At 65.0% G+C, this 40688-nt stretch carries 33 protein-coding genes and 1 pseudogene; 17 read left to right on the top strand and 17 right to left on the bottom strand.

Annotation, left to right across the window (positions count from 1 at the left end; genetic code table 11):
- Positions 1–396 precede the first annotated feature (396 nt).
- The 3 genes from ubiE to pstS are packed head-to-tail and all read right to left on the bottom strand — an operon-like array spanning position 397 to position 2591.
- A complete protein-coding gene (ubiE, locus tag AC3WOE_RS20535; protein ID WP_492693082.1) occupies positions 397–1128 on the bottom strand; it encodes a bifunctional demethylmenaquinone methyltransferase/2-methoxy-6-polyprenyl-1,4-benzoquinol methylase UbiE in 732 nt (243 codons plus the stop codon).
- Positions 1129–1132: 4 nt separating this feature from the next.
- Positions 1133–1525, bottom strand: coding sequence for a gamma-butyrobetaine hydroxylase family protein (locus AC3WOE_RS20540; protein ID WP_492693084.1), 393 nt, complete (start codon positions 1523–1525; stop codon positions 1133–1135).
- A 22-nt stretch (positions 1526–1547) separates the two neighbouring features.
- Positions 1548–2591 carry a phosphate ABC transporter substrate-binding protein PstS gene (gene pstS / locus AC3WOE_RS20545; protein WP_492693086.1) on the bottom strand — a complete coding sequence of 348 codons (1044 nt, stop codon included), beginning with the start codon at positions 2589–2591 and terminating at the stop codon, positions 1548–1550.
- Positions 2592–2704: 113 nt separating this feature from the next.
- Between pstS and AC3WOE_RS20550 the strand changes: the two genes are divergently transcribed.
- Positions 2705–4741 (top strand): M13 family metallopeptidase, encoded by a 2037-nt coding sequence (locus AC3WOE_RS20550; RefSeq protein ID WP_492693087.1) that lies wholly within the window; start codon positions 2705–2707, stop codon positions 4739–4741.
- A gap of 157 nt (positions 4742–4898) precedes the next feature.
- Here AC3WOE_RS20550 and AC3WOE_RS20555 read toward each other — a convergent pair whose 3' ends face one another.
- The gene (locus AC3WOE_RS20555; RefSeq protein ID WP_492693089.1) at positions 4899–6716 is read right to left on the bottom strand and encodes a S8 family peptidase; all 1818 of its coding nucleotides are present in this window, start codon (positions 6714–6716) and stop codon (positions 4899–4901) included.
- A gap of 431 nt (positions 6717–7147) precedes the next feature.
- On the opposite strand from AC3WOE_RS20555, the gene AC3WOE_RS20560 reads away from it, so the two are divergent.
- Positions 7148–7654, top strand: a complete 507-nt coding sequence (locus AC3WOE_RS20560) for a hypothetical protein (RefSeq protein ID WP_492693090.1) — start codon at positions 7148–7150, stop codon at positions 7652–7654.
- On the opposite strand, the gene AC3WOE_RS20565 is transcribed toward AC3WOE_RS20560, so the two are convergent.
- Together AC3WOE_RS20565 and AC3WOE_RS20570 are read right to left on the bottom strand one after the other, a co-directional pair.
- Entirely contained in the window at positions 7655–8101 is a 447-nt protein-coding gene (locus AC3WOE_RS20565; RefSeq protein WP_492693092.1) for an HIT family protein, read from the bottom strand.
- A complete protein-coding gene (locus tag AC3WOE_RS20570) occupies positions 8098–11952 on the bottom strand; it encodes a DUF3683 domain-containing protein (protein ID WP_492693094.1) in 3855 nt (1284 codons plus the stop codon). The genes AC3WOE_RS20565 and AC3WOE_RS20570 overlap by 4 nt, the downstream gene beginning before the upstream one ends.
- A gap of 235 nt (positions 11953–12187) precedes the next feature.
- Between AC3WOE_RS20570 and ugpB the strand changes: the two genes are divergently transcribed.
- The 5 genes from ugpB to ugpQ are packed head-to-tail and all read left to right on the top strand — an operon-like array spanning position 12188 to position 17012.
- Positions 12188–13483 carry a sn-glycerol-3-phosphate ABC transporter substrate-binding protein UgpB gene (ugpB, locus tag AC3WOE_RS20575; RefSeq protein WP_492693096.1) on the top strand — a complete coding sequence of 432 codons (1296 nt, stop codon included), beginning with the start codon at positions 12188–12190 and terminating at the stop codon, positions 13481–13483.
- Positions 13484–13492: 9 nt separating this feature from the next.
- A complete protein-coding gene (ugpA, locus tag AC3WOE_RS20580) occupies positions 13493–14380 on the top strand; it encodes a sn-glycerol-3-phosphate ABC transporter permease UgpA (RefSeq protein WP_492693098.1) in 888 nt (295 codons plus the stop codon).
- On the top strand, positions 14380–15228 hold the full coding sequence (gene ugpE / locus AC3WOE_RS20585; RefSeq protein WP_492693099.1) for a sn-glycerol-3-phosphate ABC transporter permease UgpE: 849 nt from the start codon (positions 14380–14382) through the stop codon (positions 15226–15228). Before ugpA ends, ugpE begins: the two co-directional genes overlap by 1 nt.
- Positions 15229–16284, top strand: a complete 1056-nt coding sequence (locus tag AC3WOE_RS20590) for a sn-glycerol-3-phosphate import ATP-binding protein UgpC (RefSeq protein WP_492693101.1) — start codon at positions 15229–15231, stop codon at positions 16282–16284.
- The gene (ugpQ, locus tag AC3WOE_RS20595; RefSeq protein ID WP_492693103.1) at positions 16281–17012 is read left to right on the top strand and encodes a glycerophosphodiester phosphodiesterase; all 732 of its coding nucleotides are present in this window, start codon (positions 16281–16283) and stop codon (positions 17010–17012) included. Before AC3WOE_RS20590 ends, ugpQ begins: the two co-directional genes overlap by 4 nt.
- A gap of 131 nt (positions 17013–17143) precedes the next feature.
- Here the strand turns inward: ugpQ and AC3WOE_RS20600 are convergent, their stop codons facing one another.
- The 4 genes from AC3WOE_RS20600 to AC3WOE_RS20615 all read right to left on the bottom strand — a co-directional run bounded on the left by AC3WOE_RS20600 (position 17144) and on the right by AC3WOE_RS20615 (position 20659).
- The gene (locus AC3WOE_RS20600; protein WP_492693104.1) at positions 17144–17899 is read right to left on the bottom strand and encodes a hypothetical protein; all 756 of its coding nucleotides are present in this window, start codon (positions 17897–17899) and stop codon (positions 17144–17146) included.
- Positions 17900–17928: 29 nt separating this feature from the next.
- Positions 17929–19182, bottom strand: coding sequence for a deoxyribonuclease II family protein (locus AC3WOE_RS20605; protein WP_492693106.1), 1254 nt, complete (start codon positions 19180–19182; stop codon positions 17929–17931).
- 220 nt (positions 19183–19402) lie between these two features.
- Positions 19403–19591 (bottom strand): hypothetical protein, encoded by a 189-nt coding sequence (locus tag AC3WOE_RS20610; protein ID WP_492693107.1) that lies wholly within the window; start codon positions 19589–19591, stop codon positions 19403–19405.
- Between the two features lie 78 nt (positions 19592–19669).
- Entirely contained in the window at positions 19670–20659 is a 990-nt protein-coding gene (locus AC3WOE_RS20615; protein ID WP_492693109.1) for a hypothetical protein, read from the bottom strand.
- A gap of 156 nt (positions 20660–20815) precedes the next feature.
- On the opposite strand from AC3WOE_RS20615, the gene AC3WOE_RS20620 reads away from it, so the two are divergent.
- The 4 genes from AC3WOE_RS20620 (at position 20816) to AC3WOE_RS20635 (ending at position 25813) form a co-directional block, all read left to right on the top strand.
- Positions 20816–21265 carry a rubrivinodin family lasso peptide gene (locus AC3WOE_RS20620; protein WP_492693111.1) on the top strand — a complete coding sequence of 150 codons (450 nt, stop codon included), beginning with the start codon at positions 20816–20818 and terminating at the stop codon, positions 21263–21265.
- Between the two features lie 168 nt (positions 21266–21433).
- Entirely contained in the window at positions 21434–22183 is a 750-nt protein-coding gene (locus tag AC3WOE_RS20625) for a lasso peptide biosynthesis B2 protein (RefSeq protein WP_492693113.1), read from the top strand.
- 15 nt (positions 22184–22198) lie between these two features.
- Positions 22199–24022 (top strand): asparagine synthase-related protein, encoded by a 1824-nt coding sequence (locus AC3WOE_RS20630; RefSeq protein WP_492693115.1) that lies wholly within the window; start codon positions 22199–22201, stop codon positions 24020–24022.
- A 75-nt stretch (positions 24023–24097) separates the two neighbouring features.
- On the top strand, positions 24098–25813 hold the full coding sequence (locus tag AC3WOE_RS20635) for an ABC transporter ATP-binding protein (RefSeq protein ID WP_492693116.1): 1716 nt from the start codon (positions 24098–24100) through the stop codon (positions 25811–25813).
- A 1-nt stretch (position 25814) separates the two neighbouring features.
- Here the strand turns inward: AC3WOE_RS20635 and AC3WOE_RS20640 are convergent, their stop codons facing one another.
- From AC3WOE_RS20640 to AC3WOE_RS20660, 5 genes are all read right to left on the bottom strand, one after another.
- A complete protein-coding gene (locus AC3WOE_RS20640) occupies positions 25815–28145 on the bottom strand; it encodes an alpha/beta hydrolase family protein (RefSeq protein ID WP_492693118.1) in 2331 nt (776 codons plus the stop codon).
- A 106-nt stretch (positions 28146–28251) separates the two neighbouring features.
- Positions 28252–31287, bottom strand: coding sequence for a TonB-dependent receptor plug domain-containing protein (locus AC3WOE_RS20645; protein WP_492693120.1), 3036 nt, complete (start codon positions 31285–31287; stop codon positions 28252–28254).
- 78 nt (positions 31288–31365) lie between these two features.
- Positions 31366–32379: a FecR family protein gene (locus AC3WOE_RS20650; RefSeq protein ID WP_492693122.1), complete on the bottom strand. Its 1014-nt coding sequence runs from the start codon at positions 32377–32379 to the stop codon at positions 31366–31368.
- 50 nt (positions 32380–32429) lie between these two features.
- Positions 32430–32915: an RNA polymerase sigma factor gene (locus AC3WOE_RS20655; RefSeq protein ID WP_492693123.1), complete on the bottom strand. Its 486-nt coding sequence runs from the start codon at positions 32913–32915 to the stop codon at positions 32430–32432.
- 501 nt (positions 32916–33416) lie between these two features.
- On the bottom strand, positions 33417–33743 hold the full coding sequence (locus AC3WOE_RS20660) for a helix-turn-helix domain-containing protein (protein ID WP_492693125.1): 327 nt from the start codon (positions 33741–33743) through the stop codon (positions 33417–33419).
- Positions 33744–33845: 102 nt separating this feature from the next.
- Between AC3WOE_RS20660 and AC3WOE_RS20665 the strand changes: the two genes are divergently transcribed.
- The 5 genes from AC3WOE_RS20665 to AC3WOE_RS20685 all read left to right on the top strand — a co-directional run bounded on the left by AC3WOE_RS20665 (position 33846) and on the right by AC3WOE_RS20685 (position 36647).
- Positions 33846–34439, top strand: coding sequence for a transposase (locus AC3WOE_RS20665; protein WP_492693127.1), 594 nt, complete (start codon positions 33846–33848; stop codon positions 34437–34439).
- Positions 34440–34444: 5 nt separating this feature from the next.
- Positions 34445–34939, top strand: coding sequence for an RNA polymerase sigma factor (locus AC3WOE_RS20670; protein WP_492693128.1), 495 nt, complete (start codon positions 34445–34447; stop codon positions 34937–34939).
- Positions 34940–35200: 261 nt separating this feature from the next.
- Positions 35201–35374 carry a hypothetical protein gene (locus AC3WOE_RS20675; RefSeq protein WP_492693129.1) on the top strand — a complete coding sequence of 58 codons (174 nt, stop codon included), beginning with the start codon at positions 35201–35203 and terminating at the stop codon, positions 35372–35374.
- Between the two features lie 54 nt (positions 35375–35428).
- Positions 35429–36061 carry a YdeI/OmpD-associated family protein gene (locus AC3WOE_RS20680; RefSeq protein ID WP_492693131.1) on the top strand — a complete coding sequence of 211 codons (633 nt, stop codon included), beginning with the start codon at positions 35429–35431 and terminating at the stop codon, positions 36059–36061.
- Positions 36062–36230: 169 nt separating this feature from the next.
- Positions 36231–36647, top strand: a complete 417-nt coding sequence (locus tag AC3WOE_RS20685) for an SRPBCC domain-containing protein (protein ID WP_492693132.1) — start codon at positions 36231–36233, stop codon at positions 36645–36647.
- Positions 36648–36790: 143 nt separating this feature from the next.
- Here the strand turns inward: AC3WOE_RS20685 and AC3WOE_RS20690 are convergent.
- Positions 36791–37060, bottom strand: a pseudogene (locus AC3WOE_RS20690) (IS110 family transposase); the annotation flags it as partial.
- Between the two features lie 109 nt (positions 37061–37169).
- Here AC3WOE_RS20690 and tnpB point away from each other — a divergent pair.
- Complete coding sequence (gene tnpB, locus AC3WOE_RS20695) at positions 37170–37313, top strand: IS66 family insertion sequence element accessory protein TnpB (RefSeq protein ID WP_492693133.1); 144 nt, start codon at positions 37170–37172, stop codon at positions 37311–37313.
- 387 nt (positions 37314–37700) lie between these two features.
- On the opposite strand, the gene AC3WOE_RS20700 is transcribed toward tnpB, so the two are convergent.
- A partial coding sequence (locus AC3WOE_RS20700) for an RHS repeat domain-containing protein (RefSeq protein WP_492693135.1) occupies positions 37701–40688 on the bottom strand: 2988 nt, incomplete at its 5' end.

Below are 40688 nucleotides of genomic sequence, written 5' to 3' on the forward strand. Positions count from 1 at the left end.
GCGAACGAGTGTAGCGGCGCGATATGTCGCAACCATGTGGGCCGCGAAGCCGGAACTGGGTTCGTCAGCGACCCGCGGTTAGAGCATTTGCAAGCGGGAAGTTCCCAGATCCCCCACGTTCTTGGGGGATGGCCGGTGCGAGATGAGGATGGCGCCTCCCGGCGTCATCGGTATTGGGTCTTCGGGCCGAGCGCTGGGCCGCTCCCGAGCCGGCCCACTTGGCGATGTGCTTGCCGGTCAATCCGGCAAGCATCGCCATCCCCTCGGGGGCTGAGGCCGGACATGGCGAGTCCAGTGGACTCGCCGTGCCTGCCGAAGAGCTGCGGCACTGCCGCAGCGCGGCCTGCAAGGCAGGCCAGGCTTACCGCGTGCAGCGGGACAAGCCTGGACGAGGGGCTAGCATTTGATCCCGGCGTGCAGCGCGACCAGGCCGGCGCTGAGGTTGTGCACATCGACGTGGCCGAAGCCGGCCGTCTTCATCATGGCCTTGAGGGTGGCCTGGTCGGGGTGCATGCGGATCGACTCGGCCAGGTATTTGTAGCTCTCGGCGTCGCCGGCGAACAGCGAGCCCAGCCTGGGCAGGATGTTGAAGGAGTACCAGTCGTAGGGCTTCTTCAGCGGCTCGGCGATCTTGGAGAACTCCAGCACCAGCAGCCGGCCACCCGGCTTGAGGACGCGGCACATCTCGGCCAGGGCCTGGTCCTTGTGCGTCATGTTGCGCAGGCCGAAGGCGACGCTGACGAGGTCGAAGCTTTCACTCTTGAAGGGCAGCTTCTCGGCGTCTGCCAGGCTGGTGGGCAGGATCATCCCTTCGTCGAGCAGGCGGTCGCGGCCCTGGCGCAGCATGGCCTCGTTGATGTCGGTGTGCACGACGACGCCGGTCTCGCCGACCTTGCGGGCGAAGGCGCGCGACAGGTCGCCCGTGCCGCCGGCGATGTCCAGGGCCCGCTCGCCCGGCTTCAGGTTGGCCACCTGCACGGTGTAGGCCTTCCAGGCCCGGTGCAGGCCGGCCGACATCAGGTCGTTCATCAGGTCGTACTTGGACGCGACCGAGTCGAAGACGCCCTTGACCTTGCCGGCCTTCTCGTTCTCGTCGACCGTGCTGAATCCGAAATGTGTGCTGCTCATAGGCTCAATGGGAATGGCAGGACCCGCCGCCCTTGACGGGCATGGCCTCGTCGCGGCTCTTGCCGGCGGCGGCAAGGCGGGACTCGTAGTCGCGCCACAGCGCGTCCTGCTGGCTGCCCAGCTTGTGGAGGTAGTCCCAGGAGAACAGGCCGCTGTTGTGGCCGTCGCTGAACTCGGGGCGAACGGCGTAATGGCCGACCGGCTCCAGGCCGGTGATGAGGACGTCGCGCTTGCCGGTCTGAAGCACTTCCTGGCCCGGGCCGTGGCCCATGACCTCGGCCGAGGGGCTGTAGACGCGCATCAGCTCGAAGGGAATGCGAAAGCGCGCGCCGTCGTCGAAGGCGATTTCCAGCACGCGGGACTGCTGGTGGACGGTGATGTCGGTGGGCGCGGGCATGCCGTCAGTGTAGGCGCCTGCCTTACAACACCAGATAGGTCGGCACCACACCGTCCTTGGGCCTGACCTGGGTGAAGCGCGCCGCCAGACGCGACTGCACGCTGACCGGCAAGGGCGCGAAACCGGTGCCGCGGGTCAGGTCGTCGCCGTGCATGAAGCACCAGTAGAGGTATTTCAGCGTCGGCGCGACCTTGGCCGCCGTCGCCGGCTCGGCGTCGACCAGCACGAAGCTGGTCAGCGTGATCGGCCAGGTCTCGTTGCCCGGGCGGTCCAGCAGCGTGGCCAGGTCATCGCCCTGGCGGTGCATGTCGCTTTCCAGGATGGCGGCACGGAAGCCCGCCTCGCTGGGCAGCACGAACTTGCCGGCGGCGTTGCGCAGCTTCACGGCGGCGAGCTTGTCGCGCAGCACGCGGTCGTAGGAGACATAGGCGATGGCGCCCGGCGTGGCGCGCAGGGCCTGCACCATGCCGTCGTTGCCCTCGGCCTTCAAGGGCTCGCCGGGCCAGGCCGGCGCCTGGCTGGCGCCGACTTCCGTCTTGAACATGGGCGATGCGCCGGCCAGGTAGCGGCTGAAGCCATCGCTGGTGCCCGACTTCTCGGCGCGCACGACGCGCTTGATGGGCAGGGCCGGCAGGCCCACGCCGGGGTTGAGCGCCGCGATGCGGGGATCGTTCCAGGCCTTCACGCGGCCCATGAAGATCTCGGCCAGCAGCCCGCCCTCCAGTTGCAGGGCCGCGCCACCCGGCAGGTTGACCACCGGCACCACGCCGCCGACCAGCATGGGGATCTGTACCAGATGTTGCTTGGCCAGCTCGGCAGGCGGCAGCGGTGCGTCGGTGCCGCCGAAGTCCACCTTGCGGGCGCCGATCTGCTTGATGCCGTCGCCCGAGCCTGTGCCCTTGTAGGCGACGGCACCGCCGCCGGCCTTCTCGAAGGCCTTGGCCCAGGTCTCGTAGACCTTGGACGGGAAGGTGGCGCCCTGCCCTTGCACGGGTTGGGCGAAGGCTGCGGCAGACAGCAGCAGCGGAGCAAACAAGGCCAGGCTCAGGCGCGGAAGAACGGACATGCCAGGGAAGGGGGAAGCTTGGTGAAAACCCGCAATCATGCCCTGTGTCTTCCGTCGTCCCTAGGAGGCGAGCGCTCTAATCTGCGGTTTCCACGGCCATTCATCGCCCTGTCATGCCTCGTCTCACCCGCCACCGCCTGGCCGCCGCAGCCACCCTGCTCGGCCTGGCCGCCGCCGCACAAGCCCTCGACCTGAACGGCTTGTCCAAGGATGTCGCCCCCTGCGATGACTTCTTCGCCTTCGTCAACGGCAATTGGGAGGCCGCCACCGAGATGCCGGCCAGCCGGGCCCGCATCGGCGGCTTCGAAGACCTGCGCCGGACCAACGACGCGCTGCTGGACAAGGCCCTCAAGGATCTGGTGGACAAGCCGGAGCTGCAGACCACCCCCGGCCTGAAGCTCATCGCCGCCTATTTCGCCAGCGGCATGGACGAGGCGACCATCGAGGCGCGCGGCCTCAGCTCCATCACCCCGCTGCTGAACCGCATCGACGGCCTGCAGCGTCGCGAAGACCTGCCCACGCTGCTGGCACTGCTGAACCGCAGCGGCATCGAGGCTCCGCTGGGCTTCAGCGTGCAGCCGGACCGCAAGGACACGCGCCGCAACGTGCTGGGCCTGTCGCAGTCGCAGGCCGGCCTCGGGCTGCCGGATCGCGACGACTACTTCCGCAACGACGAACGCACCCAGAAGCTTGGCACCGCCTACCGCGAATTCGCCAGGACGCTGCTGGCCGCCGCCAACCGCCCGGCCACCGACGCCGAGCTGGATGCCGTGCTGGCCTTCGAGACCCAGCTCGCCGAGGCCATGCGCGAGCGCGCCAAGATGCGCGACCCGAACGCCAGCTACAACCCGATGAGCCCGGCCGAGCTCACGACGGCCGCGCCGGGCCTGGACTGGACCGGCTACCTGGCCGTGCTGACCGCCGGCGCCAAGCTGCCCCAGCGCTTCAACGTGGGCCAGCCCGAGGTCACCGCCCGCGTCGCCAAGCTCGCCGCGGACGCGCCGCTCGACGTGTGGCGCCGCTACCTGGCGCTACGCGTGCTGGACACGCTCTCGCCCCGCCTGCCCAAGGCCTTCGCGAACGCCTCCTTCGAGTACCGTGGCAGAGCCGTCAACGGCCTGGAGGCCGCGCCGCCGCGCAGCGAGGACGTCATCCTGAAGATCGGCGGCCGCACCGGCGGCGAGCCCCTGGGGCCGGCGCTGGGCGAACTCTTCGTCGCACGTGCCTTCTCGCCGGAGGCACAGAAGCGTGCGGTGCAACTGGTCGAGGACATCCGCGCCAGCATGAAGGGCCGCATCGAGAAGCTGGACTGGATGACGCCCGGCACCAAGGCGAAGGCGCTGGAGAAGCTGGCGAACATGCAGCCCAAGATCGGCGCGCCCGACAAATGGCCGCAGTACGAGGGCCTGCAGCTGAGCAGCAACGACTACGCCGGCAACTGGCTCAAGGCGGCGCTGTGGCAAAGCGGCCAGCAGGTCAAGGATCTCGACGCGCCGGTCGAGCGCGGCCGCTGGCGCATGGCAGCCCACATCGTCAACGCCCAGGCCGGCGGCCTCAACGAGATCACCTTTCCGGCCGGCATCCTGCAGCCGCCCTTCTTCGACGCCAAGGCCGATGACGCCAGCAACTACGGCGGCATCGGCATGGTCATCGGCCACGAGATCACCCACCACTTCGACGACAGCGGCCGCAACTTCGATTCGGCGGGCTCGCTGACCGACTGGTGGACGCCCGCCGACGCCGCCGGCTACAAGGCCCGCGCCGACAAGGTGGCCGAGCGCTATTCGGCGATCTCCCCGCTGCCGGGCTTCAACATCAACGGCCGCATGACGCTGGGCGAGAACATCTCCGACATGTCGGGCCTGCCCATCGCCTACGAGGGCCTGCAGCGGGCGCTCAAGCGCAATGGCGGCGCCGACAAGAAGATCGACGGCTACACGCCGGCGCAGCGCTTCTTCATCAGCAATGCGCTGATCTGGCGCACCAAGGTGCGCACCGAGTTCCTGATGAACCAGATCCGGACCGACAACCATTCGCCGGCCAAGTACCGCGTATTGACGCCCATGAGCAATTCGGCCTACTTCGCCCAGGCCTTCTCTTGCAAGGCTGGCAGCGCGATGGTGGCGACTGATCCCATCACGGTCTGGTGACGGGCTTGCGGTCGGGCCGAGCGCCGGGCCGCTCCCAAGCCGGCCCGGCATGGCGATGTGCTCGCGGCTTGATGCCGCGAGCATCGCCGTCCCCGCGGGGGACCGACCACACTCGCTCGCGTTCAGCGATGCGAATGTGGGCGAGGGGCTCAGTCAATCACCACTGCAGCTTCAGCGTGTAGGCGCCCGTGCCGCTGTAGCGCAGCACCTGCACATACAGCGTGACGGCGCTTGAGCCGCCGTTGGCGTAGCTGGTGCTGTCGACCTGGCCGGCGGCCTTCTCGCTGCTGGCCAGCGTCGTGCCGGCGCTGTTCTTGATGTACAGGTCGAAGTCGTTGCTGCTGCTGCCCATGGTCAGCGTCGCGGCCAGGGTCTTGCCGGCCGGCAGCGTCACCTTGAAGTAGTCGGTGTCGGTGCTGGAGCTGACCGATCCGGCCACGATGGCGGGCGACGACACGGTGTTGGCCGTGGCGATCGTGCCGTTGGACTCGACTTCATTGACCGTCGGCAGGGTCGTGCCGGCGATGGCCGTGACGGCAGCGGCGGCGTCCAGCAGGCCCGAGCCGCACTGCGAGCAGGTGCCAGGGAAGGCGCGGGCGCTGCTCTGCAGCGCGGCCTTGATCTGGTCCGGCGTGGCCGTCGGCTTGGCGGCATACATCAGGGCGACGACGCCGGCCACGTGGGGCGTGGCCATCGAGGTGCCCTGGTAGTAGGCGTAGTTGTCGGCGCCCGGGCCCTGCGTGCCGGCATTGAGCGTGCTCAGGATGCCGTTGCTGCTGGACGAACGCACGTCGCCGCCGGGCGCAGCGAGCGCCACGATGGACCCGTAGTTCGAGTAGTAGGCGCGGCTGCCGTTGCGGTCGGTCGCGGCCACGGCGATGACGCCCGAGCAGTTGGCCGGATTGGAATTGCTGGCGTTCTGGTTCTCGTTGCCGGCCGCCACGACGACGGTGGTGCCGCGTGAACGGGCGCTGTTGATGGCGTTCTGCGACGTCGTGTCGCAGGCGCCGCCGCCGCCCAGGGACATGTTGATGACCTTGGCCGGCGTGGCGTTGGTGGGCAGGCCGGAGACCGTGCCGCCCGAAGCCCAGATCATGCCGTCGGCGATGTCGGAGGTGTAGCCGCCGCACTTGCCCAGCACGCGCACCGGCTGCACCTTGGCGTTGAAGGCGATGCCGGCGACGCCGGTGGCGTTGTTGGTCTTGGCAGCGATGGTGCCGGCCACGTGGGTGCCGTGCCAGCTGGAGTTGCTGGCCGGTTCACCGGTGCCGCACTGGCCCGCGGTGACCCAGTCGCCCGGGTCGCTGGGGTCGCTGTCACGGGCATTGCCGTCGGCCGCGGTGGCGACGTCGGCAATCATGTCGTAGCCGGCGACGATCTGGCCGGACAGGTCGGCGTGGGGGCGGTAGCCGGTGTCGATGACGGCGACGACGACGCCGCTGCCGGTGGACAGGTCCCAGGCCGCCGGGGCGCGGATGCCGCCGGTGGTCTCGTACAGGTCCCATTGCGAGCTGTAGCTCGAATCATTGGGCGTGAAGAGGGGGTACATCTTGCGGTCGGGTTCCGCATAGGCGATGTTGGGGTCGGCCGCCTTGAGCTGGTTGGCCAGGCTCTGCATGTCGCCGTGCGACAGGGCCTTGTCGAGCTTGAAGATGTGGGCGCCAGTGCCGCTCTGACGCACCAGGCGTGCCTTGGCGCCACGCACAGCGAGCGCAGCGTTGAGGGTATTCAGACGCGTGTCCAGCGCATTGGCGGTGATGGCCTGGGCGCGCATCACGCCGGCATCCTTGACGTCGGCCACGGAGGCGTCGCGATAGCTGACGATGAGGCGGTCGGTGCTGGTGGCACGCACACGCAGATTGGTCAGGCCCTGGTCCACCACAGTCTGGGACACGCCGGCCTGGCTCACGCCCGCCGTCAGCAGGCCACAAGCCAGGGCGAGCAGGGTTCTCTTGTTGGCAAAAGCAAAACTCATTTGGTGATTTCCGGAAAAGTCGCCGTGACGGACGGCGCACCGGCTCGGCCCGCGGGATCTCCACGAGAAGCGCCGCTGTGTTCAGCTCGCCGGCAGGACTCAACCCAACAACGCTTCCGCCGGCTTTGGCGCTATCCGAAGCGGCGCGAAGTGTGTCTGTTGTGTTAAGCCGGCCTTGTCGCCAGGCGCGGTGACGGAAGTAACCCTAGCGGGCTATCACGGATGACAGCGGCTGTGACGAATGGCATGCAAGCCCTCAAAACGCCCATGGGGCCCGGCCGCAATTCAGCTGCGGTTTTCTGCGGACCGTCGCACGGCGGCGGCAACTCATCGCTTCCGGCTTGGGCTCGCACACCCGGGCGCCTAGCCTGACGACAGGTCGACGCACTTCGCGGCGCCCGCCTCCCGCCAGAACCCCACAGGAGCTTGTCATGTCCAACCGCTATTCGATCGCCCAGCGCACGCCCTTGCAAAACAGCCTTTTCGCCGGCCTTGCCTGTGCCATCACGCTGACCCTGGCCGCCGGCCCCGCGCTGGCCCAGCCCGGTGACCTGGAGCGCGTTGAAATCAGCGGCCGTGTCTACGAAGCGCCGACGCGCTTCGACATGCGCGCCAGCTGCGACAGCATCGAGGAGCAGCTGCAGGACGCGCTGCAGACGACCTGGGTGCGCGAGCGCCGCGCCGGCCAGGTCAAGGTCGAGCTGGTCATGGACGGCAACGACATCACCGCCGTCAAGGCCAAGGGCATCTCGCACGCCATCGAGCGCTCGGTGCGGCAGGCCGTGAGCGGCCTGCACTGCGGCACGCAGAAGACGGCCGGCGCGCAGATCTACCGCTTCCGCGTCGACTTCATCGACCCCTACAGCTCGACCAGCAGCGGCGACACGCAGACGGCCGGCACCAAGAGCGGCGTCAAGCTCGCCCTGGCCAGCGAGTGATCAGCTTCTGCTGAGGGCGGCGGCGATGGCCGCATCGACGGCCGTCAGCGGCTGCGTGAGTAGCGCAGCCGCCCCGCCCACCGTTTCTTCGCGCTGAGGCGCGGCCCAGACGGGCGCCGGGAAATGGCTGTCCCCCTCGAAACGCGCGATGACATGCCAGTGCAGATGCGGCACGACATTGCCGAGGCTGGCGATGTTGACCTTGGTCGGCGCGAGCAAAGACCTTAGAGCCCGCTCGATCTCGGTGACAGCGTCCATGCAGGCGTGTCTATCGGTGACCGAGAGGTCGCTGAACTCGGCGACATGCGTGTTCCAGATGAGGCGATAGAAGGCCGGGAAACGCCGCGCCTCTTCACCATCGACGACGCGCACGACGCGAAAGTGCGGTGTGCGGGCGACGACGAGGCCGCCGTCGCCGTCACAAAGCGGGCAGAGAACACCGCTCACACAAGCACCCGCTCGATGCCGCCGTTATTGGCCTTGGCCACGTAGTCGGGCATCCAGTTGGCGCCGAGGATCTGGTTGGCCATCTCCACGACGATGTAGTCGGCCTCGAGCAGGCCGTTCTGCAGGTCGTTGCCGTAGCGGGTCAGGCCCTGCAGGCAGCTCGGGCAGGAGGTCAGGATCTTCAGGTTTTCCTGCGCGCCGACCTTGCCGCTGTCGCGCAGCGCTGCCTCGGTCTTGCGCAGCTCCTCTTCCTTGCGGAAGCGCACCTGGGTCGAGATGTCGGGGCGGGTCACGCCGAGCGTGCCGCTCTCGCCGCAGCAGCGCTCGCTCTTGACGACGTCCTCGCCCACCAGCGCCTTCACCGTCTTCATCGGCTCCTGCTGCTTCATCGGCGAATGGCAGGGGTCGTGATACAGATAGCTCTGCTTGGAGCCCAGGGTGATGCCCTTTTCCAGCAGGTACTCGTGGATGTCGATGATGCGGCAGCCGGGGAAGATGTCCTCGAACTTGTAGCCCTGCAGCTGGTCGTAGCAGGTGCCGCAGCTGACCACGACGGTCTTGATGTCGAGGTAGTTCAGCGTGTTGGCGACGCGGTGGAAGAGCACCCGGTTGTCGGTGATCATCTTCTCAGCCTTGTCGAACTGGCCCGAGCCGCGCTGCGGGTAGCCGCAGCACAGATAGCCGGGCGGCAGCACCGTCTGCACGCCGGCATGCCAGAGCATGGCCTGGGTGGCCAGGCCCACCTGACTGAACAGGCGCTCAGAGCCGCAGCCCGGGAAATAGAACACGGCCTCCGTCTCGCTCGGCGTGGCGGGCGGGCGGATGATGGGCACGTAGTCCTTGTCCTCGATGTCCAGCAGCGCGCGCGCCGTCTTCTTGGGCAGGCCGCCGGGCAGCTTCTTGTTGATGAAGTGGATGACCTGTTCCTTGATCGGCGCGGCACCGACGGTGGCGCGCGGGGCGCTCGTCTGCCTGCGGCCGGCTGGCTTGAACAGGTCCACGGCCAGGCGCTGGGCCTTGAAGCCGATGCCGACCATGGCCGTGCGCATCAGCTTGATGGTCTCGGGGCTGGTGGCGTTCAGCATGAACATGGCCGCCGCGTTGCCCGGACGCCAGGTCTTCTGGCCCATCTTGCGCAAGAGGTTGCGCATATTCATGGTCACGTCGCCGAAGTCGATCTTGACCGGGCAGGGCGACAGGCATTTGTGGCAAACCGTGCAGTGGTCGGCCACGTCCTCGAATTCCTGCCAGTGCTTGATGGACACGCCGCGGCGCGTCTGCTCCTCGTACAGGAAGGCCTCCACCAGCAGCGAGGTGGCGAGGATCTTGTTGCGCGGGCTGTAGAGCAGGTTGGCGCGCGGCACATGGGTGGCGCAGACCGGCTTGCACTTGCCGCAGCGCAGGCAGTCTTTGACCGAGTTGGCGATCTCACCAATGTCGCTCTGCTGCATGATCAGCGACTCATGACCCATCAGGCCGAAGGACGGCGTGTAGGCATTGCGCAGGTCCGAGGGCATGGCCGCGTTGCGCAGCAGCTTGCCCTTGTTGAAGCGGCCTTCCGGGTCGACCCTGGCCTTGTAGGCCGTGAAGTTGGCCAGTTCCTCGTCGGTCAGGAACTCGATCTTGGTGATGCCGATGCCATGCTCGCCGGAAATGACGCCGTCCAGCGAACGGGCCAGCGTCATGATGCGGGCCACGGCCTCGTGGGCCGTCTGCAGCATCTGGTAGTTGTCGCTGTTGACAGGGATGTTGGTGTGCACATTGCCGTCGCCGGCGTGCATGTGCAGGGCCACCCAGACGCGGCCGCGCAGCACTTCCTTGTGGATGCGCTTGCACTCGGCCAGCAGCGGCTCGAAGGCGGCACCGCTGAAGATGGACTGCAGCGGCTTGAGGATCTGCGTCTTCCACGACGCACGCAGCTCATGCGTCTGCAGGCCCTCGAAGAAGCCGCTGTCCAGGCCGTTCAGCCATTGCTGCCACAGCTCGCCCACCTCGCGCAGCAGGGCCAGGGCCTGCTGCACGCGGTCTTCCAGCAGCTCGGCGCTGGGGATGTCGCCGGCGTCGTCGCTCTTGCCCAGGGGCAGCTTGCCGGCGGCGAACAGGGCCTGCAGGGCCGTCACCAGGTCCAGCTTGTTGCGCAAGCTGAGTTCGATGTTGATTCGCTCGATGCCCAGCGTGTACTCGCCCATGCGGTGCAGCGGGATCACCACGTCCTCGTTCACCTTGAACGCGTTGGTGTGCTTGCTGATGGCGGCCGTGCGCTTGCGGTCCAGCCAGAACTTCTTGCGCGCGTCGGCGCTGACGGCGACAAAGCCTTCGCCCGAACGGCCATTGGCCAGGCGCACGACCTCGGAGGTGGCGCGCGCCACTGCGTCGGCGTCGTCGCCGGAGATGTCGCCCACCAGCACCATCTTGGGCAGGCCGCCGCGCTTGCTCTTGGTGGCGTAGCCGACGGCCTTCAGATAGCGGTCGTCCAGATGCTCCAGGCCGGCCAGCAGCACGCCGGTGTCGGCAATCGAGAACATGTAGTCCTTGATGTCGACGATGCTGGGCACGCAGTCCTTGGGGTTGCCGAAGAACTCCAGGCAGACGGTGCGGGTGTGCGCCGGCATGCGGTGCACGATCCAGCGGGCAGACGTGATGAGGCCGTCGCAGCCTTCCTTCTGGATGCCCGGCAGGCCGGCGAGGAACTTGTCCGTCACGTCCTTGCCCAGGCCCTCCTTGCGGAAGACGCGGCCGGGGATGTCCAGGCGCTCGGTGCGCTCCAGCGTCTTGCCGGAGGCATCGAAATAGCGCAGCTCGAAGCTGGCCACCTCGACATCGTGGATCTTGCCGAGGTTGTGGTTGAGGCGGATCACCTCCAGCCACTTGGCCTCGGGCGTCACCATCTTCCAGCTGGCCAGGTTGTCCAGGGCCGTGCCCCAGAGCACGGCCTTCTTGCCGCCGGCGTTCATGGCCACATTGCCGCCGATGCAGCTGGCCTCGGCGCTGGTCGGGTCCACGGCGAAGACGAAGCCGTTGGCCTCGGCCATGTCGGCCACGCGCTGGGTGACGACGCCGGCCTCGCTGAAGATGGTCGGCACCTCGCGGTCCAGGCCCGGCAGCTTCAGCATCTCGACGCCGCGCAGGGCTTCCAGCTTCTCGGTGTTGATGACGGCGCTGTTCCACACCAGCGGAATCGCGCCGCCGGTATAGCCCGTGCCGCCGCCACGCGGGATGACGGTCAGGCCCAGCTCGAAGCAGGCCCCCACCAGGCCGGCCATTTCGGCCTCGGTGTCGGGCGTCAGCACGACGAAGGGGTATTCCACGCGCCAGTCGGTCGCGTCCGTCACATGGGACACGCGCGACAGGCCGTCGAACTTGATGTTGTCCTTGGCCGTCTGGCGCCCCAACGTCTTGGCGGCGCGCTTGCGCAGGCCGGCGACGCTGTCGAAGAACTTGGCGAACTCGGTCACCGCGCCACGGGCGGCCAGCAGCAGCTCACCCACGGCGGCGTCGCGCTGGGCGTCACCAGCGGGGTCGCGGCGCTTTTGCACCTCGGCCAGGCGGTGGTTCAGGGCCTCGATCAGCAGGGCCCGGCGCCTGGGGTTGTCCAGCAGGTCGTCCTGCAGATAGGGGTTGCGTTGCACCACCCAGATGTCGCCCAGCACCTCGTACAACATGCGGGCGGATCGGCCCGTGCGACGCTCCAGCCGCAACTGGTCCAGCAGCTCCCAGGCCCGAGAGCCCAGCAAGCGGATGACGATCTCGCGGTCGGAGAACGACGTGTAGTTGTAGGGGATCTCGCGCAGCCGGGGGGCTGCGCTCTCGGCCGCTTCAGCGGTGGGCATCAGGGGATGCGGAGCGTTCATGGCAACCGGCTAGACCGGGAAAGAAGCCTGGGAAGGCTGGTTCGGGCGGGCAGCGGCTCGGGTCGGCGCAGCAGGGCGGGCAAAGGCGCCCGGCTTGTGGCCACGGCCCCTCGCGGCAGGGGTTGGAATCCTAACCGAGGGGGGCTTCTCCCTGGGGAGAGCCCCTATTTGCCCGTCATTCGCGGCTCGGCAAGCGGCGCTATGCTGGCCCGCAAAATCCTCAAGGAGACACTGGATGAAGTCGTTTGCCCTTGTTGCAACCCTGTTGGGCCTGGCCGGTTCCGCCCAGGCCCAGACCGAGATCCAGTGGTGGCACGCCATGGGCGGGGCGCGGGGGGAGTGGATCAACGACCTGGCTCGCGACTTCAACGCCAGCCAGAAGGAATACAAGGTCGTCCCCACCTTCAAGGGCACCTACGAGGAGTCCATGCCGGCCGCCATCGCCGCCTTTCGGGCCGGCAATGCGCCTCACATCCTGCAGGTGTTCGAGGTCGGCACGGCCACCATGATGGCCAGCAAGGCCGCCATCAAGCCGGTCGCTGACCTGATGAAGGAGGCCGGCATCCCTTTCGAGCCCGGCGCTTATGTGCCGGCCGTCGCCAGCTACTACACGGCGCCCAACGGCCAGATGCTGAGCTTTCCCTTCAACAGCTCCACCACCGTCTTCTTCTACAACAAGGACGCGCTGAAGGCGGCCGGCGTCGACAAGCCGCCCAGCAGCTGGCCCGAGGTCGCCTCGGCGGCCGCCAAGCTCAAGGCGAATGGCAGCAAATGCCCGCTCACGACGTCCTGGATGAGCTGGACCCAGCTGGAGAGCTTCTCGGCCTGGCACAACGTCGAGTTCGCCACCAGGAACAACGGCTTCGGCGGCCTGGATGCGCGCCTGGCCTTCAACACGCCGCTGCACCTGCGTCACATCGAGAACCTGGCCAACATGGCCAAGCAAGGGCTGTTCGTCTACAAGGGCCGCGGCAACTCGCCGGACGCCACCTTCATCTCGGGCGAATGCGCCATGACGACGGCCTCGTCGAGCATCTACGGCGACATCAAGAAGAGCGCCAAGTTCGCCTTCGGCACGGCTCCTCTGCCCTACTACCCCGACGTGCCCGGCGCGCCGCAGAACACCGTCATCGGCGGCGCCAGCCTGTGGGTGATGGCGGGCAAGAAGCCGGCCGAATACAAGGGCGTGGCCAAGTTCTTCGAATACCTGGCGCGGGCCGATGTCGCGTCCGAAAGCCACAAGCGCACCGGCTATCTGCCCGTCACCAAGGCGGCCTTCGTCGCCACCGAGGCCAGCGGCTTCTACAAGGCCAACCCGGGCAGCGACGTGGCCGTCAACCAGATGATCCGCAAGACCACCGACAAGTCGCGCGGCGTGCGCCTGGGCAACCATCCGCAGATCCGCACCATCGTCGATGAGGAATTCGAGCTGATCTGGGCCGGCAAGAAGACCGCCAAGGAAGCCGTCGACGCCGCCATCCAGCGCGGCAACGAACAGCTCGAGAAGTTCGCCCGGACCGCAAAACTCTGACCCACTGACATGGCGCAGGAAAAGCGCGTCGTCTTCCGCTCCCGCTGGCTGCCCTGGCTGCTGCTGGCGCCGCAGGCCGTCGTCATCGGCGTGTTCTTCTTCTGGCCGGCCGGCCAGGCCCTGCTGCAGTCCTTCCAGCAGCAGGATGCCTTCGGCCTGTCGACCGAATGGGTGGGCCTGGCGAACTTCCAGGCCCTGTGGGCCGATTCGAGCTACCTCGCCTCGTTCAAGACCACGGCCCTGTTCTCCATTCTGGTGGCCGGCCTGGGCCTCTCGATCTCGCTGTTGCTGGCCGTCATGGCCAATCGCGTCGTGCGCGGCGCCGGTCTCTACAAGACCCTGCTGATCTGGCCCTATGCGGTGGCTCCGGCCATCGCCGGCGTGCTGTGGCTCTTCCTGTTCGCGCCCTCCATCGGCGTCGTCGCCTATGGCCTGCATGCCCTGGGCTTCGACTGGAATCATCTGCTGAACGCCGACCACGCCATGACGCTGATCGTCATGGCCGCGGTGTGGAAGCAGATCTCCTACAACTTCTTGTTCTTCCTGGCCGGCCTGCAGTCCATCCCGCGCTCGCTGATCGAGGCCGCGGCCATCGACGGCGCCAGCCCCTGGCGGCGCTTCTGGGACGTGACCTTTCCGCTGCTGTCGCCCACCAGCTTCTTCCTGCTGGTCATCAATATCGTCTACGCCTTCTTCGACACCTTCGGCATCGTCGATGCGGCCACTCAAGGCGGCCCCGGCAAGGAGACGGCCGTGCTGGTCTACAAGGTCTATCACGACGGCTTCAAGGCCCTGGACCTGGGCGGCTCGGCGGCGCAGAGCGTGGTGCTGATGGTCATCGTCGTCACGCTGACCGTCCTGCAGTTCCGCTTCGTCGAAAAGAAGGTGCAGTACTGATGGTGGAACGCAAACCCTGGCTCGACTGGCTGGCCCACGCCATCCTGCTGCTGGGCGTGGCGGTGGTGGCCTTCCCGCTCTATGTCACCTTCGTCGCCGCCACGCAGACAGCAGAGGCCATCCTGCACGCACCCATGCCGCTGGTGCCCGGCGGGCACTTGATCGAGAACATGAGCACAGCGCTGGGCGGCGGCACGGGCGCGGGCTCCAGCGCGCCCGTGGCCCGCATGATGTGGATCAGCTTCGTGACCGCCATGGTCATCACCGTCGGCAAGATCGCCATCTCGCTGCTGTCGGCCTTCGCCATCGTCTATTTCCGCTTCCCGCTGCGCCAGGTCTTCTTCTGGGCCATCTTCGTGACGCTGATGCTGCCGGTGGAGGTGCGCATCGGGCCTACCTACCAGGTGGTGGCCGATCTGAAGATGCTCAACAGCTATGCCGGGCTCACGGTGCCGCTGATCGCATCGGCTACGGCGACCTTCCTTTTCCGGCAGTTCTTCCTGACCGTGCCGGACGAGCTGGTGGAGGCCTCGCGCATCGACGGCGCCTCACCGCTGCGATTCTTCAAGGACGTGCTGCTGCCGCTGTCCCGCACCAGCATCGCCGCCCTCTTCGTCATCCAGTTCATCTACGGCTGGAACCAATACCTGTGGCCGCTGCTGGCAACCACCGACGAGTCCATGTACCCCGTCGTCATCGGCATCAAACGCATGATCAGCGGCGGCGAAGCCGCCAACGACTGGAACATTGTCATGGCGACGGCCCTACTGGCCATGATCCCGCCAGCCATGGTCGTGATCCTGATGCAGCGCTGGTTCGTCAAGGGCTTGGTCGACACCGAGAAATAAATGGCCTCCATCTCCATTCGAAAGCTGGTCAAACGCTATGGGCATGGCCCGAAGGCCGTGCCGGTCATCCACGGTGTCGATGCCGAAGTCAAGGACGGCGAGTTCGTCGTCATCGTCGGCCCCTCGGGCTGCGGCAAGTCCACTTTGCTGCGCATGGTGGCGGGGCTGGAAGAGGTCAGCGAAGGCGAGATCGCCATCGGCGCGCGCGTCGTCAACGACGTCGAGCCGGCGGATCGTGACATCGCCATGGTGTTCCAGAACTACGCCCTCTACCCCCACATGAGCGTGGCCGAGAACATGGCGTATGGCCTCAAGCTGCGCAAGATGCCCAAGGCACAGATTGATGAGCGCGTGCAGCGCGCCGCCAAGATCCTGGAGCTGGGCCAGCTGCTGCAGCGCAAGCCGCGCGAACTGTCCGGCGGCCAGCGCCAGCGAGTGGCCATGGGCCGCGCCATCGTGCGCGACCCGCAGGTTTTCTTGTTCGACGAACCCCTGTCCAACCTCGACGCCAAGTTGCGCGTGCAGACACGCCTGGAGATACAGAAGCTGCACCGCGAGCTGGGCGTCACGTCGCTGTTCGTCACCCACGACCAGGTCGAGGCCATGACCCTGGCCCAGCGCATCATCGTCATGAACGGCGGCCGCATCGAGCAGATGGGCACGCCCGAGGAGGTCTATGGCCAGCCCGCCTCGACCTTCGTCGCCAGCTTCATCGGCTCGCCGGCCATGAACCTGCTGCCCGGCCGCAAGCATGGCGGGCAGTTCCACATCGAAGGCGCGGCCCTGGATGTGCCGCCCGGCGTGGAAGGCGAACTGACGCTGGGCCTGCGCCCCGAGCACGTGCAGCTCGCCGAGCGCGGCTGGCCGCTGCATGTGGAGATGATCGAGATGCTGGGCGCCGAGCGCCTGGTCTACGGCAAGCTGGGCAGCGGCACGCCCTTCACCCTGCGGCTGGACGCTACGCTGCCGTCGCCCCAAGCCGGCGACTGGCTCCACCTGGCCTTCAACCCCCTGCACCTGCACCGCTTCAACACCCAGACGGGGCAACGCCTATGAAATCCCCCTGGTCCTACCCTCTGTGGCTGGCCCATCGCGGCGCCGGCAAGCTGGCGCCGGAAAACACGCTGGCCGCCTTCCGAATGGGTGCCGGCTTCGGCTTTCATGCCTTCGAGTGCGACGTCAAGCTGAGCCGGGACGGCCAGACCTTTCTGCTGCACGACGACACCCTGGACCGCACCAGCAGCGGCCAGGGCTCGCCGGCCGAGCAGGACTGGGCGCAGATGGAGAGGCTGGACGCCGGCAGCTGGCACAGCCCGCCCTTCACCGCCGAACCCCTGCCCCGCTTCGCGCAGATCGCCGCCTTCTGCCAAGCCAACGGCTGCGCGTTGAATGTCGAGATCAAGCCCTGCCCGGGCGAGGAGGCGCGTACCGGCGCGGTCGTGGCTCACGAGGCCGCGCGGCTCTGGGCCGGTGCCCTGCCGCCCTTGCTGAGCAGCTTCAAGCCGGAAGCCATCGCAGCTGCCCGCGACGCCGAGCCCGCCCTGCCCCGCGCCTTGCTTCTGGACAGGCTCTGGGACGGCTGGCCCGAAGCCGCCGAAGCACTCGACGTCGTCGCCGTCATCACCAACTACCGGCTGATGGACCTCGCCCTGATTGAACACCTGCACACCAAGGGCTTGCGGGCCCTGGTCTACACCGTCAACGATGCGGTTGTAGCCCGGCGGCTGATCGACGACGGCATCGACGGGATCATCACGGACGCCGTGGATCAACTCGGACCCTAAAGACTCTGCGTCACCCACTGCGCCCGCGTCAGGCGGCAATCTTCCGACACCTCTGCGGGCATAGTCCAACGCCCTTCTTCCAGGTCAACTTCGCTAGCACCCAAAGCGGTGGTTCAGCATGCGTAGCCGTCTCAGGTATGGGACACGGCCTTGTTGGTGAGGTAACCCGCGTGGCTGATCCCCAGCAGCGCGATGGTGCTGTCGTCCAGTGCGGGGAAGTCGGTGATGCCGTCGGGCTGAGCGTACTTGAAGGTGCGCCACAGTGCGAAAGCGTAGGCGGCGACGATGGCGACCGTGAAGAACAGCATCTGCACCTTGGCCAGATCAACGTGTGCGCCGTTGCCGATCTCATCGCCGGTCACCATGTCGCCCCAGCGGGCCATCAGCGGGTCGCTGTTGCCCAGCAGCTGGCCGTCCGGCTTGTCGCCGCCGGTCTGGCCCGCACGCGCCAGCTCCAGCTGCGTCGCCGCCAGTTTCGCCTCATCGGTCTCCTTGTTCTTCTTCGGCGCCAGGAGCAAGGGGGTGCCTACGAGAGACGTGGTGCTGATGCCCATGGCAAGCCATAGCTCCTTGGGCACGCCGATGGCCAGCGGCTCGTCCACGCCGATGTAGATGTTGTAGAACGCCGCCATCAGGTAGGCCGACACCATGACCAGCGTCCACGCGACCATCTGGAAGCGTGCGAGGCTCATGACGTTGCGCTCGTTGATCAGGACGCCATGCCAGCGCCCGATGATGCCCTTGCCGGCGATGGCAACGAAGACAGCCATGAGCACCGCGATGCCCAGCCACGCGGGCCGGTAACTGTGCTGCGAGACGCCCCACCAGCCGACGATCGGAATGGCGGCCACGCACAGGATGGCGGCGCCGGTGTATCCCTTGAACATAAGACCTCCCTGCGCCGTAACGGCGCCGTTTATTGACCGAGGACCGGCGCGCTCTTGCCGTCGAGCAGCTCAGTCACGCTCTTCCACAACGGCTCGTTGTCCAGGATGAAGAACAGCCCCCCTCGGCCGTTCTGGCTGCTGCCGCACTTCGGATCGGACAGCGAGCCCTGCTGGTTCATGTCGCCGAAGATGACGTAATGGTGGTCGCCAGACGTCGACACGCCCACCTTGGCGTGGTTGAAGTCGGGACCGGCGCCGCCCTTGAGCCCGAAACCCGTGCCCTTCCAGCTGCCGGAGGTGGCGATCTGCACGGCGCCAGGCTTGGGGAGACTTTCGTCCCAGCAGTCGATGGGCGTATTGGCCTTGGTGGATGCGATGGCCGGGTTGGCCCACCAGGTCGCGACACGCAGCGAAACGCTCTCCAGTTGGGAGGACACGAGCTGCCAAGGCGGCACCTGCAGCTTGGACGGTTTTGACAGCAAGGTCACGCCCGAGGACAGCTGCGTCTTGAAAACCTTGGTGCTCTTGGACTTGGCGCCCAGCGCGTTGACGGCATCCTGAATCTCCTGCGGCCCGCCGTTGTTCACCAGTTGAGCTTCGCCCGGTGCCGTCGCGACGCTGGCATTGCCCAGCGCCCGGAGCACCTTCATGACGTCGTCCGCTGTCAACTTCACCGAGAAAAATGACTGGCTCACGAGGATGTTGTCCGGGCGCGCGATACAGCCCAGCGTGTTGCCGCTCGTGCGCTCGGGCGACAGCCGGCCGGATCCCGGCCACGAAGGCGTGGTGACTTGCACGATGAGGCCGTTGCCGTCGGCATCCCAGGCCAGGACACCCTTGGAATGCCCCCACGGTGCAGAGCACGAGTCACTGCAGCCGGGGATGACGGGGTCGCTGTAGAACTGGTCGTTCCAGACGACGTAGAAGCGCTTGCCGTTGACGATCTCACCGAACGTGGCACCCAACGGGTCGGCGCCGCTTTCGCCAATGCAGGTGCTGCCCATTGCCAGCTTGGGTTGGTCGTCACTTGCGAAGACGAAGGTCTGCCCGCGCGTGTAGCTCTGCGCCTTGTCGCCGAACGGGCACTGCATCTGCGCGCCCGCCGGACACTGCGGGAACGACTTGGCGTTGAACTTGAAGACGAACCACCAGTCCACCGGCTTGCCGTCCTGTAACAGCGGCGCTGGCGCGCCGGCAGCCATCGCATGCGCTGCCCCGCCAAGGCACAGCGCAACGACTGCCCGAACCATCGTCCGTCGGATCTCCATCTTTTTGAACGGCACGGCACCCTCCTGCGCATGCGCTATACAACCCGGGCCACCCTCCCAAGGGCGGAAGGACGGCCCAAACATCAGCCACGGCGCTGGACGCTATCGGCCCCCCTAGTTCATGCCATCCTCAACGTTGAGGGTGTGTCAGCTTCCCGACGGTACCGGCGGCGATCGCGATCGGCCTCTCCTGTGTCATCCAAGGTCGCCCTTAGATCGGAATAGCGCGCCGCGCCTAGAAAAGTTGCTGCTGGTCGCCGAAGTCGTTCTCCATGGGCAACGGCTTCTCCTTGGGCGGCTTCTTGGCACGCAATGGCAGCGGCGCAGGCTCTGCCGCAAGGCGCTCGGCAGGGAACTGCATCATGAAGCTCATCGCCTGGTCGGTTGTGCAATCGAACTGGTAGGTCACGCGGCCAAGAGGCATGGCGTCATTCCCACCCTGGATGCCCGTTTCCTGTGTCGCCCGGGCGGCTCCTTCAGGGTCCATCCGAGGTTCCGGCCTCTACTTCTCGTCTATCGCCAGAGCGAGGGCTTCCTGAACGATTCTTGAAGTCGGCATGGCCAGAATCTGCCGATCTCGCGGCCGCTTCCGGCTCGCCGCCATCTGCTCGCTCAGAGTCGCCTTCGCACGTCCGTAGTGCCGTGCCACTGCGCTGGCAGAGCACAGCCCCGACTGGACGGCCAGGTTGGCCACCAGCGCCCGCGCCTTTGCGGCCTGATGGTCCTTGCGACCCACCAGGCTTTGCCCATCACGCGCTCTCAGTTTGACTTCCACCCAACGCTCCAGGAGCGCCAGCGCACCGGCGATGCTTTTCGTATCGCTGGAAGCCACGAGCACGGCAGCAGCGCCGCGAACCTCTCGTGACATCGGCCCTAACGGGCCGATCGCACCGGACGCGAGGGAGATCCCATGCTCAAGTTCCCATTGAAGGGATTCAATCTCGCTCGGACGCCGTGACACAAGCGAGCGCAGTGCAGATCGCCCCTCCAGCAACGAGTTCCCCAGGAGCCTATGCAGCAACGAGGGGTCGAAGCCCTCCACCCAGTCCAAGCCCACCGCGCATCGCAATGCTGAATGCGCAAAGCTTGTCGGCGCGAAGCACAGCCCCAAGGAGACAGGCCTCCACGCGAGCATTCGCACTTCTTCGAGAAGCTGGTCCGCACTCTGGATGCGATGGGTCTGATATGGGCCGGCGAATACGGATCCGCGGAGTCCGTCGGCGTCGCGAACCCAACGCGCAACAACGTTCGCAACGCCATGCGCAATCGCATCAGGCTTGTCGTCGGCGGGCAATGCAGTCAGCAGGTGTATTTCCGAACCTGTGAATAGAAAGAAGAACAGCTTGCGCTGTGGAGCACGATGTGCCCCCAGCAAGCGAGATCTGATTCGGCGAGCCAGCGCCGGTGTACCAAAGAGATTGCGCCCAACAGCGGCTTGCCAGTAGACGTGCCACGTTCGCAAGGCGTCGTCGTCGAAGATGGAAGCATCCATCTCTCCATGACGTTAGCGACCGGATTCTTTTCCAAGCGTTTTCACGAATGGCAGGGAAAACGTTCGGCATTTCACGAGCGCGGAGCGTCGTGGGCGCCGGCGCAATGAGGTCACGGTGCCCAAGCGATCCCGACGACGGTGCCAGCCTCGACGCCCGTGAGGCGAGCGACCGACCCGACGCGTGAACTCATCGATCTGCCGCGAAGGCACGTGCGTGCAACGCCGACCGTCCAGCCGATCAAGCCACGTTCCACGTTCACGACGCTGCGGGTACCGAACGAACAACCCATTGCGCTATGGGAACGGGACGACCTTTGCGCAGTGCGAGGCTTGAACGATGTGGCCATCGTCATGTCAATCGTCGATGCCGAACACGAAAAGGAACCCGGAGAAATCGCTGGATGGCCCGTGCAGGCACCCTTAGCTTTGCCTGGCCCGACGCATTTCGCCGAGGGCATTCAACCGCAACTCAACCTGAAGGAGAACGTGATGAACGAAGACCTGCAACTGGAGATCGTTGACCTGGGCGACGCCAAGGAGGAAACCAAGGGTCGCATCCAAGGTGTGGAGCCCGAGCTGAACGAAGCGGCCCCGTACAAGCCCTGATCACAGCGCGGCACCCCAGGCGCGTGAGCGGCCAACCGCGCGCCTACGGCTGCGCACCGCGTGATCGTTGACCTCAGCAGGGCCGAGGAGGAATCCGAGGCCCTGCTTCCACGCCCATCACGGCCCACCACCTGCGGCGGCGAAACGCTTTCGCTCAAGAGAGTTGTCATGCAACGCATCGATGCGCCATCACCACAGTACCGGCTGGCTGATCATGTCCGCGCCTGCCGCATCGGCGATCAAGTCCTGCTGCTGGACATGCGGCGGAACAAGTACCTCGGCTTTGGCGGTCGACACCTGGATGCTCTGGGTCAGGTGATCGTCGACTGGCCATGCTCCTCGTGTTCTTCTTGCTCATGTGCTGACGGGAACGCCTCGTTGAGCAAACCGGCGGCCACGCCGCAGCTGCAGCCTCTGCTCGATCAACAGTTGCTGTCCCAGGCGCGCGTCGCGAGTCAACCCAGGCCGCCGCTTCCTGAAGCAACCGGATGCGTCGCGCCCGACGCCTGCCTCCCGCGCCCGGCGCCGTTCGGGCGAGACCTGTTTCGCCTTGCTTGGGCCGGGGCTGGCGCTGCCTTCTGGCTGAGGCGCTGGGCCCTGGCTGAAATCGCAGGCCGCGTTGCGCGCCTGCGGTCTCCTCGCAGCTGCGACGACGCCCCGGGGAGCACTGAGGCGCTGCATGAGGCCATGGCGACGTACATGCGGCTTCGTCCCTTCTTCTTCACGGCTCACGACAAATGCCTGCATGACTCGCTGACGCTCATCCGTTTTCTCGCCAGGCGCGGGATGTTTCCCGCGTGGGTCATCGGCGTGCGAACCCGGCCTTTCGCCGCACATTCGTGGGTGCAAAGCGCAAGCCTGGTCCTCAATGACGTGCACGAGCACGTCCGCACCTACACGCCGATCCTCGTCGTCTGAGCCGGGCGGCCATCCATGTTCCGCTACATCGCCTTTTGCTGGAAGATCGCCAATCCGGACCAAGCCGATTTCGCTCGCCGCCTCGAGCAAACGCTACTGGGTCACGGCTGGCGATCGGCGTTTCAGGTGTCGGGCCATCGCGTCTTCATGACAGGCAATGCCCGTGGGACTAACGATGCGTACCCATTGGCTGCCAATCAAGGCGTCATCCTGGGACGGATATTCCGGCGCGGCATGTCGTCACCGTGCAAAGGCGCTGACGTCCATCTCACGGAACTGGAGGCGCAGCGCATCGTGCACACCGATGGGCGCAGCCTCATTGACCACTTCTGGGGCCGATACGTCGCCTTCCTGCCGTCCTGGACAGGCGTACCGCGTGTGCTGCGCGACCCCACGGGAACCTTGCCTTGCTACCGCATCGAGATTCAGGGCGTCGCAGTCGTCCTGTCGTGGCTTGATGACCTGTTCTCACTGCTGAACATACCGGCGCCGATGGTGGACTGGGACGGCGTTGCCGCCCACATGGTCCTGGGCCAGGTAAGCGGCCGAGAAACGCTCCTGACCGGGGTCACGCAGGTCCTTGCTGGCGAACTGGTGTCAATGCCATCGGGCAGCGGGGCGCCAAAGCGGCTGTGGAGCGCAGTCGATTGCGCCCGCCGCCCTTCATCCCGCACCGCGTCTGAGGCGTCTACGCAACTGCGCCACACCGTCGCTGCCTGCGTGCGGAGCTGGTCCTCGTGTTACGACGCAATCGTGCTCAGGCTATCCGGTGGCGTGGATTCCGCCATCCTGCTCGCCAGCCTTGCCGCCGAGCGCGATGCTGGCGGCCTCGTCTGCTTGAACTATCACTCGCCGGGCACGGACAGCGACGAGCGCACCTATGCGCGCCTCGCGGCTGGGCTCAACGATGCAGAACTGATCGAGGAGACCATCGACGACGGATACCGCCTTGGAAAAGTCCTTGACGTCGCGCATACGCCGACACCGGCCAACTATCTCGGCTTCATGGGGACGAGTCGCAAGGATGCCGAGGTTGCCGCTGCTCGCGGGGCCGACGCCGTCTTCAACGGCGCTGGTGGCGATCAGCTCTTCTTCGAGGTCCGCTGCAGCTGGCCCGCGGCCGACTACCTGAAGTTGCGCGGTGTCGATATGGGATTTCTTGAGGCGACCCTCGATGCTGCACGCCTTGGCAACGTCTCTTTTTGGAGCGCGCTGAAGCAGGCCGTGAAGGGCCAGTCTTTCCGCGGCGATCCCATGGCTGGGGCCGCGCGCTATCTGACCTTGATGGAACCCGCGGCCATGGAGGCTGCGTTGAGGATTGCTCCGCGGTTCCTTCACCCAGACTGGCTTGCCGCGCAGGACCTGCCGATCGGTAAGTTCAACCAGCTCGGCATGCTCATCTGCCCTTTCGAGTACTACAACCATTACCTGCGCGAGGCGTCCCCTGAGCGTGTCCAGCCGCTCATGTCACAGCCGCTCCTGGAACTCTGCCTGGCAACGCCGACTTATGTTTTGACCCACGGGGGCCGCGGTCGTGCCCTCGCCCGCCAGGCGTTCTCGCATCAGATCCCACCCGAGATCGCCGCTCGCCGTTCTAAGGGCGGCGCTGCGAACTACATCGCGACGGTGCTGCAACGCAATCTATCGTTTGCGCGAGAGATGCTGCTGGACGGGTTGCTCGCAAAACGCGGCCTCTTGGACAAGCGGTGCGTCGAGGCGGCGCTCGCCGGCAGCCCGGCTTCGAAGTCAGGCTATGTCACGGAGATCCATGCTTGCATCGCCACGGAAGCGTGGTTGCGACGCGCCATAACGACAGGTCGCGCCGCAACCTTGATCTGACCGCCGATGTCACGTCTCAGAACGTTTGCCGCGGCACTTGGCCTGATTCGTGGGGCGGTGGACCGCCATGTCCTGATGACGCTCCTGGGCACGTTGATGCTGGTTGCGCTCAGCGGTGCCCTGGCGGCGGCGTCGCCGCTCGCGCTCAAGCACCTGGTCGATGTCGTGGCTGGTACGAAGTCAGCGGACCGAGCGGTTGGCAACGCAGCGCTGCTGGCCGGTGCGATCTACCTGATGACGTTGGCCGGCGGCCGGATCATGGCGGACGTTCGGCCGCTTCTCGCTGGCAGGATGGAGCAACGTGTGCTGGCCAGCATCCGGCGACGCGCCTTTGCCCATCTGCTGCGCCTGCCGATGGCCTACCTCGTGAACCGCCGCGGCGGCGAACTGCTCCACAGCGTCGACCTCGCTGCCGCCGGCGCGCAGGCCGTCATGTCGCACGCCACGAACAGCATCGCACCCGTGCTGATCGAGCTGGTGTTGATGGCCGTCATCCTGGGTGAGCTTCGCCAGCCTGGGCTCGTGGTCTTGTTCGTCGCAACGTCCCTGCTGTACCTGGCGGTCTTCTCGGTCGGGCTGCGTCGCCAGCAGCTGGCGATTCGCCAAGTGTCGGCGGCGAGCCTGGACGTGCATGGTCAACTCGGCGACGGCATTGCGCACGTCGAGACCTTGCGCTGTTTCGGCGCGGCAACAGAGGCTGAACAGTCTCTGGGGAGAGCTTCTTCCTGCCTGGCAGCACGATGGTTGCGATTGAATCAACTGACCGTCCAAGGCGCGCTCGCAGCTTCGGCTGTCTTTGCCGCTACGCTGGCGGCCTGGCTCGCGTTGACCGCTGAAGCCGTCGTACGAGGCCAGTTGAGCGTGGGTGGGTTCGTATTGGCCAGCGTCTACATGCTGCAGTTGGTGCGGCCGCTCGAAACGCTTGGCACGGCGGCCCGGGATCTTGTACGGGCGATGGGATTCATGCAGCCATTGCTGGACATCCTTGCCGAGCCGTCCGAACACTGGAGCGAGCCGAGCACCTGCAGTGCCACCAGTTGGACGAAACCGGCAAGTGCGCCTTCGCTCCGCTTCGAAAACCTCTCCTTCGGATACGACTCCCAAGCGCCAGTCATTTGCGGCCTGGATCTACAGATCGCGGCCGGCCGCACAACCGCCATCGTCGGACGCAGCGGCTGCGGCAAGTCCTCGCTGGTTCGACTGCTGATGCGGCTGCATGAACCCCAGGCGGGGCGCATCTTGGTGGATGGCCATCCCATCGAGTCGGTGCCAATCGCGGAGCTGCGCGCCATGATCGGCCTCGTTCCTCAGGACGCGGGACTGCTGCAGGCGAGCGTCAAAAGCAACATCACGCTGGGCCTGCCGGCCGCGACACAGCAGAGCATCGAGCTCGCCGCGATGCGCGCGCAGCTCCATCACCTGGTCGTTGCACTGCCCGATGGTTATGACACGCTGCTCGGCGAGCGCGGTCAGACCTTGTCCGGCGGTGAACGCCAGCGCCTGGCGATCGCGCGGGCAATACTCAGGAAGCCCATGATCTTCCTGCTGGACGAACCAACTTCCATGCTCGACGGAAAAACGGAGGCGGCCATCCTGCCCGCCCTGCGAGAACTCACGACTGGCTGCACGACCCTCGTCATCGCCCATCGACTCTCGACGATCATGCACGCAGACCAGATCGTTGTTCTGGACGGCGGACGGGTGAAGGAGCAGGGACGGCACACGGAGCTGCTCGCCAAGCAAGGGCTTTACGCGCAGCTCTGGCGCCAGCAGATCGGTGACAAGACTTGATCTATCCCCGGCTGGGTTCGCGAGTGCAACGAGGCGTGGCGTCGACTTGCGCTTTCATCTTCTCCATCTGCCGCCAGGCGTCGTACTGCGCCTTCAGAGAGGCAGGCGTCTCCGCTGCCAGCACCGGGACGGTCCGCTCCTCGCCTTTCAGCCAGAAGCGATACCAATCAACGTTGCCCTGCAGGGAGACCATTCGTTCGCTCGGCATCGCCAGCGAATGAGCACCGCCCGGGATGAGCACCATCTCCACCGGCTTGTATTGGCGGCGCAGCAGCGCGTAGATGTCGTAGTTGCCGTATACCGGAACGCCATAGGACTCGATCCGGAGGGCGGCGCGCACGCAGTCGGTATTCAGCGAAGGATCGTTGCGCAACCATTCGTCCCGGGTCGGCCCGAATGGCAGGCCTCGGTTCATGTCCTCCATCTGGCGCCATGCTTCCACGCCGTATGCCACTGAAAGCTGGAACAGCGTGTTCGTGTCACCGTCGGCCAAAGTGGCGGCACGGATGGCCAGATCCGAGAAAGTGACAAGGTTGAGGGTAGTCTCACCCGTGGTGCTGAAGCCGATGATGCCGACGCGGTCGGGGTCAACCAGCCCGTCCTTGACCAGCGCGCTCACGGCGCCACGCACTCCCTCGTAGAACTGGGTCAGCTTCGCGTGGCTGTTGGTACCGGGGTCCCCGCCGTTGCTGGGTTGCAACCCCATCGCCAAAACCAGGATGCCGTCGCGCACGAAGGCGCGGCCCGGGTAGGCGCTGGTGAACCCGAAGTTGAAGTTGGGCCCATCCAGGTAGAAGGCCTCAGGGTCGAAGAAATAAGTCTGGATCACCAGCGGACGCCTGCCCGCTGGCGCCGTTTCCTCGGGACCCAACAACCCGCCATCCCAGTCCCGGCCCTTCGCATCGCGCCATGCATAGGGCTTCATGACACCCCAGGTGGCCGTGCTGAACTGAGGGTTCAGCCTTGTCAGGCGCACCGTCTGGCCGGCCGGCCCGTTCGCAACGACATCGGGCGGCTCGTTCAAGGATTGCTTCAGACGCAATGACCAGGCCGTCGCGGCAGCATCGGCGGCCTTCCCGTCGTCCGCCACCTCGCGCCAGCCACCAGCATCGCGGCGCTGGAACCTGCGTCGCCGGTCACCGTCGACGACGACAAAGCCATCGGGCGTGGACTCGGCCGTCCTTACTCGGCCGACCATCCGAGCGACGACCTTCCAGCGTCCGCTGTCTGGCCAGTACTCGATCACATGGGACGCCGCGGAGGCATTGCCGCCCTCTGAGAGAGGCAAGTGCGTCCCCGCAAGGATCACGGACTCGCCACGCCCCTGCCACAACCTGTCCATGCGGCCTTGGAACCATCCTGGCAGGGCATCGTCGGGCGCGTCCACGACTGTCTGCTCACGGCCGTCGTCCAGTCGCCAGGCCATCATCCGGCGGGCTGTCTTGACGAGCGCGCCCGAGTAGTACCGCAAGGGATCGGCCTGCAGCGCGGGGGCGTACCGGGTGACGACCTCAGCCAGTAAAGGGTAGTCACGGCTCCATGCGAGCGTTCGTTCGGGTTCGAAGCGGGGCAGCAGTGCCCAGCGACCGTCGGGGGCGATGCTGACCTGCGGCTTTGCGAAGTTCGCTTCGAAGAACGGTTCTCCGAGTGGCCGAGGCTTCGCCATCGTCCCGAGATCGGCCACGTAGAAGCGGTACTTGCGCAGCTGCGACTGCAAACGCTGCTGACCCCATTTCACCGTCCAGAACGACTGGTTGCCGATGACGATGCTGCGCGCGCCCGCCGTCATGGGTGGATTCGGCACCTGCACGGCGTAGACCATGCGACGTCCGTTCTTTGACACATCGAAGGAAACGACGGGCGCGGCTTCTTGCGTCAACGGTGTCAACGCCCGGGACCGGAGGTCGAACCGATAGGCCTGGTTGACGGAGGCGCCTATGCGGCCCGTGAACACCAGCGTGTGCTCGTCGAGCCATCGGACCCGCTGGACGGCCTGGTCGCCGTCATAGGGATCCTCGTTCGCATCGAAGGAGAACACGGTTTCGGGCGCGGGTGCATCCGCCCCCTTGAGTGCATCCTGCTGCAGGCACAACAGCAGGATTTCGTAGCGGTTCATGTCGGTGGCCAAGTTGGCCCGCCGCACGACGATGAACGCACGCGTGCCATCTGGCGAGATCTGCCGCTGGAGCTCGCCGGGCTCCTTGCCTTCGGGCTGGACGATGCGGGTGAACGCGACGATGTCACTGACGGATGGGCCGGCGGCTCGCGCCGCGCCGGCAGGCAGTTGAGCAGCGAGGAGCGCGCACGCCGCGATGAGCCAGGAAAAACGCATGATTTCAGTCCGGGAAGCGTGCGGGCCAACCACCCGAGTCGGGGCGAGGAGCGCAAAAAATTGAGACGCCGGGGCTCCTGGCCTGCCGCCAGGCCCCGGGAGTCGCCTACCAGTCGAGCGTGAGGCGCACGGAGAGGTAGCGGCCACGCCAGTCGGCTTGCGTGACGTCGAAGTTCGGTGGGCCTGGCACGTACTGGGGTTCACGATCCGTGAGGTTCGTGACGCTGACTCCGAACGTCGCCGCCCGAAACCCGGGCAGCAACTCCGGCCAGAGCTTCTTCAGGTTCAGGTTGCCAGCCAGGTCGTGGGTCCAGTAGTGCCCCAATTCGCGGTCGCTGGTGCCGGCGTCCTTGTACGAGCCCAAATAGCGGCTCGTCACACCCAGGTTCCAGGCGTCCGCGTCAAGTCCCACGGACAGGCGCCCTTTCCAGCGCGGCGCCCAGAAGTCGACGAATCGACGTCCCAGGCGATCCACGACGGGTGCCCCTGGTGTCAGTTGGACTCGGTATTCGTTCGCCCGGGTCGCACCAGCAGCAACGGTCGCGCGTCCAACGGATGTCGCCCAGGCATAGGCTGCGTCGAAGTCGGTCCCTGCCGTATCCAGGCGACCGAAGTTGACCTCGGCCGCCTTGATACTCGTGACCACACCGGGCATGCCATTGGCCGCGGGTCCCCGTGTCACGAAATTCGGGAAGGCGCTTTCGTAGTTCAGCGCTGCCTGAGGCGCCAGCAGCGCAATCATCGAGCGGACCTTGAGCTGCCAGTAGGTCGCGCTCAGTCGTGTGCCCAGGCCGCCCTCCGGCTCCCACACGGCGCCGATACCGCGGGCCTGGCCACGCTCAGGCTTCAATTCCTTGTTGGTCGTGCGCACCAGCGATCCCGACGTGATGGCCTCACCACCGCGTGCTGGATCGACGAGACCGTAGAACGCAACGTCATCGACGAGGTCCGTAACGTTGGTCTGCAAGAGCGTCGGCGGCTTGAACGAGCCCGCCGCCGAGCCTCGGATCAGCAGGTTGCGCGTGGGACGTAATTCGAGCCCCCCTTGAAACGTGTTTGCCGAGCCGAAGTCGCTGTAGGTGTCCCGTCGAGCGGCCAGCGTGAGGGCGGCCAGGCTCCACCCGATGCGCCCCTCCTCCCGACCGGCCAGCAGCGGCACGCGAGCTTCACCGTAAGCGGCAGAGCTACGGCGGTTGCCGTGGATTTCGGATTGACTGGGAACGGACATGTCGTACCAATCACGCGCGGCCTCCGCGCCGATGACGACGTCGACGGGACCCGCCCACAGTTGTCCCACATTGCCTCGCAAGATGGCGCTGGCCTGATCCTTTCGGCCCCGGTCGTTGCGCACGGTCTCTCCCAGGATGCCGCGCAGTACTTCGTCGGTGGCCGCCTTGCCCGATGTGAAAGGATTGAATGCGGTATTGGGGTTTGGGGACGCCAGTGCCGTGGCCAATGCAGTCGAGTTCACCGAATCGTTGCGTGACGTCGATCGGCCGTGATCACTGCTCGTCGAAACCGTCAGCTCGGCATCCCAATCCTCGCCCAGTTGCCCCTTGACGCCCGCCAGCAACCGCGTGAACCTGCCTTGGCGCAGGAGCCCCTGAATCCCACTGTCGTTGCCCAGCACCGACGAGACTCGAACGTCGACGCCAAAGGGATTGAAAAGATTGACAGCAGGCACCCTGACGTTGGCCAGCGTCACACCGTACCCTGGCGCCTCGGTCCGATCCTTGACGAACATGGCTTCTCCGAACGCCGACCAGCTGCCCGACAGGCGATGCTCTCCGAGCGAATGAAGCGCGAAGGTCTGCGTGCCGTGGATCAAGGCGGCGCCCCCACCCGTTGCATAGCGATTGCAGAGGTTGCGCGCGCCCGCGGTGGCCTGGAAATCCGCAAGGGTCGGAATCTGTCCAGGTGCCAGTTGAGGAATTCCCGCGACGCTAGCGGCCAGGCCCGGCAGATTGCCGCTGACGCTGCTCACGGTGCCCGGCGCGCAATATGGTTGACGCTCATCGGCGCCGCCGATGCTCCTGAAGTCCACATTCGCAAACCGTGAGCGGTCGAGCATGGTCAGCGGCGTCGATCGGCTGAACGACCCGAGCAGCAGGTAGCTGCCGTCAGCATCTCGCCCTCCTGTGGCGATAGAGAGGCTGCCATCACCAAAGCCCCGGCCCGTGCCCAACCGTGCGGCCAGTGAAGATCCATCAATGGACTTCTTCAGCACGATGTTGACCACGCCTGCCAGCGCATCGCCCCCGTACACGGCAGACGATCCGGACGGCACCACCTCGACCCGGTCGATGGCGGCCAACGGAATCAGGTTCAGGTTGAAGACGCTGCCTGTTGAAGAACCGACAGCCTCGACCTTGCGCCCGTTGACCAATACCAAGGTGGAACCCAGCGGCATGCCCCGCAGCTGCACCGTGCCCTGTCCGAGAGTGCGGCTGAAGCCGCCCTCGCCTGCCGAGGCCGAGACTTCGTTAAGCCCGGACAGGAAGCGCTGGAGGCTGGACTGGCCGCTGCGTTCGATGTCCCTGGCGGTGTACACATTCACCGGCGCAGGGCCTTCGGCGTCGACGCGCCGCAGTCGCGATCCGGTCACCTCGACACGAGTGATCTGATAAACCGATTCGCGACTGCTCGGCGGGACTCCACCGTCGATGTCGTCCGGTCCTGAGACGTCATCGGCGGCACCGCCGCGGATCACCCCCGCAGTGCTGGCGGAAGATGGCCCGGCCGGACGAACCGAGGGCGTTGTGGGAACGGAAGGAGCCGCCTTGCCTGCCGCCGGTGGCCGCACCACGACGGCGCCATCCGGCGTGACATGAACTTCCAGACCCGCACCTTCTACCGCTGCGGTGATGGCTTCAACGCCGGAGAGGCGACCGGAGACGGGCTTGGCCATCCGCCCTGCCACCGCACGCGGATCAAAGAGTACGGACGTGCCCGTCTGCCGACCAATCGCGCGCAGCGCGTCGCCCAAGTCCTGCGACGGCTGCTCGATCGTGTAGCGCGCAGCCGGACTCGGCTCGGCAGCGCTTGCCAGGCCGCAGTCCAGCAGCAACGAGATCGCCAACGGAACAGGCAACCAGCGCGCGCGCATACCAGGGCAGCTGATCGTGTCGAATTTTCCAAACATCTCGGTCCCTTGTCTTGTTGTCGAAGGAGTGACAACGAAATGACGAGGTCGTCGAGAGTTCTTTTGCCAGTGATTCCTCTAGCGAACGTTTTCGAGTTCGAAACGTCCGACGTTTTCGTGCACCGCGAGGCCGTGCAAGGCCGCGACAGCACGCGCAAATTTGGCACTGTCACCGGTGCGGAACACACCACTAACGCGCAGCCCATCCGCAGAAAGGCTGCCCAATAACACCACGGGCGTTCGGCTATAGCGATTCATTTCGCTAACTGCTTCTGCAAGCGGCGCATCCTGAAACACTGCCTCGCTGCGCTTCCAGGCGATCACCTGCTCGACGTTCGGTCTATCGACCCTGGAAACCACGGGACCGTGGCTGCCGTCTGCCCTGTGGTCAATTTGCAGCCGGTCGCCCGGCTGCAGCGTCAAGGGCTTCGCCGGTGCCAATCCTTCGGCATTCCGCTCCTTGGCGGGCTGCACCGTCACCTTGCCCTCGATGAGCGTCACGGCCAGTTCGTTAGCCTCCTTCGGGGAGTCGATGAATCTGACGGCGAATGCCGTGCCCACCGCGACGACCTCGCTACCCGCCACGCGGACCACGAAGGGCCGCGACGCGTCCTTGGCCACTTCGAACAAGGCTTCGCCGCCACCGACGTCGACTGTTCGCTGGTCGGGGCGCATGCTGACATGCACTTGCGTATTGGTATTGAGGAGCATGCGCGTACCGTCGTCCAGCACGACCGACCGCTGCTCGCCAACCGCCGTGGTGTAGCTGCCCTGCCGGCTCCAGTCCTGGAACAGCAACACGAACGCTGCCAGCATCACCGCGAAACCTCCCGCGCTCGCCCAGCGCCACGTCGAGCCGCGTGAGACGTGGCGCTCTTCCTTTTGCCGCTCCGCCGCCACGGCGGCATACGCGTCCGCCACCTTGACGCGAGGTACCTCCATCCAAACATCAGTGCAGCGGCCAAAAGCCTCGCGATGTGCTGGCGATTGCGCCTGCCACGACTGGAACTCGCGTTCCATGGTCAGATTTCGGTCCGGCCCGTGCAAGCGGGCCACCCACAGGGCCGCTTCGGCGGCGATCTCGCGCGTCACCCGAGGGCCAGTATTTGCACCCCGGTCCGATGCGCCCGAAGGGATGCCGTTCACGGGTACCAGCCTTCCATCCGCTCCGCGATCAGCAGTAGCGCCTTGGCGATGTGCCTGTGCACGCTTGAGATGCTGATGCCATGCCGGCAAGCGATCTCCTGATAGCTCAGGCCATCGATGCGATGGGCCAGCAGGATCTGCCGCGCCTGGTCGCTCAACAGCGAGATGCACTCGCTCAGCCGCGCCATCCGTTCCCGTCCAAGGAGCACGTCCTCGACGCCTGGCCGGCCGTCGAGATGCACCATGTCTTCCAGCGTCACCTGTTCGCCACGCATTGCGTTCACTCGGTGGGCATCGATCGATAGGTTGATGGCGGCTCTCATCAAGAAGGCCTCGGGTCTCTCTACGGTGTTGTCGCGCTCATAGCAGGCCAACCGTACCCAGGCCTCCTGCACGAGGTCATCCGCATCATGCTCTGAACGGCCACGCCGCATCAGCGCTGCTTTAACCTTCGAGAATACCTTCGGCCAGTCGATGCTCATTGCCAAACCTTCACATGCGCGGCGTCAGATCGACTGGGGAGGCGAAGGGGCCATGTCGAAGAACTTCTCGCATATGTTGACCGCGCACTTCAGCGGGCATACAGCCCGCAGGTCGAACCAGTCAGCGCAATCCGGAATGCGGCGCATTGGCTGCCCATGTCCCACCGGTGCGTCGACCACTAACTTTACGACCGATGGTTGACTCCTGCCAAGCCGGACGCTGAGCGCGGGCCGAATTTCAATACAGCCGCGCCGAGGCGGACCCCATGGGATGACACGCGCAAGCTTCACGAGATGGCCAGTCGCACACCAGCACGGCGACGATTCCATCCAAACTCGTTAGCCGCGGACATCGCGAGCTCGATGGGCTGCTGCAACGGATGGTCGCAAGCGAACCGTTCCGCCGTAAGTGCGCACCGCAGGCGAGTATGCCGAAGTGGAAGAAGGCGCTGAAGCCCTCGAGCGCGGTCAGCAGTCTCGATTTATGAGATTGACCTGACGCTACGTGATCAACGCAAGGAACTGTGCGGCCCGACGTGCGCGTTGCCCAGCAGGAAGACGGTGCAGGGCGTCCAATAGGCTGGCGACCTCGTCGTCTTCGCAGTAAAGATAAGGAAGCGAAACGCCTAGCGCTTCAGCGATTAGCCTGGCGGTTGCGACGGCCGGCTCATGTACGCCCAGCTCATATCGGCTGATCCTTGCTCGACTGCTCGACTCATCAATTCCGATGAGCACACCAACCTTTTCTTGAGACCAGCCCAGCGCCTCCCGTCGCGCGCGCATGCGCCGCCCGACGACGGTTGTCACTGAAATCTCCTTCGGTTGCATGTCACGAGTCTCGTGACAGGTGCATAATTCGTCGTCACGAAATACGTGACACCAAAGGCGATGAGTCGCGCAGGTGCGTTGCTGTCTTTAGGAGAGCGATCTATGCCCTACTTACTCTCGAAACCCGACCAATGGTTTAGCAGGTCGCTGTGCTGCCGGTATCTGGTCGTCCGGTTCGACAAGCTACGTCTCTCGATCCGGGAAGGCGAGGCCGCCGAGGCTTCCGAATGGCACTGGGCACTCGGGTTCTTTACGGACGGCCGCGTCGATGTGATCGGCGCGTGGCAGGACGACGGTGCTGGGACGCCCAAGCGGATAGCCATGGATCTCCACGAGCGAGGTATCGAGCGCATCCGCGCCGTCGCGGCTGAGACCTCCTTTCTCAATGCCATAGCCTGCCTCAGGCCCAAAGCCGGCAGCAGCAGTGCAACTGCCCTCGCTGAAGCCGGCGCCTTCGGTCCACGCATGCAACGCGCGATCCGCTGGACCGATTCCGTTGGACGGCATCTGCAGAAACGCATGGTGGGCCTGGCGAAACGCCAGGCGCCATTCGCTGATCCAGCCGCAGCGGCTGATTTCGTCGCCCAAGCATTCCAGAGAGCTGATCGCGATCTGCTGGCTGACCGATGGGATCGCAAGCGTCGAGCGCCGTATGGTCAGGACGCTTTTGTCGCCTCCTTGGCAGGCTCCGCCTGACCGCCATGTCGGTCCGACTCTTGAAGAACTGCCAGGAGGTACTGGCAACGGTGCGCGGTGCGTTGCGACGCCGCGGGCGTACCGAGAACGAGGCGGAGGACCTGGTTCAGGAGGCGTGGCTGCGCCTTGCCTGCTATGAAGACGAAAAGAAGCCAGTCGAGCGGCCCGAAGCCTTCCTGATGCGAACGGCGCTGAATCTGTCCATTGACGCCCACCGCGCGAGCTCGAGTCGCGGTGAGCATGTATTGCTCGAGCACGTCGTACTGATCGATACCGCCCCGTCTGCCGAGGCCGTATTGCTATCCAGGGAGCGCATGGCCCGCCTGGCCGCTGGCCTGGGTCGTCTGACCGAAAGGACTCGCGACGTCTTCTTGGCGCACCGGGTCGACGGGCTTCCCTACAGCGAGATCGCCAAGATCCACGGCATCAGCGTGACGACCGTGCACCAACACATTGCCAAGGCGACATTGCGGCTGACCAGTTGGATGGAAGGCTGGTAGCCGTGTAATCGCTGGACGCCTCCGGAGCGCCGAAGGCACGCGCGAAGCCCCGTGCATATTCCAGGTCTACCTGAGCACTGAATGCGATAGACCTTGAGCAGTTGGGCCAAAGGTACCTAGGCGTTCAGTCCAGCGTGAAATGGGCAGATCGGCCTATTCGGCGGCGCGATCCAAAGACTGGCTTGGACAGAACTTGCTTCGCCACTCTTTGACCATCCGGCGGCGGTCACCGGGATAGTTCCCATCGAGTACTACCGCGTCTTGAATCCGATCAACGTGGCCTTCGTTGGCGCGCAGGACCGAACGGCAGTCACAACGGTCATCCAGTACGACTCAGCGCAGGACGTTCAGAAGGTCATCGACATGGGCTTGCAGGCGGGTCTCACCTCCACTCTCGAGCGACTCGACGAACTGCTGTTGACTCTTCAACACTGAGCGGCCCTCACTCACGCGGACGCGCCTTCTCCTCATGACAGAAAGCCTTTGCGAATGAAGCAACAGGGACGATTGAATCCTCAGTTCGACGAATACCAGGCAGCGGCGGCGGATTTCGCGAAGCCGATCATGGCGCACCTGCGAAAGCTGCTGCACCAGCAGTGCCCGGAGACGGTCGAGACGATCAAATGGGGGATCCCCCACTTCGACTACAAGGGCGAGATGTGGTGCATCTTCGCGGCGTACAAAAATCACTGCTCCTTCAGTTTCTGGAAGGAGTCGTTGATGAGCGATCCGCGACTGAAAGCGAACCCCGACTTGAAGGCTACCAAGCGCTTCATGGGCAAACTCACCTCGCTGGCCGACCTGCCGCCAGACGACGAATTGATCGCGTTCATTTGGGAGGCGATGGCGCTGAACGACAGCGGGGCAAAACTCGCGCCGCGCCAAGATGCAAAGCCTTCCAAGGCGGCCGAGATCGTCATCCCCGCGGCCTTCGCGGAGCAACTGTCACGCCATGCGCAGGCGAACGAAGTCTTCCAGAGCAAATCACCGTCGTTTCGCAAGGAGTACGCGGTCTGGATCGCCGACGCGAAGACGGACCAGACGCGCCAGAAGCGGATCACCGAGTCCCTGGAATGGATCGCCCAGGGCAAGGGCCGATTTTGGAAATACGAGAAGAAGTGAGGATGTTGCATCGCGGCGCACTGCCCGCGAGCCTTAAGTCATCACACCACCCGCGTTCAAACCTGCCTTCGAACGCGACGCCCAAGAAGTACCAATCCACAAAGGACCGCTAACCGATCAGTTTCGGCATTGCGCCTTACTAACACCACCCTTGCATTCTGGAGCTCTCATGAAAATCACCGTATCGACAGTCGTCCCCGCACCATTGCCGGAAGTCTGGCGGGCATACACCACACCCGAAGACATCAAGCTTTGGAACACCGCGTCCGCAGACTGGCATACGACCGCCGCGTCTGTCGACCTTCGGCCAGGAGGCAAGTTCTCCTCCCGGATGGAGGCCAAAGACGGCTCATTCGGATTCGACTTCGCAGGCGAGTACACCAAGGTCGTTCCGCTTCAGCTGATCGAGTACACCTTTGGCGATCGAATTGGGCTCGTTGAGTTCAAAGGCGGTACCGCGGGCGTGACGATCACGGTCACTTTCGACGGCGAGCAAACGCATTCCGAAGAGCAGCAACGCACAGGATGGCAAGCCATTCTCGACAGCTTCTCTCGCCACGTTGCCGGGAAGCTCGCATCGCAATAGCGAACACCTGGACCTCGTGGACGAATACCGCCCGCTGCTGATGCCGCAGCTCTTCGGCGCCGGGCAATCGCCTTTCAAGCAGTCACAAGCGCCCATCAAAGTGAGTTCGGTAGAGGTGCGCCGCATGGACACCGGGGCGGTGTGGCTTCCGCGTCTGCGGCATCGTTCTTGTTGCTCCTGACGTACGGCTTGACGAACTGGGGCGCCATTAGCCGAACAGTATGACCCAGCGCCTGCAGCTTGCGGGCCCAGTGGTGAGCGCTGGCACAGGCCTCAATACCGATCAGGCACTGTGGAAGGTTCGCGAAGAAGGGAGCAACCTGGTCGCACTTGAGCTGCTTGCGCAGCACGGCCTTGCCACGCTCGTTGACCCCGTGAACCTGGAACACGTTCTTGGCCAGATCGAAGCCGATCGTCGTAACCTACATGGTGGACGCTCCTTCCGATTGAGTGGTTGCTGACGCATCCACTGTGGCACTTCGACGCCGTCTACGGGTGGGGGCGTCCATCCCATTGCATACCATGATGGTGCTCGTGCATGACGGCATCGGCGTATGGCTGGCAGCGCGGCGCCTGCACCAGGGCCGCTTCGTGTGGCCTCGCGAGGTCACGTTGGAGCAGATGCCACTGACGCAGCCCAGTTGCAGGCCCTCGTTCTCGGCCTGACGTGGTAGCGCGTGGAAGACGACGGTGCCATCCGGTTGCTTTGACGCAATCGGTGCTCGCGCCGATGCGCGCGGCCCGCACACGGAGAGTGTATCTAACGATTTATCTCCACAACGTGGCCTTCGGCAATATTTCTCCCCTCCCAGAGCAAGACCCTTTTTCCTACCGCGAGCTTCTCAATAGCCAATTCCCGGTAAAGAAAACACACTGCGACGTCGTACGCAGATCCAAGCTCCAATGATTGCCCATCAAGTAAAATTCGACAATCGAATCCTGCACCGTCAACAATGAGTGGACAAGAATAGAATTGACCTGTTATCGCTGAGCGACGCCCGCCCTCTGCAGTAGTGAAGAGGCGAATGTTGATAATTGCATCAGGGGTCATTTTCAGGGCTTGATAGGTGGAATCGGAGAGTGATTCAATACATTGGGAACAAGGCCTGGCAATCGCTCAGTTGGAATTACCCATGCAGGTATTCCACGGTCAACCGTGACAGGGACGAGTCCGTTAAATATTGAATTAGGAACCTCGACCTTGACGATGGTATACGGCTGGTCTCCAAAGGCTCTCACCGACTGTTTTGCGTACGACGCCGCAGCAGTGGCCGAAGTTGTAAAATACTTGCCTTCGGCAGAGCCCAAATTTCGGAGAGCATTCGTTGCCTGAATATCCGCGAGTTCTGCCGCGCCTACAGCACGAAACAACGTAGTGGTTGATTTCGAGTAAGCACTCGCTTCACCGAAAAGCGCTCCGGAAAGCGCTGCCCACCAAGAATACACCTCCTTCCCAGCGTTCCAAACTGCGGCCGCGCCATTGGCATAAAGTTGTCTTACCGCCCCTTCCGCAGTCCCTTGGTTGAATCGCATCGGCACCGCCTCACCCGTTCTCTGATCTATACAGACTCCCCCAGTGCAGATGCTTTGCCGTATTTCCTCACTCACCAACTGGCCGTCAACACTGACAGTCGCCCTGCGACTTTGAACGCTTCTCTCCAAGTCAGCGGCATTTGCCTGCATGGCTTCCTCGGCAGACATCCGAGACATTTCATCAAGGTAGGCAACCCTAGCGGCGGCCAAGAGTTCTTGCTTGTCAAGCGGATTTACTGCTCCCGGTTCGGTTCCGTATACAAATGGATTCACGAACGCCTGCATGAGGTTTCCCTCGAAGGTGCGAGTAGACATGCCGGAGCCCCCCGGGAGCTGGCATTTGCATAGCGTCGACATGTAGTCGTTCCATGCGGCCCCTTGCCCCACCGTCATGCAGCCCCAACTGCCCCCCGGACAGAAAGTGGACCCAACTGGAGGAATCACGCCCGAGGAGATCACCCCAGCTCCAGCCGCAGCGACCTGCCCCTGCACTGCCACGCCGGCCATGCCCGTAGGATCACTACAAGTGAGCGGGTTGTTCCAGCAGTAGCTGTAGCGGTTGTAGTTCTGCAGATTCTTGGGTTCCTGGACGCGCTGGTCGGGCTGCAGGAATAGACCCAACCTGGGATCAAAGATCCGCCCATTCATGTGAATGAGCCCGATGTCATCCAGATGCTCGTGCCCCGTGTAGCCACGGTTCGTGCCCGCGTTGGTAGCCTCACCCCAGTCGATCACGATCGCCCCAAAGGCGTCGTAGCTGCCGTTGATCTGGCGGCGCTTGCCGAACGGGTCATACGCATAGCGCTGCGTCACTGCAGCTGCATGATCCGTGGTGGCGATCAGGCTACCCAGGTGGTCCTTATGCCAGTACTCAAGCCGCTTGATCGTCACGCTGCCCAAGCCCGCCAAGCTGCCATCGCTGCTGGGCGTGGGCAGATTGCCCATCGTGATGATCACGCCGATGGCTTGCCCGCCCACGCTCAGAAAGTGCCGGTTGGTGGTCTGCGCCGGGTTGTCTGCGGTCGGTGTCGTCGGGCTGTTGACTTCGCTCTCAAAGCCCAGGGCGCCGGCGTTGTCCGGGTGCAGATACCACAGCGTGCGCGTACCAGCTTGTGAGCCGCCCGTGATTGTGCGCACTTCCTTGATGCGGGAGTGGCTCTCGTCGTAGACCCAGGTGTGGGTGGCCGTGCCGCCGTAGGCTCCACCTGGTGCACCCACGATGCCGCTTTGGCTGTCAGGCAGGTTGAAGCTGGTGTAGCTGACGTTGCGGTATTTGCCATTGCTGGCGCTGGTGAGGTTGCCTGCTGCGTCGTAGTTGAAGGTAGTCGTCGTTCCATCGATGGCGTTGAGCGTGCCCAGGGCGTGGGGGCGTGCACTGCCCGCATTCGGGTAGGTGTAGTTGCCGACGTCGCTCTTGGACAGCAGCATGCCCAGCGCGTTGTATTGCAGGGTCACCACGCGGCTTCCACTCGGCACGCCGGCAGCGTTGACGGTGTATTTGGTCAGGCGCGCCAGCGCGTCGCCGTATTCGAAGTTCTCGGTGACGGCCCCCGCTACCGCATCGCCGATGTTGTCGGCGCGGTAGATGAGGTTGTTGAGGCTGTCCCAAGCGAAGCTGTAGTCCACCACGCCCTTGGTGGTGCCCGTGCCGGCATTGACGGCCGTGGTGCGGCCCGTGGCGGCTTCATAGGCCGCGCGGCTGACGACGTTGTTGCCCAGAGTGCTCTGTTCGGCTTTGCCCCAGGCGTTGACGATGCCGGCTTGCCACAGGCTGCTCCAGCCGCCCAGGTTGACGTTGGCGCCCGCGGTGCCGCCAGCCGTAGCCGGCAGCGGGCTCACCGTGGCGTTCGCCGGCAGGGTCATCTGTTTGACGAAGCCGCGCGCGGTGTAGTTGTAGGCCACCTGCAGGCCCGTCGGGTAGGTCTTGTACAGCAGCCGTCCGGTGGGCGCGTCGTAGGTGTTGACGGTGGCCATGGCCGGGCCCGGTGCGGATCCCGTGACGGTAGCCAAGCTGCGCGCGATGCGGCCATAGCCGTCGTAGGCGGTGGCGTTGGTACGCGTGTCGCTGGTGCCGGCTCGTGTGTAGCTGCTGGCGCACAGCGCGCCTTTGAAGCAGTACATGCCGTTGCCGATGTTGGCGTCGTAGGTCCAGGTGCCAGTGCCTTCGGGCTCGCTGCGGCTGGTCATGCGGCCGAGCTTGTCGTAGACCATGGTGATGGCCGTGCCGGCCGCGCGCTGGTTGGGGTTCTCCTGCCACACGAGTTGGCCCAGCGGGTCGTAGTCGTATTTCCAGAGCCCGCTGTCGGGGTCGTTGAGCTGGACTTTGCGGCCGCGGATGTCGTACGAGAGCGTGGTGAGGTTCTGCAGCGCGTCCTTGCTGATCAGCAGGTTGTTGAACGCGTCGTACTGGTGGGCGAGTTGGCCGCCGGCCTCGTCGGTCACGCGGACAAGCAGGCCGATGGCGTTCTTCTCGTCGACACGCTGCTGACCCTTGTCGTTGATGAGGGT

It is taken from the genome of Roseateles sp. FW305-36 (genome assembly GCF_058787015.1).

Bases quoted from the DNA above. Each gene is read 5' to 3' on its own strand.
- AC3WOE_RS20655 (WP_492693123.1), bottom strand. From the start codon at position 32,915: ATGAGCATCGACTGGCCGAAGGTATTCTCGAAGGTTAAAGCAGCGCTG.
- AC3WOE_RS20560 (WP_492693090.1), top strand. From the start codon at position 7,148: ATGTCCAACCGCTATTCGATCGCCCAGCGCACGCCCTTGCAAAACAGC.
- AC3WOE_RS20590 (WP_492693101.1), top strand. From the start codon at position 15,229: ATGGCCTCCATCTCCATTCGAAAGCTGGTCAAACGCTATGGGCATGGC.
- AC3WOE_RS20685 (WP_492693132.1), top strand. From the start codon at position 36,231: ATGAAAATCACCGTATCGACAGTCGTCCCCGCACCATTGCCGGAAGTC.
- AC3WOE_RS20570 (WP_492693094.1), bottom strand. From the start codon at position 11,952: ATGAACGCTCCGCATCCCCTGATGCCCACCGCTGAAGCGGCCGAGAGC.
- ugpB (WP_492693096.1), top strand. From the start codon at position 12,188: ATGAAGTCGTTTGCCCTTGTTGCAACCCTGTTGGGCCTGGCCGGTTCC.
- ugpE (WP_492693099.1), top strand. From the start codon at position 14,380: ATGGTGGAACGCAAACCCTGGCTCGACTGGCTGGCCCACGCCATCCTG.
- ugpQ (WP_492693103.1), top strand. From the start codon at position 16,281: ATGAAATCCCCCTGGTCCTACCCTCTGTGGCTGGCCCATCGCGGCGCC.
- pstS (WP_492693086.1), bottom strand. From the start codon at position 2,591: ATGTCCGTTCTTCCGCGCCTGAGCCTGGCCTTGTTTGCTCCGCTGCTG.
- AC3WOE_RS20600 (WP_492693104.1), bottom strand. From the start codon at position 17,899: ATGTTCAAGGGATACACCGGCGCCGCCATCCTGTGCGTGGCCGCCATT.
- AC3WOE_RS20550 (WP_492693087.1), top strand. From the start codon at position 2,705: ATGCCTCGTCTCACCCGCCACCGCCTGGCCGCCGCAGCCACCCTGCTC.
- ugpA (WP_492693098.1), top strand. From the start codon at position 13,493: ATGGCGCAGGAAAAGCGCGTCGTCTTCCGCTCCCGCTGGCTGCCCTGG.
- tnpB (WP_492693133.1), top strand. From the start codon at position 37,170: ATGATGGTGCTCGTGCATGACGGCATCGGCGTATGGCTGGCAGCGCGG.
- ubiE (WP_492693082.1), bottom strand. From the start codon at position 1,128: ATGAGCAGCACACATTTCGGATTCAGCACGGTCGACGAGAACGAGAAG.
- AC3WOE_RS20680 (WP_492693131.1), top strand. From the start codon at position 35,429: ATGAAGCAACAGGGACGATTGAATCCTCAGTTCGACGAATACCAGGCA.
- AC3WOE_RS20625 (WP_492693113.1), top strand. From the start codon at position 21,434: ATGCAACGCATCGATGCGCCATCACCACAGTACCGGCTGGCTGATCAT.
- AC3WOE_RS20610 (WP_492693107.1), bottom strand. From the start codon at position 19,591: ATGCCTCTTGGCCGCGTGACCTACCAGTTCGATTGCACAACCGACCAG.
- AC3WOE_RS20645 (WP_492693120.1), bottom strand. From the start codon at position 31,287: ATGTTTGGAAAATTCGACACGATCAGCTGCCCTGGTATGCGCGCGCGC.
- AC3WOE_RS20640 (WP_492693118.1), bottom strand. From the start codon at position 28,145: ATGCGTTTTTCCTGGCTCATCGCGGCGTGCGCGCTCCTCGCTGCTCAA.
- AC3WOE_RS20660 (WP_492693125.1), bottom strand. From the start codon at position 33,743: ATGCAACCGAAGGAGATTTCAGTGACAACCGTCGTCGGGCGGCGCATG.
- AC3WOE_RS20670 (WP_492693128.1), top strand. From the start codon at position 34,445: ATGTCGGTCCGACTCTTGAAGAACTGCCAGGAGGTACTGGCAACGGTG.
- AC3WOE_RS20555 (WP_492693089.1), bottom strand. From the start codon at position 6,716: ATGAGTTTTGCTTTTGCCAACAAGAGAACCCTGCTCGCCCTGGCTTGT.
- AC3WOE_RS20635 (WP_492693116.1), top strand. From the start codon at position 24,098: ATGACGCTCCTGGGCACGTTGATGCTGGTTGCGCTCAGCGGTGCCCTG.
- AC3WOE_RS20540 (WP_492693084.1), bottom strand. From the start codon at position 1,525: ATGCCCGCGCCCACCGACATCACCGTCCACCAGCAGTCCCGCGTGCTG.
- AC3WOE_RS20615 (WP_492693109.1), bottom strand. From the start codon at position 20,659: ATGGATGCTTCCATCTTCGACGACGACGCCTTGCGAACGTGGCACGTC.
- AC3WOE_RS20665 (WP_492693127.1), top strand. From the start codon at position 33,846: ATGCCCTACTTACTCTCGAAACCCGACCAATGGTTTAGCAGGTCGCTG.
- AC3WOE_RS20630 (WP_492693115.1), top strand. From the start codon at position 22,199: ATGTTCCGCTACATCGCCTTTTGCTGGAAGATCGCCAATCCGGACCAA.